Below are 45,819 nucleotides of genomic sequence, written 5' to 3'. Positions count from 1 at the left end.
CTACTGTTGGAAGTAAAGTAGCAGATGATCCACCTTGAATGTTCTTGGCCAGCTGAGCTATTGTCGGATATTCAAATATCAAATTGATATCTACTTCAACTCCAAGCTTCTTTCTGATAGCAGATATCACTCTTATTGCAAGCAATGAATCTCCACCTAATTTAAAAAAGTCATCATGAACTCCTATGTCTTCTACTTCAAGCAAGTCCTGCCATACTTCGGCAAGCTTTAATTCTATATCGGATGCCGGTGCAATAAACTGGTCGGTCTGCTCTTCAGGTTCACCTGCTTCCGGTAGCGCCTTCTTATCTATTTTACCATTAGATGTTAGTGGCAAATCCTCCAACTCTATCAACAGGGAAGGAACCATGTATTCAGGCAACTTCTCACTTAGTAAGTTCTTTACCTGCTCCTTATTTCCCGGGTTATCTGTTACTATATAGGCTACCAGCCTTTTATTTCCTTCTTTATCTTGTTTGGCAATTACTACTGTCTGTCTTACCAACCCGCTTTGAAGTATTGCACTTTCCACTTCACCTAATTCGACCCTATAACCTCTTATTTTAACCTGGTCATCAACCCTTCCCTGGTACTCAATATTTCCGTCGGGAAGCCACTTTCCTAAATCTCCTGTTTTATAAATTCTTGCCCTATTTTCATTGAAAGGATGTTGAACAAACTTTTCTGCAGTTAGCCCCGGCCTTTTTAAATAACCTCTTGAAAGTCCGGCACCGCCGATACAAATTTCTCCTGTTACTCCAATAGGCAACAGTTGATTACTTTGATTTAAGATGTATAGTTGTGCATTGTCTAATGGCTTTCCTATAGATATTCCGTTCTTAATTTTCTCAGCTTCTGATACCGTATAAAAATGATAAGTACTACAGCCAACAGTAGCTTCGGTAGGACCATATTCGTTTATAATTTCTACTTCAATATCATTCTCAACGAAATAGTCGAAATGCCCTGGCACTAATGCTTCACCACCCAACACCAATTTCTTGGTTAACTGCCTTAAACTTTCATCTTCCAATGATGCCTTCAGCAATTCAATGTGAGCAGGTGTGATTTTCAGGAAGTCGAAGGGTGCATACTTTAAAAGGTTTGGATCCTTGAAGACTTCATGTTGTTGTTGCTTGCCTATTACAATTGATTTACCAGCTAACAATGGCATAAATACGCCGGTTATGGATGCATCAAAAGTGTAAGACAAATGAATGAAAGTACCAGTATTGTTACTGTCTTTATTTATATAATTAGCCTTATTATTCAGAAGGTAGTTAAGCAGAGAACCGTGCTCTATCATCACTCCTTTTGGCTTTCCTGTTGAGCCGGAAGTGTAAATAATGTACGCAAGATGGGTGGCAGCAATGTCTACATTAAGATTGTTAGATTGAGTTGCGAACGAGCCAACATTTGCGTCTATTTGTATTATGTTTAATCCTTGTATGCCACGTAATTTTTCGCTGCTTTCCTGGCTAGTTACAACGGTCGTTGCGTTAGTATCTTCAAGTATAAATTGTATTCTTTCTAATGGATAGGCAGGATCAATTGGTACATACGCTGCTCCTGCTTTTAGGATTGCCAGGATACCGATAATCATTTCAAATCCGGGCTCTATACAAATGGGCACAAGCATTTCTGCTTTTACACCTTCGTTTTGTAAATAGTTTGCAAGTTGATTTGAACGTTCGTTAAGTTCTCTATAGGTTATTTGTTCATCGCCAAAAATTAAGGCTATTGCATTTGCCTTTTCTACAGCTTGCTCCTCACATAAAGAAACAACTGTTTTGTTAGACGCAACAGCAGCAGTATTGTTAAACGCTACCAGCAATTGTTGTTTTTCTTCCGCGGTCAGCAGTTCGATTTCACCTACAGTAGCATTTGAATTTTCAGTTACCTGCTTTAGAACATTTTTGAAGTGATTTTCTATTTCCCGTAAATAGGTTTCCTGTAATAATGTAGCATTGTAGATAACTCTTATACTTATTTCTTCAGCGATAGAAACAGTTAAACTAAAAGGATAGTTGTTTTGCTCATGAATGGATAAGTTCTCGATCTTAAGTTTCCAATCATTAGCAGTAAGAATCTTGTTTATTGGATAATTCTGAAAAGTTACCGTGGTATCAAATAAATTTCCTTCTACATTTGTCCAATTCTGCACATCATGAAGTGAAGAGTACTGATATTGTCGCGATGACACCTGGTCTTGCTGAAGTAATTGTAACCACTCTGAAATGCTCTGATCTTCTTTCAACTCCGACTTTAGCGGCAATGTATTGATGTACATCCCTACACGCTGCTCAATATTTGCTAAATTATCAGGACGTCCTGAAACGGTTACACCAAATGTAATTTTGTTGCTTCCGGAATATTGATGAAGAAGATAAGACCAAACGCCTTGCATAATTGTACTAACCGTTAATCGGTTGCGTTTTGCAAACGCTTGTACCTTTGACGTCGTTTCGGAATCTATCTTTAAATACTCTGTTTTAAATTCTCCAACACCCCTGTTTCTATCTGCAGTGCTTGAAATGAAGGGCAGCATGGTGCTCTGCTCAATGTGCTGTAGATAATTGCGCCAATATGTTTCTTCCTGGTATTTGTCTTTGCGATCAAGGAAACGGATATAATCTTCAAACTTGTCGTCTTCAATTATAGCTACTTCTTTGCCATCGGACAGTAATTCGTAAGATTCCAAAAACTCTTCTATAATTATCGGTAGTGACCAACCATCAAACAAAATATGATGAGACGTCCATAACATCAGGTAGCGGTCTTCACTAACCCGTATTAATGCAAGCCGCATTATTGGGGCAGTTTTAAAATCGAACCCTTTGCTCCTATCCGCTGCTTTGTATTTATTAATCGCAATAACCTGTTCCTCAGAAGACATCGAACTGTAATCGATTATGGAAACAGGTATCTCCACTTCCTTATAAACACACTGAACAGGGATACTGAAAGTATCATGATAAAATGCGCTTCGCAGAATACTATGACGTTTTACAACAGACTGCCAGCTCTCTTTAACCAACTCAATGTTGGGATTAATGAGATCACATGAAAGTTGTTCTATATAAGCACCTGCTTCTTTGTTGTACAAGCTATGGAACAACATACCTTGCTGTATTCCACTTAACTTATAAAGTCCATCGATCTGTTCTTTTCTCTTCCGGCCTTCAACATTTTCTTCTAAAAACTTATCAAGCTCCCTGTAGTTAACTTCTGCACTTAAGTCAAAATCAGATGGGGTAGCGACTGACTTTTCCTGTTTAAGACAATGGGCAATAAGTGCCGTTAGGTTGGTGATATAAGAGGAAGCAATGGTTTCAATAGTATCCTTATCAAAATGCTTCTTACTGTAACTCCAGTTAAAGATTAATTCTCCTGCCTGAACAGAACTATCTATGGCTAGCTTTTCATCAACTCTTAAATTTTCACTTCTGCTTGCTCCCGCTCCTTCTGCAGCGCCTTTAAACCACTTACTTTCCCCGGATACATTGTCTAATTGACCGAGGTAATTAAATACAACGTCCCACGATTTTGCATTCGTTAAAGTCGCTTCTTTATTGATGTATCTAAGAACTCCATAACCAAGCCCTTTGTTCGGGACCTGCCTAAGCTGTTCCTTTACTGTTTTAATAAGTTCATCATTACTGGTTGCTGGCCCAAGCTCTAATAAGACAGGGTAAAGATTAGTAAACCAACCAACTGTTCTACTAATATCTAAACCTTCCTCTATGTCTTCTCTACCATGTCCTTCGAGGCCTATTATAATTTTATCTGTTGCACTCCAGCTACATAAAGTTTTTGCAAGTGCACCCAGTAGGAGGTCATTTATTTCTGTGTGGTAAACTTTTGGTACTTGTTGTAGTAGACTTCGGGTCTGCTCTGCTGCCAGCCTTAATTGATAATGTGCTGTGTCTTTTACCAGTACTACGCCGTCAAACTTATTATCCACCGCGACCGGCTCATAGCTTTTGACAATATTTTGCCAGTATCCTATTTGCGACAATAATTGTTTGCTTTGTCCATATTGCTGTAAGCTATTATACCATTGACGGTAAGAAGTGCTCTTGCTACCCAGATCAACTTTTTGCTTATCTAATAACTGCGATATTATCACCTCAAGATCTGCCAAAAGGATTCTCCAGGACACGCCATCAACTGCAAGGTGATGTATTACAAGCAAGAACCTGTTGTCCTCCTCCGTATCGGGAGTTTGTATTAGTACCGCTTGAAATAATTTCCCGGTTTCTATGTCTAGTAAAAACTGATACTTATTAGCAACGTCCGCTATGATTGAATTAATAGATCCTTTAACGTTGGAAAGATCTTCATAGCTGAAGCTTGCCTGTTTTGAAGTGTACTCCTGCTGCCACTTGCCATCTTTTTTGTAAAATCTAAATCGCAGCGAATCATGGAAGGTTGAAAGCTGCTTTACAGCCGCTGACAAAACATCTTCAGTAATCGACTTATTTATAGATAGTAAAACACTTTGATTGAAGTGGGAAACGTCGCTACTTTCTTGTTCCAAGTACCATTGCTGAATTGGAAGCAAGCCTGCGAAACCCGTTAATTCGCCTTGTTCAGCACGAACTGCTATAGCACTGCGATCTGCTATAGCCCTTGTTATTCTTGCGATAGTTTGATGAACAAAAATATCTTTAGGCTGAAGGTGATAACCTAAACGATTTGCCCGACTAACAACTTGTATAGTTAAAATACTATCGCCGCCAAGCTCAAAGAAATTGTCCTCGATGCCTATTCTTTCTACACCTAAAAGTTGTTGCCATATTTCTGCCAGCGCTCGTTGAAACTCCGTTGCAGGAGCTACATATTCATTAACGGTAAGTTTAGTAGCGTCCGGTTCTGGCAAGGCTTGCTTATCTACCTTTCCATTGCTTGTTAATGGTAAACTATCAAGCTCTACCCACAGCGCAGGAACCATATATTCGGGTAACCGTTCAAGTAGGAAAGCACTGATTGCATGCTTATCAAAAGCAGTCTTAGCAACTATATAACCAACTAATCGCTTAGTGCCATTGTCATCTTCTTTGGCTAGCACTACAGCCTGGCTTACCTGTTCGCTTTGTAAAAGCACACTTTCTATCTCTCCAAGCTCTATTCTATAACCCCTGATTTTTACCTGGTCGTCTATTCTTCCTAAATATTCAATGTTTCCGTCGGCCCGCCATCTACCTAAGTCTCCTGTTTTGTATAACCTTTCAGTATTATCATCAAAAGGATTTGTAACAAATTTTTCTACTGTTAACTCTGGCCTGTTTAGGTAACCTTTTGATAATCCTGCTCCACCTAACAATATCTCACCGGGAACACCAATTGGAACTAATTGATTGGCGTGATTAGCGATGTAAGCAGTGCGGTTAGTTACCGGACGACCGATAGGTATGGAACTATTTACCTCGTTTTCCTGAATATTATAAGTTATTGAGAAGGTCGTATTTTCGGTAGGACCGTAACCATTAATAATTTCAATAGAAGGATCGGCCTGTCTTAATTTCTCAATATGTTTTTCGGATAGTTTTTCACCACCAACAAGTATTGTTTGTAATCCTGCAAACACTGTTATGTCAGTTTCAACCAATTGATTAAACCAACTGGAGGTGAACCACATCTTTGTCACTTTATTGGCAGATATCTCTGCTTTAAGTAGTTGGCTATCTAATAAAGTATTTTCAGTACATAGTACTAATTGACCTCCATTTAACAGCATACCCCAATACTCAAAAGTGGTAGCGTCAAAGGAAGGTGAACCTGTTGACAGCAGAATGTCTTTATCTGTTAACGAGACGTATTCCGCTCCCTTAACAAGGCTTACTACATTGCCATGTTCTACCATAACACCTTTTGGCGTGCCTGTAGAACCGGATGTATAGATTATATAAGCCAGGGCAGAAGGGTTTATGGCAGCTTGTACATTATCTTTTGATTGCTTTGAAACAATTGACCACTCTTTGTCTAAATCTATAAACTCAACATCTTGTAGGGTTGGAAGCTTTTTGCGACTCTCTTCACTGGTTAAAATGAACCTTGCAGCGACATCGTTCAACATGAACTTGATTCGTTCAACCGGGTAATCGACGTCAATTGGAACATAAGCTCCGCCTGCCTTCAATATTCCCAGGATACCAACAATGAGTTCAAGGCTTCGATCAATGCAAATGGGCACACACGTTCCTTCCTTTATTCCCTTCGTTTTTAGATGAGAAGCTAGCTGGTTTGCTCTTTCGTTAAGTTCTGCATACGATAGTTTCTTGTCTTCAAATATAACTGCGGTAGCTTCAGGTGTTTTTAGAGCCTGTTCTTCAAATAACTCAACAATTGTTTTTTGAGAAGGGTAAGCTGCAGATGTATTATTAAAAGATTCAAGCAATTGATACTCCGCGGCTGGTATAGTATTGATGGAACTTATTCTGGAATTTAGTTCCTGCGGAAACTGTTCAAGAATATAAAGCAGCCGGTTAGCTAATAACTCAACTTCTTTAGTACTGAAGTACTCATTCTTATAATGTATGTGAAGTTGTAGAGCCCTGTTTTTTCCATAATCACGCCAAACAAGTTGTAAGGGCGTTACTTCATACTCATTGGCCAATCTTAGTACTGTTGCACTAACACCAAGACCAAAATCATTTTCAAAATTTAAGGGCTCGTAGTTTACTACAATCTGGGTCAAATATCCTTCCTCAAAATCAGAAGTGGCAAAATGCCGGCTTAGGTCACCTATTAAATAATTTTGATAACGGTAGTCTTTTCTTTGAATTTGTGATATCTCTTTAAGAAGGTCGAGTAATATCTCCTCCTCGTTATACCCCCCTTTAAAAGGTTGAATTCCGGAAAACATTCCAATGATACTTCTTAGCTTTTTCGAACCTCTTTTGTGAAGTGGTATACCAAAAACGAATTCTTTTTCATTGGTAGTTTTAGCGAAGTAAATGATAAGGGCAGCAATGGTTAATTGTTGCATCCCCACTTTAGTGAGTAGCTGTAAATCTTCAAATAGTTTTTTTTGATCAGCCGTTAGTTCCAAAATGAACGTGGAGCTTTTCCTCCCAACATCATGACCAAAGAATTTCTTTGTCAGTAGTTTTTTAGGCTTCGTTTTTATTTTTTCTTTCCAATATTCACCCTCCAAATCATATTCCGGGGAATTATAGAACTCGGTAGCTTTCACTGCTTCCTCTACATAAGAAGGATAACTTACTGGTAAGTTATCCCCTGCTACTAAAGACCGGTATTGTGTTGCGAGATATTGTACCCAGACGGTAAAACCGTACCCATCGGTAATCAAATGGTGGTATCGGCAAAAGAACCAATGCTCCTTCTCTTCTATTTTTATTATTACATGCTCAAATAGCAGGTTGTTCTTTTCAATAGCAAACGGAGTATTGAACTTCTCCTGCATCCAATTCTGAGCTAGACTTCTTGCATCGTCCTGCCCAGAAAAATCGAGCTCCTGAACTTCTACTTTTTCGTAATCTTCATCCACGATAAAAGACGGAACAGAGAGGTCCGGGTCGAACCTCATCTTGTAAACGTCAAATACTTTGGGTGCCGCCTGAACAATGTCCAGGAACTTTTCTTTATTAAAACTTCCTACGAGTTTAATATACCCTCCGATGTTGTAATGAGGACTTTCAACATTAAGAAGTTGATCTATATAAACTTCCTTTTGTGATGGATGTAAAGGGAAGGGCTTTTTTTTCATACTAAACCTCGTTCGCTATTTTTCAAAAAGCTTTCGACTATTGGATTAATTAATTACTACTAAAATGGTTACTACTACTTTAAACTATTTTTTGATGGATTCCTCTAATTAAATATTTAAGCTGGCAACTTCCTTATCATACAACAGTTCCTTCTCACCAAATAAACGCTCAGCTACCATTCCCCTGTTTCTGCAAATTTTGACCAGTTTATCAGATTGTACTATTGGATTAGATTCATCTGTATACTTAATACTGCTTATAAACTCGCACCATGGCTCCTGTCCCATTGCATATACATACAATTCTTTCGGATTGAAGATGTTGACCAATGACAACCCTTTTTCACAATCCGAACCTGCAAGTCTCCTACTTCCGTCCATGTCCCTTGCTAATTTCTTAGTCAACAATGGCCCATACAACCAGGTGAGAGGAGCACCATCGCATTCCATACCAATAAACATTACATCTACATCGCCAATTTGCTTATGGATATGATCGTAAAGCTTCGGTTCAACAATTCGAGAATCGGCCAGAAACAATAATTTGAAACTTCCAATCTTAACCAGGAAACAAGATTTTGTAAGAATGTTTAAATCACTGTGCTCACCTATAAAGGGCAACGCCGTGATAATTGCATCGCTAAATTTGATTGTCTCCATTTCATCCATCGCAAACACGTTGTTAAAGCCAACGTTATTGAACATTAACTTAAGATCAGGATCTTCCAGCTTTCCGCTATTTGTTCTGGGAACAATCAGATTTTTTATCTTATGTCTTAATGGGAGAAGCGTTTCAAATAGAATATGATCCTGGTGGTTGTGCGTAATAAGAACGTAATCAATCATATCAGGAAGATCAACGTCCGAAAAATGATCAACACTTGAGTGGTAGCCGTAATAGCTGATTAGAGGATCTACAAGTATGCTGATATCCTTGGTTTCTACCAAAATACAGGCATGTCCAAAGTATCTCATTCTTATCTTGTCACCTGTATATTTCTGGTAGGGAGGTGGAGGTGTGTCAGTAAAGAAAGAGTCAAAAAGATCTTCCTTTGAAGCCGGTATACCCAGCATCGCTTTCACATAACCCAATGATTGAGGCACCCTCTTCATTTTTGCCAATTCATCAATACCAGGATGGTCAAAAGGAATATTTAGGTTGAGAACGTCTTTCTCCTCCAAACGGGGAGTACTTAAACAAAACGGTCTTTCATCGTTGTTAGTAATCCACATCGCAATACTTTGAGAGCTTTTGTTATAATATTCACTATTATATAAAAGCGACTCAAAAAACCTGAAACCAGGGTTGTTATTGCGGTCGTAATATAATTCTACATACCCTTTTAGAATATTTGGCACCTTCTCGTAGACTGTTTCCAACCCGTAGCCCTTTGCCTCTGTCGCCAACATTCTATCGAGCTCCTTTATCGCTTTAGCAAATTGTATTACTTTTTCCTGCTTTTCAACAGTCTCCTTTTGTAGCGCCTCCACTTCGTCAATCCTTCCGCCCTGAAAATCCATAAAAGGACCACCCCGCATTTTAGGATTTAAAACTGCCTCTGCATGTATTGAAGGAGCCGACAAATAAGAATCTATTATTGTTAGATGTCTTGAAACAATATTCATTGCTGCAGTTGCAGGCGAAATGAGATGGCTCCATGCGTACCATTTATCAACTAACGGTTCAAGAACCACGTTAGGCTTCAAATACATTTGTTTGTTTTCCATATATTGTAGTCTTTCTTAATTCGTTTTGTATGCTTTTTCTAAAAACTCAAAATTAATTATATAAAAAATAGAAAGTTTTTATTCCCACCTCCGCTTTGCACATATAATTTCTTTCTGCAGTTTTACCTCCTTAAAAGATAAGAATACTTGCAAATAAGCTGCAATACTAGATATTATTATTCTAATCCGCCATGTGAGCTTTATAAACACATAAAACATTAACTTCTAACCGTCCGCTAAGTTGATTTTAAAATTCCGTCAAAAATTACAGCCTGATATATTGTAAACGGATAAAGCATTTTAAGTATTGCATGTTACACAACTCCTATTTCAACCAAAAAAGTCTAAAAAATAATATATTGTTATACTGCGTTTATAACAATGCCAACAAAATAAAATATTGATGACTTTATTTTAATTTATTTTGGCTTTTTTTTAGTATCCAACAATCAACAGCGTTTATACTTTACTTTTTATGAGGATCTTTTTATTAATCGTATCTGCCATTATCACCATTGTGTTAATTTTCCTGTTAAGCACATCACTTTCCATCTCCGGAAGTAAAACTCCTCGTTTTGGAGCTTTTCTTAGTCCCCAGAATGGCTTCTGGCAAAATGCTGAAGCTTCAAACATAGATTTTAATGAAAAATTTACCTCGGCTCGTTTGGATGGAAAAGTGGATGTTTTTTTTGACGAACGCCTGGTACCCCACGTTTATGCTGAAAAAGAAAACGATGCCTATTTTGTACAAGGATACCTCCATGCTAAGTTTAGACTTTGGCAGATGGAATTTCAAACATACGCAGCAGCCGGAAGGCTAAGCGAAATAATGGGTAAGGGAAAAGCTTTTTTGGAAAAAGATAGATTTTTCAGAAGGCTGGGTATGGTCTCCAGCGCGGAGCAGTCTTTGAAAACACTTGAAGCAAATAGCGTTACAAAGAGTGAACTAGACGCCTATACTAATGGCGTTAATGCTTATGTAGAAACTTTAGACCCTGCTAAATATCCTTTAGAATATAAACTGCTTGATTACAAACCTGAGAAATGGACTAACCTCAAAACGCAGTTGTTTTTTAAGTACATGTCATATGAACTAGCCGGTTTTGATTCGGATTTTGAAATGACAAATGCGCGAAGCATCTTTTCTCCCGCCGATATTGAACAACTTTATCCTATTGCTCCGGATAGTCTAGATCCTGTTGTTGCCAGGGGTACTACATTTCAAAACGCAAGTCACATCCCAAAAAAACCTGGTAACGCCGACTCCATTTATTTTCATTCTTCAGGTATATCTAATAGTACCCTTATTCCACAGCCTGACAAAAATAATGGAAGCAATAACTGGGCAGTTGCCGGCAGTAAAACGAAAAGCGGTGCGCCTATCCTTTGCAATGATCCTCATCTTGGTTTAAATCTTCCTTCGCTTTGGTATGAAATGCAACTTTCGTCACCAACTCTTAACACCTACGGTGCAACATTTCCAGGATCACCTTCAGTTATTATTGGTTTCAATGACAGTTGCGCGTGGGGGGTAACGAACGCGAGTCGAGATGTTAAAGACTATTACGAAATTGAGTTCAGAGATAGCACTATGCAGGAGTACATGTTTAACGGTAAGTGGCTGAAATCGACATTTCGAAATGAAATTATCAAAATTAAAGGCGAGCCTGACGTAACCGAAAGAATAGCCGTTACTGTCTTGGGACCGGTTATGTACGACAAAACTTTCCCAAACGTATTAAAGGATGGCAAATACTACGCCCTAAGATGGCTGGCTCAAGATACCAGCAATGAGCTGCTTGCATTTAATAAATTGAACCATGCGAACAACTATGCCGATTATTTAAATGCCATTTCAAATTATCAATGTCCCGGTCAAAATTTTGCTTTCGCGTCGAAATCAGGAGATATAGCAATCAGGCAAGAAGGAAAGTTTCCGGCAAAATGGCAAAGGCAGGGCGATTATTTAATGCCTGGAGTTGATAGCAGTTACGCCTGGCAGGGCTTTATTCCTAACTCTGAAAACCCTGCGATGACGAATCCTGCAAGAGGTTTTGTGAGCAGTGCTAACCAACTTGCGACTGATAAAGATTACCCCTACTATCTTGCCGGCAGACCTTTTATTTACCGGGGAATTATTATCAATCGTTGGCTAAACCGTCTATCAAACATCACTGTGGAGGACATGCAGCAAATGCAAACAGATACTTACGACGTTTTTGCGGAAATGGCCCGACCGCTACTATTAAGGTATTTAAACCAGCAAGATCTTTCTAACGATGAACTGAGTTACATAAATAAATTGAAGGAGTGGAATTTAAGGACTGACTACAATGAAGAAGGTCCGACAATATTAGATAAATGGTGGAGGCGGTTGCAAAAAGAAGTGTTCAGCGATGAATTTGCAAAAACAGCTTTGCCAATGCGAACTCCTGACAACAGTACTTTGCTTGAAGGTTTGCTTCGTGATAGCACCTTTAAATTTGTTGATAATATATCTACTCCACGGGTGGAAAGCTTGCGTCAAATTGTTTCAGCTTCCTTCAAAAAAGCTGCTAAAGATTTAGATACCGCAAAACAAAGTGACTATTTAATTTGGGGGAAATATAAAAATACTGGTTTGAAGCATTTGTTGAACATTCCTTCTTTTAGTAGACAGCAGCTAGAAATGGGCGGCAGTCTCAATAGCATAAACGCGAACTTTAGAAATAACGGTCCAAGTTGGAGAATGATTGTACAACTAAGCAAGGATACCGAAGCATATGGAGTTTATCCGGGCGGTCAAAGCGGAAATCCGGGCAGTAAGTATTATGACGACTTTGTCGATGATTGGGTGAAAGGGAAATATTTTAAACTGCTGTTTTTAAACAAACAGGAAGGGCAGAATAGCGACAAAATAAAATGGAAGATGACATTTTCTAAAGCTTAATTTTTATTCATGAAATTTCTAATAGCCACGATTCTTACTGCGTTACTAAGTTTTGCAACCGCCTTATTTTTACCTTGGTGGATCATTGCCTTGGTTGCTTTTATTGTAGCTGCAGTTATTCCCCAGAAACCTTTATTGGCTTTCCTATCTGCTTCAATTGCAATATTTCTTTTGTGGGGTTTCCAGTCTTACTTGATCGATCAACAAAACAATCATCTCCTGGCCGCCAAGGTTGCTGACTTATTGTTTCATAAAAAGTCATACCTACTTATCATTATTGTTACTGCAATTGTAGGAGCAATTGTTAGCGGCTTTGCTGGTCTGACGGGAAGTCTATTAAGGGCGGTGATTGTTCATAACGGACGAAATAAGAAAAGTTGAATTGCAGTTGAAAGGGAATAGGTTGAGTTGTTTTGTCGTGCTTACGTTTGTATCATTGCTGGAAATAAGAAAATACTATTAGTGATGAAAATTTTTGCCACTGCCTTAATTATTATGTTGTGCTTCATTCAAGGAAAAGCCCAGGAAAGTAGTAAACAAGTATTTAAAAGATTTGGGTTCACATTAGGAAGTAATTATTCAAACATGATTTTTAGCAAGGCATTTCCGATGCCGGAAACATCAGGGAATATTAAACCAAAACCTGGAATCTCCTTTGGTTTCAGGTTATATGTACCAATTAAAGACCAACTCAGCATACAAACAGAATACTCTTTTTCCACCCGAAATGCAACGGCGGAAAAATCGGAAAGAAACTATTCCCTCAGTTACCTTTCTATCCCCGTGTTGTTGAAGTATAAGTTGTCCCCTCGATTTTTTATTGCTGCAGGTCCCGAGGCAGATTTATTGATTTCTTCAAAACGGACAACAAAAGGTATAAAGGAAGATCTTGAGCACCAGACCGAAGCAAGAAATGTGGGCGTAGTGTTAGGGGTTGGATATAATATTTATAAATCTCTTAATGTTAACGCCAGTTATCTTAAGGGTCTTATCAATGTGGGATTAGAATCCACTGAATTTAAGTACGAAATAGCTCAGCTATCTTTAGGAATAGATTTTTAAGCACATCAAATTAATCAGTTAACCTTTTCTCATTTCTTCATTAACCATCTCTCCTTTTAACAGCTGGTACAATCGCTCAAACTTTTCAAATTGCTTTTGATAGACTTGGTGATTTTTTCCGTCAGGTTCATAAGTGGAAATAATATTGAACTTAAGGATTGTTTCTATTCCCAGCGCTTCGGCGCCTAACATCACTGCACCTAAAGCTGAGCTTTCTACGGTATCGGAAACAAGCACTTTTAGACCGGAAATATCAGCCAACATCTGCACCCATAATGGACTTTTTGCAAACCCACCTGACCCATGTAGTTCACTTACTTCGTGTTGCTGTGCTAAAATGGATATAATACTGTACATACTAAAAATAACGCCTTCAAGAGAAGCACGCACCATATGTGCCTTTGTATGTTGAACGTTTAGGCCGAAGAAAACGCCCTTAGCATTAGCGTTCCAAATAGGGGCTCGCTCGCCCAGGATATATGGAAGAAATAACAAATCGTCGCTTCCGGGCTTAATCACTTTTGCCTTTTCAAAAAGCTCATCGTAATCTTCCTTAGCCTCTAACAGACTTTCTTTCAACCATTGAAGAACAACTGCTCCATTATTATTCGCACCGCCCGCCACATATAAATCGTCTTTCAGGTGATAGCAGAACGTTCTCATGCCGGCATCTGTTTTCGGCTGCGATATAATCATTCGCGCAGCGCCACTTGTACCAATAGTAATTGCCATTGCCTTACCTGTTGCACCGGTTCCCAGGTTGGACAGTGCACCGTCGCTTGCTCCCACCACAAAGGGCACCTCCTTTATATTAGTAAGACCGTTGAAAGTATGGTCGCGAAAAATGGCTTTCGTAGAAACGACAGTTGAAAGGCGATCGGCGGTAATACTTACATAATTTAATATTTCCTCATCCCATTGGAGAGACTTACTATTTAGCAATCCGGTAGCTGAAGCTATAGAAGTATCGACAACAAACTGACTAAAAAATTTATAAAAAATAAACTCTTTGATACCGATAAACTTGAAAGCAGTTTTAAATATTTCAGGTGCATTTTCTCTTAACCACAATAATTTGCAAAGTGGTGACATTGAGTGAATTGGCACTCCTGTCGAGTGGTAAAATTGTTCACCTTCTTCCGTTGCTCTTAGCTTTTGAGCAATTAAGTCCGACCGGTTATCTGCCCAAATGATACATTGTGTAAGTGGCTTGCCTTTCTCATCTACTGCTATCAAACTATGCATTGCGGCACTAAAAGAAATGAATATGGGAAGATGTGGAGCAAGCGTTAGAACAACTTTATTGATAGCATTGACGACAGCCGTAAAGATTATTTCGGGGTCCTGCTCACTCCAACCGGTTTGTGGATGATGCATTTGATACGGGAATGAACAGTCTCCGACAACTTGACCCGTTTCAGAAAACGCTACAGCTTTTGACGAGGTAGTCCCTATATCAATTCCAAGATAATATTTCATGTATGTAGTATAAAAACGACGGTCAAAGCTGGAGAAACCCGATTGCAGGTCTGTCTTTAAAACGTAATTAATGCCGAGGAATGCGATTCTGTTCAAGAGCGCGACGCAACAATAGCTAAGTTTTAATACTACTGCCTGCTCCAATTAGGCTTCTCTTATTAACTCAAACAAATCAGACAACACTTTCAGCCTCTCGTACAATAACTGCTTTCTTCGGTTCGGGCGCAAAATTTACCAGTATCACTCCTGCAAGTATCACTACCAAGGCAACAATTTGCTGCATGGTGATTTGTTCATCTACTATCAGCCAACCCAGAAAAACGGCGACTACAGGATTTACATAAGCATATGTTCCGACAACCGAAGCCGGGCGAACGCTTAGCAACCAGATGTACGACATATAACCAACCAAAGAACCCATAATGATTAGGTATAGTAGTGCAGCAAATGAGCTTCCTGAAATTTGGCTAAAAGAAAAGTGCTTTTGCTCGCTTGCCACTAAACCGGCAAAAACTGAAATTACACCTGCTGCCAACATTTGAACAGCAGCTTTCATTGTGACCGACGCTTCTACCTTTTTGTATTTTGAATATAATGAACCTGTGGCCCAGGCAACGGTTCCAACAATAAGCACAAAAAAACCTACCAGTTTCATTTTGTCTCCTAGAAAATCGGTCGACCCTTTCCCCGCAAAAAGTAAGAGCACGCCTGAAAAGCCGACAAGAAAACCGAGAATAATTATTTTATTAGAGAAATGAAATTTCCACTGGCCCTTGTCGAGCAGCACAAACCAAAGGGGCACTGTTGCTACAATAATAGCAGCTATTCCACTTGGCAAATATTGCTCAGCCCATGAGACTGCACCGTTGCCCATAAACAACATTAAAAAACCCCCTACGCTTATCGTGCTAAACACTTTTAAAGAAGGCACTTTTTCCCCTTTAAATAGACACCATCCTAATAGCATGGCTCCGGCAACAAGAAACCTGCATGCTACAAGGAAAAAGGGTGGAATTGTTTTAATACTAATTCGTATGCCTAAATATGTTGAACCCCAAATAATGTACAAGGCAGCAAATGCCGCCAGCACCAGTAATTTTGAAGGCCCTTTTTCTATTGCAGGTATTGACATAATTAACCCTAAAATTTTAAATAATGATAAGTTTCATGTCTGGCGTGCAATACGTTTTACCCCACGAAGATAACAAGAACAGGTTGTAGGTAGGAAGGCGGTAATTTGAAGAGCCGAAACTATTTCAATTTTTGGCCAACACTTTAAGGTCACGTGCTACAGGCATAGTTTGTTTTTTTACGTGAGCAGTAAATTATTTTTCAACATCGTTGTGTCACTCCCTTGTACTTTCTATTCTTTATGCTGCTTTTTCATGTTTTGCTGTACTAGACAAAAGGCAAACAAAAGGCTTAAAGTAGCACCTTTAAAGTTTTAGCAATGACCCCCTAAAAACGTTGAAAGTATCAGACACCAAATGAACAAAGATTTCCAACGAGCGAAAAAAGAATTATTTTGTTAAGCAAACAGTGTAAGAAAGATCAACTCACATAAACATGTGGTTTTCCTGTCGCTGTAGTTAAAATTGTTTCGAAGTACTAGATTTTTGCATATACATGAGAGCCTTTTTTTTCGTTAGCCTACTACTGCTTTTTACTACGACTCTGCCGGCGCAGCGCTTTACTTTTACCCACATCACTACCGATGACGGTATCGGCCTTGCCAGCAATCACGTTACCAGCCTTCACCAGGACGAAAAAGGATTCATTTGGATCGGTACTGCAAATGGCTTGCAACGATTTGATGGTAGTAAATTCATACAGATTAGTACCAGCAAAAACGGCGGTGACAAACTAATGTATCCCCGCATTTCCCAAATAGTACCCGCTGATAGTGGCAAACTTATCCTGGGGATGTTTACGCTTCGACAGTTCGGCATATTTGATCCATCTACTTTTATCTACAAAAAAATTGTTTTAAAGCCTTTAAGGAAAATTCCGGCCTCATCCGAATACCGGCTTTGGAAAGACTCGCAGGGAGAAATCTATCTGAACGTACAGAACTACGGCATTTTGCACTTTAATAAAAAGGACAATTCTTTTGTTGATGACAATCTTTTTCCACTACCAAAGGGATGGGCTCTTAATACGCTCGCCGCTTTTGAAAACAAGGCAAAGCAACAGTATTGGTTTGGCTGCGACAGCGGCTTGTGTATTTATGACAAAAGAAGCAGGCAGATGTGGTATAGCCGAAATAATCCAGCTAACCTCCCTATTCTAAACGATGCACGCATTAATAGCAACGTTGGCAAAATCTATATCGACAGGTTGCATAGAATCTGGTTGTTTGGCTATCCTAAGTGGGGTAATGGATCGCAGCAGTACAGATTTTGCCTCGATAGCACCGGAAGTAGCTACTTAAATAAAGACACGGCTGGCTTGGATTATGGAGTGCGGGGTTCAAATGATTACAGGCACATTTTTGAAACTAAGGAAGGTGACCTTTGGATCTACGGTTTGAACGCCCTTTTAAATTTCGATAAAAACGCTCACCGCTTTGATTATATAAAAAGCGGAACCGGAAACGATAATATTTCTATCGACTATGAATCAGTCTTTCAAATACTCGAGGATAAAGAGGGTAACATATGGCTTGCAACCAACCAGGGCATTTACTACACCGCAACGGGAAGCTCTAATTCTTCTGTAGTCAATTCGACTTTTACCGACAAAACCGGACCGACTGCAATTAATGATATCATGGAACTGCCAAACGGCAACCTGCTCTTCGCGTCAGGGAGAAGAGGAGTAACGGCTACAGACCGGTTTTTAAAGAGTATTAATATTCCCTGGTACACTCAACCGCCGCCTGCTGAATGGCCGCAGTCGCTGAAAGATGCAGTTTATCAAACCTGGAGCTTAAGCATTCAAAGTACTACCGGCGATGTTTGGACAGGTTGCAACAGCGGTGTGTTGGTAATACGCAATCTTGAAACTAAAAAGCTGCAATACTTACATCCACCCGAATTCAATAACAGCAGAATTCAATACATAACTGAAGATAAGCAGGGACAAATGTGGCTGGCGACTCAAGGCGGACGCCTCATTAAATACAGTAACAACAAATTTTCGGTAGTACTTGAGATAGGTACTATCATCTATAAAGTATTTATTGACCGGCAAGGCTGGATGTGGCTTGCGACACGCGAAAGCGGACTCTATGCGATTGACCCGTCGAACGGCAAAATATTACAACGGTATACAGACGATGGTGGCTGGAACAGCTTATACAGCAATACTGGAACGGACATCGAACAACTTAAAAACGATCAGATCGTTTTTGCTGGCGGAGCACTTCATTTTATAGACAAAGCTACCCGGACTGTTTTGAAGGTTCAATATGAAGACGGGCTTCCTTCCAACACAGTAATAAGACTAAGAACGGATGAAAAAGGATTTTTATGGATTGTCACAAGCAACGGCCTGTGCCGGTACAATCCAAATAACAAACATATAACTCCCTATGGACGAAGAGATGGGGTAGTACTAGCAGAACTAACTATCGCTGCAGACTATAGTACTAGTTTTGGCGAGATCATTTTTGGAGGAAGCAACTCGGTAATCATGTTTAATCCTGCTATGTTTTCGACCACTCAGCCTCCTCCGGATGTTACCATTACCGACTTTAAACTATTTAATCAATATCTTCCGGTAGACTCATTGTTGTCCAAGCCCAGGATAAGTCTTAAAAACGATGAAAACTCTCTAAGCATTTATTTTGCTTCGCTTAGTTATCGTCAGCGAGATAAACTAACCTACTACTACAAAATGGAAGGGATCGACAAGGACTGGGTGAAGGCCGACCGCTCGTACTTCGTAAACTACTCTTTATTGCCACCAGGGAAATATTCGTTTAAAATATATTGCGAGAATATCGAAGGCATGCGATGTTCAAATGTCACCGATTTAAATATTTATATAAAACCTCCCTATTATAAAACATGGTGGTTTATGAGCTTTTTGTTGTTTATTGTTGCCCTGCTTGTTTATGCTGTTCACGATATTAGGGTTAATCGGTTGCTTGCAGTAGAGTCGTTACGAACAAGGGTTGCAAGAGACTTGCATGATGATATGGGTAGCACTTTAAGCACCATAAACATTCTAAGTTCAATGGCTAAAAATAAGGTTGAGGTCGACAATGGCAAGACCACTGAATACCTGGGCAAAATCAGCGAATACAGTGAACGAATGATGGATGCAATGGATGATATTGTCTGGAGTATTAAACCCGCCAACGATAGCATGCAAAAAATTACGGCACGTATGAGAGAATTTGCTACGAATGTTTTAGAGGCAAAAGAGATAGATTTTAATTTTAATATAGACGACAGCGTAAACGATGTAAAACTAAATATGGAAGCAAGAAGAGACTTCTTCTTAATTTTTAAAGAAGCAGTAAATAATGCTGCAAAATACTCGCAGGCAAAACACCTGGAGATGCGTTTAACAATGAAAAATAGGAAGTTATTATTAGTTGTGAAAGATGACGGAGTTGGGTTTGATGTAGCGGAAGCAGACGGCAACGGTTTGGGTAACATGCAAAAAAGAGCAGATCAGTTGAACGGATACATAACAATAGAATCTCAAAAAGGAAAAGGCACATCTGTCAACCTCACTATTCCTGTTGTTTAATCTGCTTCAGTCTCTTTAAATATTTTTACGACCGTTTTTCAAAATAACAGAATACATTATACCGGTCTATTTCCTCGGTTGCAAAAGTGAAAATTTTATTTTCAACAGAATTGTTGAAGCAAAAGCAGTTACTAAAAATTACAAATGGATCGTTTCCTTAGTCAAAAATTTAAATTTTATTCCTTCGTATCAATATCGCTTTTATTGTATGTTCATGGATATAATTTGCAGGATAGCTATCTCACTCCGTATAGCACAGTACAAGAGCCACTTACTTTCACCACCTTTATAGAATACTTTTTGGCCAATGGCGCCCTTCGATTTCGCATACCATTGTTGTTCATTATCTCCGGATACATCTATTCACTACAAGATAAAAAACCGTATGCCGAAAGAATAAAAAGACGTTTTGCTACTTTAATTGTCCCCTTTTTCTTTTGGAGTGCAGTAGGGATTTTAGTCACTTTCATTTGGCAGCAGTTCGATGTGACCGCCCAGGCGGTAAGGGATGCTGCACTCGATCAGTTAGGCGACAACCGCCCTTACAATGAAATTGGATGGCCTGGAGTTTTGTATCGATGGCTTGTAAGGCCCGTTTCTTTTCACTTATGGTTTATCAGGAGCTTGTTTATCTACAACGTGCTCTACCCTTTTATTAGTTGGTTCATATCGAAAGCGCCAATGGTATGGCTTGCCATCGTTTTTCTATTTTGGCATACTGTGTTTAGCTTCCTTTTCATCGAGGGACAAGGGTTATTCTTTTTTTCTTTGGGTGTTCTCATCAACAAATACAATTATCCTATTTATAAAAAACCGTTGTGGTTTAGTCATTACCTTAGCTGGTTATTTTTTCTGGGAATAAGTGTTATTAAAACCTTTATGGCTTTTGAGCTTGACCCAACAAATGCCGGAACCCCTTTTATACTCTATGCGCTACATGACATTTCAATTGGGGCTGGCATCCTGGCTATTTGGTTTGGCGCAGATCCTGTGGTGAAATGGTGTATGGAGAAAAAATGGTTTCAATGGGCCGCCTCGTTCTCCTTTATAATTTTTGCTTTCCATGTTCCATTGGTTCATTACACTACACGGCTTGCCTTTGTGTACTGGAACCACTTGCCTAATTATCGTTTGCTCACTTACCTCGTTGTACCAATTTTTATATTTTTTGTTTGTCTTGTAACAGGTGCTTTGTTTAGAAAAATCTTTCCAAAAGTTTATCGGTTAGCCACAGGAGGTCGTGGTTTTTAAAAGATTTTCAGCTAGCGCTTTGAATGTTTTTCTCACGATTTGTTCCAGTTGCATATATTCTGTACTGCGGCTTTCTATGCCTTATCTTTATATCTCATAAACCCTTAAAAAATGTTACTGATTATATTAGGCCTCGCTGCTTTTTTAGCGGCTGGTGCTCTTCGCAAAATGCAATCTCCTCTACCTGGCTATACCGGTGTTATTCGAATAGTTGCTTCCATAATGATTGTAATTGGTATACTTACTTCCTGTATGGTTCAGATAGATGCGGGTGAGGTAGGTGTTCAATCTATTTTTGGTAAAATTCAAAACAATATCCTAACAAGTGGCCTTCATCTTATCAACCCATTTGTTAAGGTAAATACCATAGATGTGCGTACAGAAAACTATACGATGAGTGGGGTGCATGATGAAGGAGATAAATCAGGAGATGACGCGATCAGGGTATTAACTTCCGACGGTCTTGAGGTTATCATAGACCTTACCGTATTATATAGAGTTCAGGCAACCGAAGCACCGCGCTTAGTAAGGCAAACGGGATTAGATTTTAGGGATAAAATTGTGCGCCCAGTAACGCGCACCAAGATCCGGGATAACTCTGTTTACTATACCGCTATAGATCTTTACAGCACCAAACGCGACGAATTCCAAACTAGGATTTATAAGACGATTGAAGAAAATTTTAGGATGCGTGGTTTGGAGCTGGAGCAATTGCTAGTAAGAAATATTACACTTCCAAACCGGGTAAAAGCGGCTATCGAAGAGAAAATAAACGCTGAGCAGGAAGCTCAAAAAATGTTCTTTGTACTGCAAAAAGAAAAACAAGAAGCCGAACGTAAAAGAGTTGAAGCCCAAGGTATAGCTGATTATCAAAGGATAATTAATACCGGCCTAACAGACAACCAGCTACAATACGAACAGATAAAAGCTATGAAAGAAATAGCTACTTCTGCTAACGCTAAGGTTATCATTATGGGCAGCAAAACGCCTGTTATAATTGACGGAAAAAATTAGGAATTTCTATGGCTGTTGCTTTAACATCGTAAAGATTTCATCTTTCGTACTTTTGCGGCTATGGAAGAAATGATAACACAGATACTGCAAAATTTTAAGATAGAAAAGCTGAATGAAATGCAGCTGGCTTCATTAGAGGCAAATGAAAAGCCGAACGATGTTGTTCTACTTTCTTCTACAGGCTCAGGAAAAACGCTTGCCTTCTTATTACCTGTCTTGCAAAGACTAGACAAAACCAATAATAAAACACAGGCACTTGTAGTTGTGCCCTCCCGTGAACTTGCTTTACAAATCGAGCAAGTTTTTAAGACAATGGGCACCGGTTTCAAAGTAACCAGTTGTTACGGTGGTCACAAGCGAGAGATTGAAGAAAACAATCTGTTGCAAGCTCCGGCGCTGATCGTTGGAACTCCAGGCCGCATTGGAGATCACATCCGCAGAGGAAATATGCAGGTAGACAGTATAGAAACGCTGGTGCTAGATGAATTTGATAAATCGCTCGAATTAGGTTTCCAGGAGGAAATGGCGTTCATTATCGAGTCCGTAAAAAACCTCAAAAAAAGGATCCTAACTTCTGCGACCGAAGCGACAGAAATTCCCGACTTTATTCAACTAAACGATCCCCTGCGACTAAATTTTTTAACAGGCGAAAAAGAAGCTGCACTGGAAGTAAAAGTTATAATGAGTGATGATAAAGACAAATCTGATACACTCTTTAGACTCGTTTGTTATTTTGGCAACAGGTCTACGATTATTTTTTGTAACCATCGCGAAGCTGTTGAACGAACCAGTGCTTTGCTTGCTGATAAGGGTATTGTAAACGTCTACTACCACGGGGCACTTGAGCAACAGGAACGTGAAAGTGCGCTGGCAAAATTCAGGAACGGGACTTCGAATATTCTAGTCACTACCGACCTTGCATCGCGCGGTCTCGACATACCTAATATCCGCTACATTATCCATTATCATTTGCCTGCAACGGAAGATGTGTTTACACATCGCAACGGACGAACTGCCCGCATGGAAGCAAGTGGAACAGCAATTCTAATTATTGGCCCTGAGGAAAAAGTGCCTGATTATATTCCAACTAATACGCAGGAAATAGAGTTACCTGAGAGCAACGAACTGCCCGAAAAACCAAAGTGGTCTACCCTATTTATAGCAGCAGGTAAAAAAGATAAAGTAAACAAAATCGATATTGTTGGCTTTCTTACCAATAAAGGTCAATTGAAGAAGGAGGATATTGGACTGATAGAAGTAAAAGATTTCTTCTCTTTTGTCGCCGTAAGAAAGGTTAAGGTGAGCAATATTCTGGTGAATATTAAAGACGAAAAAATTAAAAATAAAAAGGTTAAGATCGATATAGCGAAGTAGCCATCCTGTTTGCAGCTTTTAATCTTTTTGAGATAAATTTTGCTCCCAGCTTTATAACCCTTTTCAGCGTTGGTTGTGTCACTCACTTCTACAGATAATTTCTATTTAGCATTTTCTACTATGATATGTATTAACTGAAACAAGCTTGCGCTGTTTCAGTTAATACATATTTCCATCAAATCCTTATCCCCTCATCCCGGTTCATGTTGATGGTAAAGTTTTCCTTCTTGAAGTACTTGCGGTATTTATCATTCACTTCTTTAGATTGCTTGTTTCCGTTGATGTACAGTTCGCCATCTTTCACCTCAATCTTGTAAGGCTTTGACTTGTCTATTAGTCCTTCGCTTTGCAATGCATTGGTAAAGTCACGAAGACTCTTCATTTCCTCTCTTGCCTTTTCCATTGAACCCCGCGCTTTCTCCATTGACTTACGCGCCTCTTTCATCGCCTTTTCAGTATTTAGCCTTATTTTTTTAGTATCAATATCCGGCATGTCGAACTTGAAGTCCATCTTCTGGTTCTGAAATTTCTCTTTCATCTTCTCCATCTCTCTTCTGACTTCCATCATTTTTACCTTATCTACTTTTGCAATGCTTTCATCTATTTCCCTGTTCATCCGGTTCCAATCTATGCTTTTTAGAGAACGGTTTACTTCCGCTGAAATTTTTTCAGCGTCGATCTTTTTCATAGCCTGGTCAATTTGCCTTTGCGCCTTGCTAAAATCGATGTTTTTTAGCCTCTCATTCAATTGCTCCAAATTCATGTTGAGTTGATTTAATTCCATGTCAAGCCTATCTGAATTCAGATTGTCTTCATACCTAAAACGTTTACTTGATTTGGTGGTATCATTATCTTTTGTTGCTTGCTCTTTTCGGTTGGGATTTGTCTCAGGCTTTTGACTAAATGCCCTAAAGCCAATGATAGTAGCAATAAGAGCCAACAGATAAACAATTTTTGCAAATGATGAAGTTTTTTCCATGACATGTTGGTTTTAATTTCTTTATTACGAATAGTTTCGTATCAAATATACGATCTACTTCGTATTTCTTTAACAACTCACAATTTTGTTACCAAATTTTAACAATTGAGGATTTCTTTATCATGTTTCTTTACTTTGTTTTTAAGCTACCCAACCTTCTAACGTAGGAAGCAATCTTGTAGTTTTAAATATCCGCACTTATAAAAGATGCAATAAAACAAGCAGTACAAGTGAGTGACACAACCGGGGTATAACAAAGGACAAATGTTGGTTTCAACGTTTTTAGGAAAGGCAGTATTTTTGATTTAAACTAAAGTAAAAAGAATGAAGCGAGTATTAGTTGTGTTAGGTTTAGTTTCTTTAAGCGTGTCGGTTTTTGCGCAGGAGGAAGAAGAGGAAAAAAGCCACAAATTTAGAAGAGATAATATTTTTATCGGAGCTGCAATAGGACTGGGATTAAGTAGCGGCGGGTTTAGTGGAGGAGCAAATCCGGAGATAGGTTATAGCATTGCCCAGTGGCTTGATGCAGGAATTTCGACCAACTTCAATTACAATTCCTATTCAGCAGAATACAACGGAGGAATACGGCAAAGAAGTTTCAATTACGGAGCGGGAATGTTTGTACGGGTGTTTCCGATCAGGAGCGTTTTTCTCCAGGTTTTACCTGAATATAACAGGATCAACACTACTCTCAGAGATGTTTATTCGGGACAGGAGACGATCTATAAACAACAGGCTCCAAGCCTTCTGTTAGGTGCTGGCTATACAAGCCGTGAAATAGGTAGAAGTAGCTTTTATACGGTAATTATGTTTGATGTCGGTAACAACCCAGAGTCTCCTTACATAGGATACTTAGGTTCAAAACAACCAATACTAAGAACTGGTTTTAACTTTTATCTTCGTCCAAGAAGGAAATAAGTTGTTGGGCCGTTTCCACTACTAAGATGCGATCGTGCCAGTCTTCGTATAAAAAGTCGCACGCCTGCATGTGAGCAATATGACTGATTAAGTGATTATAGAATCCTGCTGAATTCAGCAGGATTATTTTTTTGTTGTGGATCTTGAGCGTGTTCCATGTAAGCATCTCAAACATTTCATCAAGCGTACCGTTACCACCGGGTAAAATAATAGCAGCGTCGCAGAGGTCATACATAATCTTCTTGCGTGCATGCATGTCAGCGACCACCTGCAAGTCCGTTATAGCAGTATGTTGATGCTCCCATCCTATTAAGATTTCGGGGATAATGCCGGTCACCTTTCCTCCACTTTTCATTGCAGCGTCTGCTACAGCTCCCATAAGCCCTTTTTTACCGCCGCCGTAAATCAACGTAATGTTGTTTCTGCCCATGTATTCGCCTAACTCTGTTGCATGTTGCACAAATACCGGATCAGATCCTTTTTGAGATCCGCAGAAGACTGCTATTGATGTTAGATTCATCTGATTGCTTTTGACACGGCAATATTAGCTCATTATTTTTTCCTACTTTTCACCCTCTAATAGAGTAACATTAATATCATACTAGCCTATGTCTCCAACTCTCCTGTTTACATTCGTTTTTGGATACTTTTTCCTTTTGTTGGGAGTAGCGTGGTATACCAGCCGCAACAGTAACAACGACACTTTCTTCATTGGCAATCGCAGCAGCAACTGGATGCTGGTAGCGTTTGGTATGATAGGAACTTCTTTAAGCGGGGTAACTTTTGTAAGTGTTCCGGGTACAGTAGGGCTTGGAAGCTTTGGCTATTTCCAGGTTGTTATTGGATATTTCCTCGGATATTTTGTTGTTGCATTTGTACTGCTGCCCTTGTATTACCGCATGAACCTCACGTCTATTTATAGTTACCTATTACAGCGGCTGGGCGTTTCATCTTACAAAACAGGTGCTTTGTTTTTTATTATCTCTCGAACCTTCGGCGCTACAGCAAGACTTTACCTTGTCATAAACGTACTCCAGATTTTCATTCTCGATAACATGGGTGTTCCGTTCTGGTTAACCACCTTTGTTATCTTGCTAATGATCATTCTCTATACCTTTAAAGGGGGTGTGAAAACGATTGTGTTTACCGATACGTTGCAAACCTCATTTATACTTATTGGTTTGCTGGTGTGTGTGGCTTATATAATGAATTCCCTTAACCTTGGAATGGCCAGTACCTGGGGCGAACTAAAATCCCACAATTATTTACACCTCCTAAATACTGATTATAAAAGTGCTGGTTACTTTCTAAAGTCTATTATTGGCGGGGCGTTTATCACCATTGCTATGACCGGTCTTGACCAGGAGATGATGCAGAAAAATATCAGCGTACGTACCCTTGGAGATTCTCAGAAAAACATGATTACATTGAGCCTTTTACAAGGGGTAGTTGTGTTTATCTTCCTGGTGTTAGGTGGACTTTTGTACCTGTTTGCTATTAATAAGGGTGGAGCATTTGAGCAGGTATTGGTAAATGGTAAACAACAAACACAATTTTTATTAGATGGGAAAAACATTATAGGCGACAATATTTTTCCGCAGATTGCATTCAACTACCTGCCACCCGTCATTGGGATCATTTTTATAATAGGCTTAATTTCTGCACTCTTTCCAAGTGCCGACGGCGCTTTAACAGCATTAACATCCTCTTTCTGTATTGACATAATTGGCTTAAAAAGAAACGAAGCCTGGACAGAAAATAAAAAGAAGAATATCAGGATAACGACGCACATGATTTTTGCCCTGATTTTCTTCTTGTGCGTACTATTGTTTAAGTGGATTGATAACAAGTCTATTATTGACATCATTTTAAAACTTGCAGGATATACTTACGGACCGTTGCTGGGACTATTTGCTTTTGGAATTTTGACAAAAAGAAAAATAGCCGATGGAATCGTTGTACCTATTATTTGCCTGGTAGCTCCTGCTATTTGTTATTATGTCAGCGAACATTCCGCTACATGGTTTGGAGGTTATCAAATAGGCGTCGAACTTTTAATCTTAAATGGGTTGCTAACCTTTATCGGGCTGTTTATAATCTCAAAAGGTAAGGGCCATGAGATAAGTGCCGTTTTGTAAATGGTCACGGTTTGAACGTTTTGACCAGGCTTTTCGAAATTAAACAAAGAATAAAGTCATAAAAAAAGGCCGTCCTTTCAAGACGGCCTTTCACTTATTCGATTTTATATCAGCTGAGTTATTCTCCCTCTAAATTTAATGGATATCCGTAGCTGCCTTCATAGCCTGGATACATTCCTTCCAATTTCACGTTATTACCTTTGTTTCTTTCTAAAGCAGCACGCAAATCGTCTGTGTTTTTAATCACAATTCCATTTACACTTGTGATTACAAAACCGTCCTGCATTTTGGTTTTGCTTAAGGCGCCACTTCCAATTTTTCTCACTACAACTCCACCGGGAACATCGTATGTTGCTGCCGTTTTCTTGTCAAGGTTTTCTAATGTACCACCCAGTTTTTCAAGAATAGTAGCATTTTTTACAACGTTTGTATTACCTGAACGATTCTTAAGTGTAAGGGTAGCAGTATTTTCTTTGCCATCTCTAAGGTAAGTAACAGTGATTTTATCACCTGGCTTATAACGCGTCACTTGTTCAACCATTTCAGGTCCGGTAGTAACTTTCACCTCGTTTATTTTCGTAACAATATCTCCTTTTTTGATGCCGGCAACACTTGCGGCTCCGCCTACGGGAACATCTGTTACTACAACCCCTTCACCATCTCTTAATCCATATTCTTTTTTCTCATCCTCAGTAGGCTCGCCCATTGAGTATTGAATACCTAAATATGCTCTTTGAACTGTTCCGAACTTCATTAAATCGTTCACTACTTTCTTCACAATGTTAACTGGTACTGCGTAAGAGTAACCCGCATAACTACCTGTTGGAGATGCAATGGCCGAATTAATACCGATTAGTTGGCCATCTGTATTAATTAAAGCGCCTCCGCTATTTCCTGGGTTAACCGCTGCGTCTGTTTGAAGAAAACTCTCAATTGGACTTTCACTTTGCCTGCGGTTAATGCCTATTGACCTGGCTTTCGCACTAATAATTCCTGCTGTTACGGTAACATCTAAAGTAAGCGGATAACCTACAGCTAAAACCCATTGACCGAGCTTCACATCGTCGCTATTTCCGTAAACAAGGTATGGAAAGTTTTTGCCTTCAATTTTAAGAACAGCAATATCGCTACTTGGGTCAGCACCAATTAAAGTCGCCTTGTACGACCGTTTATTGTTGAGCGTGATATTAATGTCATCAGCACCATCAATGACGTGATTGTTAGTTACAATAAAACCATCGTTACTGATTAAGACTCCGCTTCCACTTGCACGTTGTTCAGGGATAGTCTGCGATTGAGGACCTCCAAACAAATCGCCAAAGTCATCACCAAAAAGATCCGAAAAAGGATTACGGCTACGACTACGAGGTAGGTTGTTAGTCACTTGCCGCGCTTTTGTTTTTGTTTTTATATGAACCACTGCAGGTGTTGCAGAGGTAGAGGCCGCGGTAAAATCAACAGCTCCTGCTGCTCTCTCGCCGTCAAAAAAGCCTGCGTAGTTAATTGGCAATTTTCCGGGTTCCTGCACTCCTGCTGTCTGCTTCGCCTCCCATCGGTTGTAGCCCCACACACTCAAAAAGGAGGTGGCGGCACTGATGAGAATTACCAAGAGAATGTTCTTAAGTTTCATCATCTATCTTTTTAATTAAGGTTGTCAAATAATATGCCTATGAACAGCAAACTAATAAAAGTGTTTAAATCATTGAAAATCAAAAGAACCATTTAACATAAAATTGACGAAGGTTGTCGTAGATCAGCAAAAAAGTCAGAATCATAATGTCATTCTTCAACTGCTGTGACGGAAAGACATTTACACCTTACTCATACAAACCCATTCTTTTGCTAAAGCTGCTACTTCCGTAAAACTACAAAGACACAGCAAATTTCATTGTATCAACTCCGTCAGGATAATCAAACAAAGAAGGTTGTTGTGCCTGTCCAAAAGGTATCGAATTATGTCCAACAATACACTGTACATCTTTATTTTCTTTCAGTGATGCAAGTTCTTTCTTATCGTTGTAAAACTCGTAATTCACCTGGCTAACGGCAGTAAAAAGTGACTCATTTTTAGAAAGTAAAATAGTTCCGTTAGTCATGTAGAACTTATTTCCCATCATCAGTAACGCAAGCTGGTAATCGTAATTGTGCTTGTATTTATGAAAATTCTCGTAATGCTCGTACTTGTTAAGAGCTTTTAAAAGAGCCGAAAAGTCATATCCTAATGGCACAAACAACTTCGTCACATTACGACAACCTAGCCCAAAAAAGGTTTGAATATCGTCAGCTAACTTTTCAAGTTCCTCACTGGTTTCTGTTCCATCTAATACAGCTACACTGGTACGGTTGCGACGAATAATATGAGGATACTTTCCAAAATAGTAGTCAAAGTACCTTCCCGAGTTATTGCTTCCTGTAGCAATGTATGCATCACATCCTTTTAGATTATCAGCTATACTGATTAAATCTGCTGTTTCGGATTCCCACTCCTTCAACGATGACACAATGTGTTGTAAAAGCACTTCATCTTTTGAGGATAGCTTTATTTTAGAAATATGTCCTGTAATAAAAATGCAAAGCAGGTCATGAAAACCTACTAACGGAATATTGCCAGCCATCACTATCCCCACCACTAGAGGTGCATTGTTTTCAGCAGGAACGTTGTATTCTTTCACCCACCTTTCAAGTTTATCTTTTTGCAAAAAGGAGTTGACAATGTTATTAGTCGCCATTTCAATAAACTCGGGCGCGAACCAGGGGTTTTTTCTGTTGGCCTGTTCCTTAATGTGCTGCCATTCGTGGCCGCTTCTTTGCAAATATTCTCCCAGTCTTACTAATAGATCAATTCGATGTTGTAAAGTCATCTCTCAAACCTTATTTTTGCTGAGCAAAAGTACATTGAATAACACTATTTAAACTGAAAACAAAATGGCAATAAAAATAACTGATGAATGTATCAACTGCGGCGCATGTGAGCCTGAATGCCCGAACAACGCTATCTATGAAGGCGGTGTAGAATGGTCGATGAGTGATGGAACTGCGGTGAAAGGTACATTCACTTTATTAGACGGAACGGTGGTATCTGCCGATCAAAGATTGGCGCCAGTTGCAGTAGATACTTACTACATTACTCCTAATAAGTGTACAGAATGCCAGGGTTTTCATGAAGAACCTCAATGTGCTGCTGTTTGCCCCGTAGATTGTTGCGTACCAGACGAAATGTATGTAGAAACAGTTGAAGAACTGATGGCAAAAAAAGAACGGATGCACTAGCTACTACCTTGTTATATAAACGGTTTCAAAAACCGCAATTCAGTAAAGGGGTGAAGTCTTTCTTCACCCCTTTACTATTTTTAATATCCCTTCTACCTGCTTATTTTACCTTCCTAACTTAAATCTCCGGTAATTCTATCGATGCAACCAATTGTTGTAATTTGCATATTTATATACCTATGTCTAAAGAACTACGACGAGAGCAAGCCCTGGAATATCATTCGAAAGGCAGGCCGGGAAAAATAGAGGTAATCCCTACAAAAGAAGCGAAGACCCAACGCGATTTGTCTTTGGCATATAGTCCTGGAGTGGCCGAACCTTGCAAAGAAATTGCAGCAAATAAAGAAAATGCATACAAATACACAGCAAAAGGAAACCTGGTTGCAGTAATAAGTAATGGTACAGCCGTGCTCGGTTTAGGTGATATTGGTCCAGAAGCAAGCAAACCCGTAATGGAAGGAAAGGGAGTTTTATTTAAAATTTTTGCTGACATTGATGTATTTGATATTGAGGTAAATGAAAAGGACCCTCAAAAATTTGTTGACATTGTCGCTGCCCTTGAACCAACTTTTGGAGGCATAAATCTCGAAGACATAAAAGCACCGGAGTGTTTTGAAATAGAGACAAAGCTGCGCGAAAGATTGAAAATCCCGGTAATGCATGACGACCAGCATGGTACCGCCATCATTAGTAGTGCAGCTCTATTAAACGCGCTAGAGCTTCAAAGGAAAAAGATAGAAAAAGTAGAATTTGTTGTAAACGGTGCAGGTGCGGCGGCGATGGCCTGTGTGAGGTTATATATTTCGCTGGGGGCCCGATACGAAAACTTTATTTTGTTTGACAAGGATGGTGTGCTTCATAAAGGCAGAACTGATCTCGATGATGAAAAACGAAAGTTCGCGGTAAATCGTACAGACTGGACGCTCGAAAAAGCAATGAAAGACGCCGACGTGTTTTTAGGTTTGAGCGTAGGCAACGTTGTTACTACCGATATGGTAAAAAGTATGGCGAAAAATCCGATTGTGTTTGCCATGGCTAATCCTGATCCTGAGATTCCATACGAACTCGCAGTTGAAGCGAGAAAAGACGTAATAATGGCTACGGGTAGATCTGACTATCCCAACCAGGTCAATAACGTACTTGGCTTTCCTTATATTTTCCGCGGCGCTCTTGATGTGAGAGCAACCCAGATAAACGAAGCCATGAAACTCGCGGCGGTAAAGGCCCTTGCAGAAATGGCTAAGACAGCCGTACCGGAGATTGTGAATTTAGCCTATAATGAAAAAAACATTGTTTTTGGTCCAGAGTACATTATTCCTAAACCACTTGACCCACGATTGTTAAGTGTAGTTGCGCCAGCGGTGGCAAGAGCGGCCATGGAAAGTGGCGTCGCACAACATCCCATTTCAGATTGGAATTTGTATAAGGTTGAATTAAACAAGCGCCTTGGTTTAGATAATCAACTATTAAGGGTAATCAGCGCCAAAGCGCGCAGCAATCCGAAGAGGGTCGTATTTGCTGATGCTGATAATCTCAAAATTTTAAAAGCTGCTCAAATTGTTTTTGACGAAGGAATAGCTTACCCTATACTACTGGGAAATACTAAAAAGATCCAGGCGATAGCTGCTGAAAATAGTATTGATCTTACAGAACTTCCTATCATCGATCCACTTAGTGATGAGACGGAAGAAAAAAGAAACGCATACGCTGCTTTGTTTTTCGATAAGAGAAAGCGAAAAGGCGTTAATTTCTACGAGAGCAAAAAGATGATGAGAGACCGTAACTACTATGGTAGTATGATGGTCGAAACCGGCGATGCGGATGCAATGATATCTGGTCTCTTGAAAAATTATCCTGATGCTATTCGTCCAGCGCTACAAATTATAGGTAAAGAAGAATCGGTAAAGAAAATTGCCGGTATGTATATCATGATTACAAAGAAGGGTCCTTTGTTTCTGGCAGATACTACCGTAAATTTCAACCCAACTGCTGAAGAACTCGCCGACATTACCATTATGGTAGCCCGGGAAGTTAGCAACTTCAACATTACACCAAGAATTGCCATGTTGAGCTATTCGAATTTTGGCAGCAGCAATTCGCCGGAGGCACAAATAGTTGCCCAAGCCACTGCAATTGTAAAACATCGCAATCCGAAGTTGATTGTTGATGGAGAAATGCAGGCAAGTCTTGCGTTCAGCAAAGAAGTGGTAAGAGACAATTATCCATTCAGTGAATTAGCCGAACATGACGTAAACACCCTGATCTTTCCCAATCTTGCAGCTGGCAATATTGCCTATAACTTGCTTAAAGAGGTAGGCGGCGCTGATGCTATTGGCCCGATTTTATTAGGTTTAAAGAAACCTGTCCATGTTCTTCAGTTGGGAAGCAGTGTAAGGAATATCATAAACATGACTCTTGTAGCTGTAATCGATGCTCAAATGAAGTCTAAAAGTAATACCGGGGACGCCGTAAGTAAAAGTTCCTGGTGGAAGAGACGAAGGAATTCACCTATCAATAAATAAAACAGTTCAGGCTATTACATGAAGTTTTTTACAAAATTCGGGCAATACCTGCTGATGCTTAAGGGCATGTTTAGCCGACCCGAAAACCCTAAGATGTATTGGAAAGAATTTATGCACCAATGTGTTGAAATTGGAATAGGCTCTTTACCCATCGTCGTTATTATCTCCCTGTTTTTAGGTGCAGTAACTACTGTTCAAACTGCTTACCAGTTGGTGAGTCCATTAGTGCCGGCAAGCACAATCGGGCAGATAGTAAGAGATAGTATGATCCTCGAACTTTCGCCAACGGTGGTCAGTATCGTATTGGCAGGTGTTGTTGGAAGTAAGATAGCCAGCGAACTTGGTAATATGAGGATCAGCGAACAAATCGATGCCTTGGAAATCATGGGCATTAACACCAAAACTTACCTTGTCCTTCCAAAAATTCTTGCCGCACTTTTAATGATTCCTTGTTTAATTACGTTATCTGCTTTTCTAGGAATTTGGGGTGGACGTACTGCAGCAAACATGTCTAGCATTGTAGCTTCAGATATTTTTGACATAGGGCTTCGCTCTAATTTTCTTCCTAAAAACGTATGGTTCGCACTTAGTAAAGCATACACCTTTGCATTTATCGTAAGCAGCATTCCTGCTTATTTTGGCTACTTTGTTACCGGGGGTTCCTTGGAAATTGGACGGTCAAGTACAACATCAGTAGTAGTAAGTTGTATCTTAATCCTTGTTGCGGATTACGCTCTTGCAGCTCTGTTGTTATAAATTTATATTATGATTGAAGTCAAGAATTTAAAGAAAAGCTTTGGCGACAAAACTATTCTTAATGATGTGAACCTGGTGATGGAAACAGGGAAATCAAATCTTATTATAGGCTCGAGCGGTAGTGGCAAGACCGTCTTACTTAAATGCATTATAGGCCTCTTTACCCCGGACGAGGGAAAGGTCGTGTATGACGGAATGAGTATGATTGATGCATCTAAAGACGAAAAAAAGGAATTACGCCAGCAGATAGGAATGCTCTTTCAAGGTTCAGCCCTGTTCGATAGTATGACTGTTGAAAAGAATATCAGGTTTCCGCTAGATATGTTTACAACACTTACCTCAGGTGAGAAATTGAAAAAGGTAAATGAAGTTCTTGCAAGGGTAAACATGGAAGGCGCCAATAAAAAACTTCCCTCAGAAATTAGTGGAGGTATGAAAAAAAGAGTGGGTATTGCCAGAGCAATCGTACTCAACCCTAAGTACCTTTTTTGCGACGAGCCTAACTCTGGTTTAGATCCACAAACTTCACTTGTTATCGATCGCCTTATTCGCGACATCACTCTTGAATATAAGATTACCACTGTCGTAGTTACGCATGACATGAATAGCGTAATGGAGATTGGTGATCACATCTTTTATATGTACCAGGGCCGTAAACAATGGGAAGGTTCAAACAAAGAGATTATTCGCAGCAACGACGAAAAACTTAATGAATTCATTTTTGCATCTGACTTTCTGCAAGACGCCAAACAGATGCGAATGATGCACGAAGAGCAAGACAAAAAAGAGCCGGCTAACGTTTAAAGTAAGAGGCTGAGAGGCCTTTGGTTTTAGTCTAAATTCTTTTTTTGATTGTGCATTTGTACACCAATCGTCATCGTTGCGTCGCACACTTCTACCGCAAATCGTTATTCTTCTTTTAAAAAAGCATTCGAAAAACATCGATTCTGCCATTCCCGTTTGCAGCATTAACGACTTCTTACATTTGATAATTTTAGCCCATTTTTTTTCAAGCTCATAAAGTTTATAAACCTTTCATTGCTGGTATTGTTAGTACTGACTAATTCTAAAAGCATGTCTAAGGTGTACTCTTTAAAAACGGTTCAAACTATCCCTATAACTTTAAATGAAGCATGGGCCTTTTTTAGCAGACCGGATAACTTAAAAGACATCACACCCGCTTATATGGGTTTTACGATAAGAAGTAAACACCACGGCGAACGGATGTATGAGGGGCAGATTATAGAATATACCGTTAAGCCTCTTTTCGGCATTCCCGTGTACTGGATGACGGAGATTACACACGTAAAAGATAACAGCTATTTTATCGACGAGCAAAGATTTGGACCATATAGCCTATGGCATCACCAACACCATTTTAAAGAAGTTGCAGGTGGTGTAGAAATGACCGACATAGTACACTATAAAATTCCTTTCTGGTTTTTGGGAGACATGGCAAATAGCTTATTCATAAAAAAACAGCTCCAACAAATATTTGATTTCCGCTACCAATCAGTAGTTCAAAGATTTGGAGAATTTAAGTCACAAGGATAACTGCCACTTTTTCTTATTTAGGGAACTACACGAAAATACCTTCAAAGCTTTTAAAAACTGTTTGGCGTAACTCACCTCGTGCCCACTAGTTAATAACGGTACAAGTGAGTGACACAACAGTGCTAAATTGATAGCTTAAAGTTTGTAAACGCAAAAGATCTAAGGACGTCCATCCCTCCAGCTCCCTAAAATTGTGTTTGTATAAACTCGCCTTTAATATTATCTTCAACAACCTCTTTATTCTTTTTAAAACTAACTACTGTATGTGTAAAAATCACTTCTCCCCGATTCAATGCATTTTACCTCCTTACCTCACCGACAAGTTAGTCGACTCTGAAAATAAAAACCTATCAAAAATTGCTGTTAATACCAAGTTTCGAAGTTTCAGATTAAGAAGTGATCGTGAATTTTTTAAAGATACCAGTGCAACAGAACAAGCGATACTATGTGCAGTAGCAAAGAAACCAACCAAGGTGCCGGTTTTGAAAATGGAAGTGTATAGCTGCAACAGAAAAGCAAGTACTACGGGTGCAACACTTCTTTGGAGCGACACTTCTCCTAAACTTCCAACCGATAAAGATGCTAAAAACGTTATCAACGCAGGTAGCGGAACATGGAAGTTTTACTACGAACTTTTTGGGCGCAATTCTGTCGATAATCTCGGCCTGACTATTCAACAGTATGTTCACTATGATAAGAAATACGACAACGCCTTTTGGGATGGTCGAAGAATGATCTTCGGAGATGGTGACGGCACTATCTTCGGTAGCTTTACAACCGACATCGATGTTATAGGTCACGAACTTACTCATGGAGTTACCCAGTACGAAGCCAATCTCGAATACCATTTGCAATCGGGAGCGCTGAACGAATCGTTCTCCGATGTTTTTGGAATCTTAATTAAGCAACGGATGCTAAACCAGGATGTGAAAAAGTCGAACTGGTTAATCGGCGAAAACGTTTTATTAGGAAACGAGTACGCGTTAAGAAGTATGAAAGAGCCGGGAACCGGGTATAGAAATCATCCCGAGCTCGGTGACGATCCTCAACCTGCAACCATGGATGGATTTGTAAAGCTTCCCGATACCTCGTCTGGCGACTGGGGAGGAGTGCACTATAATTCAGGGATTCCAAATTTTGCTTTTTATGTTGCAGCCTTTAATATGGGAGGGTTTGCATGGGAGAAAGCCGGTAAAATTTGGTACACAGCTTTAACGGACAAAACAAATCTAAAGAAGAACGCGAGTTTTAGTGACATGAGAAAACTAACTATAAAAATAGCAGGACAACTATACGGCACAAAAAGCCTGGAGGCTAAAGCCGTAACAGATGGCTGGAATGCAGCCAAAGTCAAATAAAATAATTATGCGTATTACACTTCTAAGAACCGGTGGAATCATTCCAATTACGAAAAAAGCCGAAAAAGAGGTTAATTGGACAAGTGCTGAGTTGAAAGAACTGATACAGGCAATAGAGAGTAAAGACGATGGGCCGGGTCAAAGAAGAGATGCATCAGATTATCAGTTAAAGTATAATGCCGGAACTATTTCCATTGATTGGGAAAAGATTCCGGCATCATATAAAAAAACGTTTGAAGAGCTAAAAGACAATCTTACTATAGTGAAGAAATAGAGCTAGCAACACAATCGTTTCTAAAATTTTATCCAGGCATTCTGGAAATATATTTTTCAATTTCTTTTATCTGGTCAGTTACCTGCTTCGTAGTCGGCTTTAATGCTTTGGCTTTTCTGAAGTAGTCTTTGGCGGCCCGGAACTCTCTTTTGTTCATAAAGATTTGACACATGCTTAAAAAAGCAACAGCTTGGCTCTCCTTATCAGCAATGCCAGCACGAATAGCCTGCCGCACATAACTTTCTCCAGTCTTCATATCGCCTTTTTGCAAAGCCATCATTCCAAGTTGTAGTTTGTTGGCGCCTTCAGCTTCTGCCATCGGTGACCCCAAGTCTAAACTCTTTTTCATATGCTTTTCAGCAGAGTCGAAATCTTGGTCCATCATGGCAAGGTTGCCTTTGAGAGTATAATAGGTAGAACGAATAGGCTTGTATAGCAAGTTCGGGAACCAAATGGAAGCCATTATCTTCTGCACTTCTTCCATGTTACCCTGTTCCATCGGCTCCTGGATAAGACGAAGCGGGCCAATGAAGAAATGACTTGCCAAACCTATTACAGCGAGGAAATAAAGAATGAAAGAGGCCCAAAAGCCTGCACTGATATTTACGATGATTGCCAGAACAAGAGCCAGGATGCTTAAATAAAAACGGTACTTTATTAAAAGGTTATAAAACTTCATATTTTAAAATTGGGCTGCAAAGATAAGCGCGAATTAAAGACAACCATGTAAGATTACATGATCAGTTGTTAATACTTATCGTCATTAATTTCAACCCAATAGTTCTCCGGGTCCTGGAAATAAACCTGCTTCACGCCATCAACCCTGGTGGTAATAGAATTAGCTTTTCCGGGCCAATCCTCGTAATGAATTTTTGCCGCGATTAAACGTTTTACAAATTCATCCACAGAGCTTACCGTAAAACATAAGTGCGCGTTTTTATCATGAGGTGTGATGTCTTTTGCTCCTTTAATAAAATGAAGTTGGCTATGCTCAGCTATCGGGAACCAAGAATGCCTTCCGTCGTGGAAAGGCTCGGGCATTGTATCTATCCCAACAATAGTTCTATAAAATTCGGTCATTGCTTGCAGGTCTTTTACATACACTGCAATATGGTTTAACATCACCGGCTTTTTAGTTTGTGCATTTGCGTTGTAAGTAGTAGTTGTAAAAATGCCTAGAATTAATAAATGGCGGAGCAATGTCTTTATCATAAAAATAGTTTGGAGGAAAAATAGCTATAAATCGAATGCGAGAAACGATTATTTTTGCCGGAATTTAAGAGGCCTTGTAGTTCAATGGATAGAATAGAAGTTTCCTAAACTTTAGATACAGGTTCGATTCCTGTCAAGGCTACAACTACCGATGTTAAGTTGTTTATTACCAACGTTTTGAAAGAATAAAAGTAACTAGGGGGAACTGTAGGGGTAACTTTAGTAACAATTGATTAGAAAGTAACTGAAACTTTAGTGAGGTAAAGGAGCTTTTAAAATCTTTGGTATTTGGAAACTTAGTTTCGATTAACCACAAAGGCAAAATAGCGATTTATAGCTGAATGCTTGACGTCCAGCCACAATTTGTAAACACACCGTTGGTTGCAGTTTTAATCTGCCATATCGCAATAATACGCACGGGTACTGTCACTCGCAAAAATTAAAACTTGTCTCGATTTGGATTATCCGAATTATAGCTCCTTAAAACCATAACCGTTTTGTTTAAATTATTTGGTGTCCACCACCTAGGTTTAGGACTATAAGTCGGGATATACTGAGCCGTGTCCTTGGAGTCATAAACTTCGGAGTGATAGTTTTCAAGGCTAATTATCCTTCGCAGTTCTTCTGGACAAGTTTTAAATTCCAACAATATACAGCAATCAAGTTTTGGTACAATTTGGTCTGTTTTATTGACAACTTTCAAGCAGCTGACAGTTGGTTCCCCAAATAATGCTAAGTATATTTCTCCTCCGGTTCTCGATGCGAATTTACTCTTAACTCTGTCTATTGCTTCCGTCGCTTTGGAAGTCGCTTTCCCTGCTGCTAAAATTCCGAGCCACAAAAAACATAAAACTAAAACCAGAACGAAGGCTAACGAAGAAATAAATCGAAAAAAATTTTTCCTTTTAATCCCTGTCACCAAATAGAAAACAAAAAGTAGAAAAGAAATTATTCCTATTAAGATTGGAAGTATAGGATGTGTCATAAAAAAATTGCAACCCACGTGTTTCGGCTTTATCTAGTAGTGGCAGTAATATTTGTATCATCCACTACTGTTGTAAAGCTCATTAAAGATATTCTGTTTAACGTTATCACTAAAGCCACTATTGCATGGAAGCTGTTGTTAGGCGTAGGGAGATTTACCTAAAATAGGTTGTAAGTAAGCAATTTCTTCAGGCCATTCTGCCTCCCAGGGATAAATGCCTTTAACCGTAGGATAGATATATTGTAATAATGGGAAATTGCTTTCGTTATAGTAATTAATTGCCTGATAAACATAGTCATTATAACTCTCAGGATTGACAGAAGTAAAGTAACACTGATAATTGGTTAAGATGTCTGAATAAAAATGGCTTTCTTGAAAAGTTTCTCCGTTTCTAATTTGTTCGCCAATTATATTAATAAGAGAATGGATCAATTCAAGTTTAAGACCTACTATCAAAACCTCAGGATGTCCGAATGTTTCAAATAGGCCAATAGAATAGCCAAACGGAGGATTATTGTCATCTTCTAAAACCTGTATAACATACCAACCATAATGTTCAATCCCTGCTTTAATCTTTTCCATTCTTATTAGTTACAATGTTCCAATAAACTTACGCCTAACGCTTTTCAGCTTTATGCAGTAGCGGTATTCGTTGCACTACTGCCTTACTGCTGTTCTAAAGCTCATTAAAGATATTCAGTTTAAGTCTATTCCTAAAGCCACTATTGCATAGAAGCTGTTGTTATAAGCAGCCTTACGGTACTCCATCATAAGTCATATCGAACTCAATATTGTTGATATTTTCTCTATTGCAAAAATTATCAAATTCTGCTTTGGGCATTGGACCATATATTCCATCTTGACCTGGATACGGATTTTTAGACATGTCAATTGCAAAGTAATTGGTTATGCTTTTATCAATAGAATTTTTAGGGAAATCAGTGGAAGGATGTTGTTTAGCAATGATAAATCTTGAATTATGCCCTACGGCAAAAACATATGGAGTAATTAACCTCTCTTGATTATAAATAGCACGGCTTTCGCTTACATCAATCCACCCTATTTGATACTCCCCTTTAATAGTCTCAAACCTACTGTCAAAGAAACAGCTCGTTAACAGTAGGCAGCATAAAATCAATACGTAGTGTTCGGGTTTAAACAAGTGTTTTCAAGGTTGCTTATAACGTTGAACGTGTTTATGTAGTACTGGTATTTAAAATACTAATGTTCCAAAAACTTGTTGATGATGATAAAAGATAGAAAGATTGGTTTATGTTCTTCCGCCAGTATTACATAAACATGCTGTTAGCTGTAGTCTTCATTTTCTGTCTTTCATCTTGTCAATTTCCAAAATCAACTAAATGGGGCTTTGTGAAACGAAAGTCTCAAAGTTATCTGTAAATTGATTTACGGTGACTTTCAAATTCAAGAGCTCCAGTGATGCTCCGGCTAAACCTGATACAATTGCATATTCTGGCATTTTTAGTAACAATGAGCAAAGTACTACTGCTACTGTACCAAATAATGACTTGGAAGTTGATAGTGATTTGAACGTTTCGTTTGCAAGTCTAATACCGTGTTTATTGCAAGCCTCTTTATAATCTTCAATCTGAATTGAGAGGTCATCAATAATAAACGAAATGTCCTTTCCTTTGTAATTCTTATTGATAAAGAGCGAAAAACGTTTTACTTTTTTATTAAAGTCGGAATCCTTTTTTGCCTCCGATATCTGGCTCCATTGTAATTCTGAAGCAACGATAATGGGTGCATTTATAATTTCTACTTCGACTTTGTCTAACATTAATTGATTTCGGTAATCATTTTCAAGATAATCTTGAAAGATTGTTTGGTTGAATATTGGTATTGGCAACGTCTTATTTCCAAAAAGCTTTTTAGATGCTTCCACAACAATAAGGTTACGAAACTTTGAAACAGGTTCGGTTGCAAATGCTTCCATATGTTCTATTACCTTATCTCTACTTATAGTCTGTTCTTTTTTAACGTACTTGTCCATGAATCTTTCTCTGTAAACATCCATGAAACCCTTCTCAATCTGATTTGAGATATGAGAATGAATAGTGTCGAGTTCCTTATCATCTAAAAGAAAAGGGGCTTGCAGGTTTTTTGGAACCGGGATGTCTTTTACTGTACAACAAACTTTATCGAAAAGAATAGCAGCTAATTTTAACTTGGCTTCATCTGATGCTACTCCTATTGTTTGATATTTTTCTAAAAACATTTTTAATGTTTGTCACCAAGGTGTAATTAACAGCTAACGTTAAGTGTTTATGAAGTTGTGGCAATTGAAAAACTTCGGTCTCAATTAACCACTAAAGAAAAATACTGATTTAAAGTCGAATGCTTAATGTCCAGCCACGATTTTATAAACATAGTGTCGGCTGCACAGCAGTTTATAACTTATTTACGGCTTGCACTATTTCTATTATATCATTTTGCCATGTTTCAAAGGATTTGTTTTGAAATTTACTGTCAATTAATGTGTGAACTACAACATTGTCTTTGTAAAACTGTTTTAAAAGATTTCTAATAAACTCCGGTTGTATTCGTGCAAATAAATAGATGGCTGTATTTGTACCATTTGACTTTTCTAAAAAATAGGTGATACCTAGTATGCGTCCACTCGGGTCCACAGTTGTTAACCTGTGGTAAAGATTGCTTTTTTGTCCAAGAATGATAGCTTGATAAAATCTATGAGTACTTGCACTAAAAGCGTTCTCTCGCCCAAAATCTTTCGATAAAAATTGATACCTATTATCATTATATAAGAAGCCAAAACCTTTAATATCATTTACTTTAAATACCATGTTTCCCTTTACGCTGTCAACAATGGTTACCTTCTCAGCAAATTTTATTAGCATTGCTTTATTGCTAAATATATAATGGGGCATTTTTATTTGAGCGTTAACCGTATCGTTTGTGTTAGTTACGTAATACCCGGGGATGGTAGTCGGAGTTTGGGCATAAGCATAACTGAATAGAGTGAGTAAAAAGAATAAGAAAGAATAATATTTCATTGTCATTTTATAAATGTCAATCACTTAAAGGAGACTGTCTTCGTTTGCAGCCACGATAAAGTGTTCATGAAGTTGTCGCATTTAAAAAACGTCTGGTTTCAATTACCACAAAAGCAAAATAGTGATTCACAGTTGAATGCCCCACATCCAGCCACAATTTTATAAACACTCATGTTACGGGCAGTTTCGTCATTCTGCTTCATTTAGTTTTACAAAGTCAGCTTTCTCCAGTTTGTATTTGTACGTTTCTCTCTTTCCGTTGAAGTTGATAACGTTAACGAGTAAAATTATTTCACTTAAATTATTTAGATTGCGAAGGTCGTTCTGTATCTCACGTTTGCCATCGTCGTCAATAAATAACTGAAATTCTTTAGAGCTTCCTTGAGCAATATAATTCTCACCTGCGGCTACTCCGACCACTTGGACATTTATGTTCTTCTGAGCACCATTGTTATAAGAAATAAGTCCATTTATTATGTGTCCCGGCTTAGTTCCTGAATTAGATACAATCATCATAATATGGCCACCATAAACAAATGAGTAATTTACATGTAGAACAGAATTTTCTGCTGTTAAAGAATTTTTTATTGCAGGTATTGCGAAAGAGAGCACAGAAATCAAAGCGACTAAAAGTGCCAAAAAAGTATTTCCAAAGTTTAGATACCTACGCCAATTTAAAAAGTTATTGCATTTAATACAAAAAAGTGCATCTCTTTTAATAAGTTCCTTACAGTAAGGACATTTTTTATTTAATGTGTCACTCATGTAGATTTAGTGTTTTTTTAGTGCGCATAACTCTTAAATAAACGCAACTTACCCAATTTAGTTGCAGAATAAAAATTGGTGTTAAATGCTCTTTTTCAATCTCTTGCAATTGCGCATTTTGTGTTGAGGAAATTCTGAAATCCTAATTTATCAACACAAAAGACGCAAGTTTAAATACCAAATCTATCTAAAGAACCGATTTTACTTCCGCTCAACTTTTTGCAAATCCGGCTATATCTCTTTGTTGGCTTACCGTTATAAGACTTTTTAAAATACCGGCTATAAGTTGTCTCGTAAGCATCCTCTATATCAAATTCCTTTTTAAACTCTCTGAATTGATCTCTGTTGTTTTTAGAATAGGTCTGCTTCCCATATAGAGCCCCTTTAAAGGCACTCCGGTGAAGAAAGTAAGTACTAATCATATAAAGTTTCCGGCAGAGTTTTTTGGTACTTGGGCATTCGAAAAACCATTGCTCGCCTTTACCAATATTTGTTGGCTTACTAATTAAGTAAACTTTGTAGTTAATAACTTGATCGTTGCATTTATAGTCCAACTCTACAAAAGGACGAGTTGAAATAGTATTGACTAATATTCCTATTCTTGAATGCACGGTATTATTTCTGCTCCAGCTTATATTACCCGTCTTTAAATCATTACGATTTAAGTAATTCCACTCCTTGAGTTTTGTAATTGAAATTGTTCTACACTCATCGTACAAGTCAGGACAAGAAGAAGGCTTTGCCATAGTATCTTTTTTCTAATAACCTAAATTATTAGGGAAAGTAGCCTTTTATTCACTGTTAAAGCACAGATATTAGTACTCTCATTTGTTAACTTGAAAATGTTGACGTTGAAAGCCTTGCAGCTATGCGAGGCTTTTTTAGTGCCTTGTCCAACTTTTATTTCAAATCCTCTTTTTGTAAAAAACCAAACTGCTAATTCTGTAAGTTTTTATGGTGTGGGCTTATCGCAAATCCTTTGATGCGCTAAGGCCCTAACTGCTACTGTTCTATACTGAAAGTTTTATGGGTAGAGGATTAACTTCAATACTACGCCTTATACCTAGAGTGAAGGAAATAGAATTTTTTGAGATAACCAAGGTAGTTATAATAGTGTAATCGTATTTTGCTTGCCGCTTACGATTTAGTAGTTGTTTTTAGAACGGACTGAAATCTTTATCTGGCACTTCTTTTACCGCTTATGCTTTCTTAAAATAAGAAAGGAAGGCCTTCCGGCACTCCCTTTTCACCTTGGGGGTAATTTTCTTATTGTAGTGGCAAGATAAAAAAAGGTTGTCTATGCAAGTAATTAATTTTTTTTAATGTTTGAACGCTTACTTCACAATGATGTAATTTCGTTCTAATTGAGACTTTGGGGGTTTCTTTTTTTGAATGGGCTGGGGGTTATCCTGCCCATTCGCTATTTTATCCATTAGTAGTACTTCGGTCTCCTCTAATCGTTTTGATTTTCGCTCCCAATACAAGACCAAAAGATGGATGAACAAACAATATTTCCTATGAAACTATGTAAGAAACTAGGGAAGGTTTTACTTATAATATATGATAACCTACTTGACTAAATAAACGCAGTGAAAGCGAGGGAGTTGTTAGGCAAACTGATGGAACAGGGGACGCTTTAATACGGTGTAAGATCGGCAGAATACCACCATCGTTTACATAGTTGCCTTCTTAGTCGCATAAGGTTCTACAGCAAAAAAAAAATTGATGCATTGGACTACTAATTTAAAAGACAAAGACTTGATTTTGATCAGATAAAAGTCATCTGTTTTTGCTTGCCGATAGCAGTTTCAATAATATTTGCTGCTACCTTGTCTGCGTACTTTAAGGGAATGTCTTTAAGATAATACGAATTTAAAATTCCCCTGAATTTAAATGACCGGACGACTGTGGAATAGGATTTTTATTAATATTACAGTTTATATGTTTTGATTAATAGGTTTAATAGCTCTGCTGTTTTTACGCGGGGCTTTTTTTTATTTAACATGCGTGGTAACTGTAGACGCGTTAGAAGACTTAGGTACATTAATAGAAAATAGCTCGATTTTTTCTTACTCAGGTGGCAAGTTAGAAAAGGTAGCTTCAGTGACATTTGTCCAATACGTATATATCTTTTGCAAGAGATTTTTTAGTTCAGGATAAGTAGACGGCTTTCTAAAAAAGCCTTGTACAGAGTGGCTATATGAATACAAAATATTTTGTGGTGACGTTCCGTTTGTAAGGAGCAAAAAAGGTATAGTACGTAAATTCATTTCTCCCACCTGCTGCATTTTGTCTCTCAATTGTATTCCAGACATTCCTGGCATATTAATATCCGAGATTATCAGAAATAACGATTTCTTCATATTGTTGAAATATTCGTATGCTTCACGTCCGTTTTTAAAAATGACTAGCCGATTTGGAATTGCTAATTCTTTATAAGCCTCCTCGAAAAGTTCTCTGTCGTCTAGGTCGTCTTCAATAAAAATTATTTCACCCTTTTTATGCATGTTGGAAAGATAACTCCTAAAATGTCATTAGTTGAAATTTTATACTATGACCAGTTAGATCACTGTCAATAAGTGATGACTTATAAAAGGTTGCTTCCCAATTCGAGTGTCCTTTTGCTAATGATTACAAGAATTTTTGACATCGTAAAGGTGCTATAGCATGCTTTTTCACTCTTGACAATTTCGGTAATTAATTTAAGCTCTTTTAGGTTTGATAGAGGTATAATCTCTTGCAATTGCTCTGAAGTATAGGTAGGGATATTGGGCATATATCAA

General features: G+C 38.6%; 33 protein-coding genes and 1 tRNA gene. 17 read left to right on the top strand and 17 right to left on the bottom strand.

Annotation, left to right across the window (positions count from 1 at the left end):
- A partial coding sequence (locus SAE01_RS10210) for a non-ribosomal peptide synthetase (protein ID WP_147203649.1) occupies positions 1–7,732 on the bottom strand: 7,732 nt, incomplete at its 3' end.
- A gap of 108 nt (positions 7,733–7,840) precedes the next feature.
- Positions 7,841–9,460 carry an MBL fold metallo-hydrolase gene (locus SAE01_RS10205; RefSeq protein WP_147203648.1) on the bottom strand — a complete coding sequence of 540 codons (1,620 nt, stop codon included), beginning with the start codon at positions 9,458–9,460 and terminating at the stop codon, positions 7,841–7,843.
- 475 nt (positions 9,461–9,935) lie between these two features.
- On the opposite strand from SAE01_RS10205, the gene SAE01_RS10200 reads away from it, so the two are divergent.
- The 3 genes from SAE01_RS10200 (at position 9,936) to SAE01_RS10190 (ending at position 13,451) form a co-directional block, all read left to right on the top strand.
- On the top strand, positions 9,936–12,389 hold the full coding sequence (locus tag SAE01_RS10200; protein ID WP_147203647.1) for a penicillin acylase family protein: 2,454 nt from the start codon (positions 9,936–9,938) through the stop codon (positions 12,387–12,389).
- 9 nt (positions 12,390–12,398) lie between these two features.
- Positions 12,399–12,770, top strand: a complete 372-nt coding sequence (locus SAE01_RS10195; RefSeq protein WP_147203646.1) for a hypothetical protein — start codon at positions 12,399–12,401, stop codon at positions 12,768–12,770.
- Positions 12,771–12,854: 84 nt separating this feature from the next.
- A complete protein-coding gene (locus SAE01_RS10190; protein ID WP_147203645.1) occupies positions 12,855–13,451 on the top strand; it encodes a porin family protein in 597 nt (198 codons plus the stop codon).
- A gap of 18 nt (positions 13,452–13,469) precedes the next feature.
- Here the strand turns inward: SAE01_RS10190 and SAE01_RS10185 are convergent, their stop codons facing one another.
- Together SAE01_RS10185 and SAE01_RS10180 are read right to left on the bottom strand one after the other, a co-directional pair.
- Positions 13,470–14,930, bottom strand: a complete 1,461-nt coding sequence (locus SAE01_RS10185) for a gluconokinase (protein WP_147203644.1) — start codon at positions 14,928–14,930, stop codon at positions 13,470–13,472.
- Between the two features lie 172 nt (positions 14,931–15,102).
- Positions 15,103–16,062 (bottom strand): EamA family transporter, encoded by a 960-nt coding sequence (locus tag SAE01_RS10180; RefSeq protein WP_147203643.1) that lies wholly within the window; start codon positions 16,060–16,062, stop codon positions 15,103–15,105.
- A gap of 494 nt (positions 16,063–16,556) precedes the next feature.
- On the opposite strand from SAE01_RS10180, the gene SAE01_RS10175 reads away from it, so the two are divergent.
- From SAE01_RS10175 to SAE01_RS10160, 4 genes are all read left to right on the top strand, one after another.
- The gene (locus SAE01_RS10175) at positions 16,557–19,631 is read left to right on the top strand and encodes a sensor histidine kinase (protein WP_147203642.1); all 3,075 of its coding nucleotides are present in this window, start codon (positions 16,557–16,559) and stop codon (positions 19,629–19,631) included.
- 144 nt (positions 19,632–19,775) lie between these two features.
- Complete coding sequence (locus tag SAE01_RS10170) at positions 19,776–20,882, top strand: acyltransferase family protein (protein ID WP_147203641.1); 1,107 nt, start codon at positions 19,776–19,778, stop codon at positions 20,880–20,882.
- A 111-nt stretch (positions 20,883–20,993) separates the two neighbouring features.
- A complete protein-coding gene (locus tag SAE01_RS10165; RefSeq protein ID WP_147203640.1) occupies positions 20,994–21,896 on the top strand; it encodes a prohibitin family protein in 903 nt (300 codons plus the stop codon).
- 60 nt (positions 21,897–21,956) lie between these two features.
- Positions 21,957–23,270 carry a DEAD/DEAH box helicase gene (locus SAE01_RS10160; RefSeq protein WP_147203639.1) on the top strand — a complete coding sequence of 438 codons (1,314 nt, stop codon included), beginning with the start codon at positions 21,957–21,959 and terminating at the stop codon, positions 23,268–23,270.
- A gap of 175 nt (positions 23,271–23,445) precedes the next feature.
- On the opposite strand, the gene SAE01_RS10155 is transcribed toward SAE01_RS10160, so the two are convergent.
- A complete protein-coding gene (locus SAE01_RS10155) occupies positions 23,446–24,249 on the bottom strand; it encodes a hypothetical protein (RefSeq protein ID WP_147203638.1) in 804 nt (267 codons plus the stop codon).
- A 324-nt stretch (positions 24,250–24,573) separates the two neighbouring features.
- Here SAE01_RS10155 and SAE01_RS10150 point away from each other — a divergent pair, with 324 nt between their 5' ends.
- Positions 24,574–25,167 carry a hypothetical protein gene (locus SAE01_RS10150; RefSeq protein ID WP_147203637.1) on the top strand — a complete coding sequence of 198 codons (594 nt, stop codon included), beginning with the start codon at positions 24,574–24,576 and terminating at the stop codon, positions 25,165–25,167.
- Here the strand turns inward: SAE01_RS10150 and SAE01_RS10145 are convergent.
- Positions 25,136–25,687 carry an LOG family protein gene (locus tag SAE01_RS10145; RefSeq protein ID WP_147203636.1) on the bottom strand — a complete coding sequence of 184 codons (552 nt, stop codon included), beginning with the start codon at positions 25,685–25,687 and terminating at the stop codon, positions 25,136–25,138. The genes SAE01_RS10150 and SAE01_RS10145 overlap by 32 nt on opposite strands.
- Before the next feature lie 88 nt (positions 25,688–25,775).
- On the opposite strand from SAE01_RS10145, the gene SAE01_RS10140 reads away from it, so the two are divergent.
- Positions 25,776–27,305 (top strand): sodium:solute symporter, encoded by a 1,530-nt coding sequence (locus tag SAE01_RS10140; protein ID WP_147203635.1) that lies wholly within the window; start codon positions 25,776–25,778, stop codon positions 27,303–27,305.
- A gap of 118 nt (positions 27,306–27,423) precedes the next feature.
- Here SAE01_RS10140 and SAE01_RS10135 read toward each other — a convergent pair whose 3' ends face one another.
- Both SAE01_RS10135 and SAE01_RS10130 read right to left on the bottom strand, forming a co-directional pair.
- Positions 27,424–28,938: a trypsin-like peptidase domain-containing protein gene (locus SAE01_RS10135; RefSeq protein ID WP_246113200.1), complete on the bottom strand. Its 1,515-nt coding sequence runs from the start codon at positions 28,936–28,938 to the stop codon at positions 27,424–27,426.
- A gap of 232 nt (positions 28,939–29,170) precedes the next feature.
- A complete protein-coding gene (locus tag SAE01_RS10130; RefSeq protein WP_147203634.1) occupies positions 29,171–30,166 on the bottom strand; it encodes an acyl-CoA reductase in 996 nt (331 codons plus the stop codon).
- 64 nt (positions 30,167–30,230) lie between these two features.
- Here SAE01_RS10130 and SAE01_RS10125 point away from each other — a divergent pair, with 64 nt between their 5' ends.
- The 7 genes from SAE01_RS10125 (at position 30,231) to SAE01_RS10095 (ending at position 37,039) form a co-directional block, all read left to right on the top strand.
- Positions 30,231–30,575 carry a 4Fe-4S dicluster domain-containing protein gene (locus SAE01_RS10125; protein WP_147203633.1) on the top strand — a complete coding sequence of 115 codons (345 nt, stop codon included), beginning with the start codon at positions 30,231–30,233 and terminating at the stop codon, positions 30,573–30,575.
- Between the two features lie 179 nt (positions 30,576–30,754).
- Entirely contained in the window at positions 30,755–33,097 is a 2,343-nt protein-coding gene (locus SAE01_RS10120) for an NADP-dependent malic enzyme (protein ID WP_147203632.1), read from the top strand.
- An 18-nt stretch (positions 33,098–33,115) separates the two neighbouring features.
- A complete protein-coding gene (locus tag SAE01_RS10115) occupies positions 33,116–33,853 on the top strand; it encodes an MlaE family ABC transporter permease (RefSeq protein ID WP_147203631.1) in 738 nt (245 codons plus the stop codon).
- 9 nt (positions 33,854–33,862) lie between these two features.
- Positions 33,863–34,657, top strand: a complete 795-nt coding sequence (locus SAE01_RS10110; RefSeq protein ID WP_147203630.1) for an ABC transporter ATP-binding protein — start codon at positions 33,863–33,865, stop codon at positions 34,655–34,657.
- A 270-nt stretch (positions 34,658–34,927) separates the two neighbouring features.
- The gene (locus SAE01_RS10105) at positions 34,928–35,407 is read left to right on the top strand and encodes an SRPBCC family protein (RefSeq protein WP_147203629.1); all 480 of its coding nucleotides are present in this window, start codon (positions 34,928–34,930) and stop codon (positions 35,405–35,407) included.
- 263 nt (positions 35,408–35,670) lie between these two features.
- Complete coding sequence (locus SAE01_RS10100; protein ID WP_147203628.1) at positions 35,671–36,765, top strand: M4 family metallopeptidase; 1,095 nt, start codon at positions 35,671–35,673, stop codon at positions 36,763–36,765.
- Positions 36,766–36,772: 7 nt separating this feature from the next.
- Positions 36,773–37,039, top strand: coding sequence for a hypothetical protein (locus tag SAE01_RS10095; protein WP_147203627.1), 267 nt, complete (start codon positions 36,773–36,775; stop codon positions 37,037–37,039).
- Between the two features lie 28 nt (positions 37,040–37,067).
- On the opposite strand, the gene SAE01_RS10090 is transcribed toward SAE01_RS10095, so the two are convergent.
- Together SAE01_RS10090 and SAE01_RS10085 are read right to left on the bottom strand one after the other, a co-directional pair.
- Complete coding sequence (locus SAE01_RS10090; protein ID WP_147203626.1) at positions 37,068–37,718, bottom strand: hypothetical protein; 651 nt, start codon at positions 37,716–37,718, stop codon at positions 37,068–37,070.
- A gap of 68 nt (positions 37,719–37,786) precedes the next feature.
- Positions 37,787–38,251: a VOC family protein gene (locus SAE01_RS10085; protein ID WP_246113199.1), complete on the bottom strand. Its 465-nt coding sequence runs from the start codon at positions 38,249–38,251 to the stop codon at positions 37,787–37,789.
- A 70-nt stretch (positions 38,252–38,321) separates the two neighbouring features.
- Between SAE01_RS10085 and SAE01_RS10080 the strand changes: the two genes are divergently transcribed.
- A tRNA-Arg gene (locus tag SAE01_RS10080) sits at positions 38,322–38,393 on the top strand.
- 981 nt (positions 38,394–39,374) lie between these two features.
- On the opposite strand, the gene SAE01_RS10075 is transcribed toward SAE01_RS10080, so the two are convergent.
- The 7 genes from SAE01_RS10075 to SAE01_RS10045 form a co-directional block, all read right to left on the bottom strand.
- Positions 39,375–39,818, bottom strand: coding sequence for a DUF4262 domain-containing protein (locus SAE01_RS10075; RefSeq protein WP_147203625.1), 444 nt, complete (start codon positions 39,816–39,818; stop codon positions 39,375–39,377).
- Positions 39,819–39,990: 172 nt separating this feature from the next.
- Positions 39,991–40,398, bottom strand: coding sequence for a DUF3997 domain-containing protein (locus SAE01_RS10070; protein ID WP_147203624.1), 408 nt, complete (start codon positions 40,396–40,398; stop codon positions 39,991–39,993).
- A gap of 195 nt (positions 40,399–40,593) precedes the next feature.
- Positions 40,594–41,475: a hypothetical protein gene (locus SAE01_RS10065; protein WP_147203623.1), complete on the bottom strand. Its 882-nt coding sequence runs from the start codon at positions 41,473–41,475 to the stop codon at positions 40,594–40,596.
- Positions 41,476–41,647: 172 nt separating this feature from the next.
- Positions 41,648–42,271, bottom strand: a complete 624-nt coding sequence (locus SAE01_RS10060) for a hypothetical protein (protein WP_147203622.1) — start codon at positions 42,269–42,271, stop codon at positions 41,648–41,650.
- Positions 42,272–42,460: 189 nt separating this feature from the next.
- Positions 42,461–42,910 carry a hypothetical protein gene (locus SAE01_RS10055; protein WP_147203621.1) on the bottom strand — a complete coding sequence of 150 codons (450 nt, stop codon included), beginning with the start codon at positions 42,908–42,910 and terminating at the stop codon, positions 42,461–42,463.
- A gap of 296 nt (positions 42,911–43,206) precedes the next feature.
- Positions 43,207–43,782 carry a hypothetical protein gene (locus SAE01_RS10050; RefSeq protein WP_147203620.1) on the bottom strand — a complete coding sequence of 192 codons (576 nt, stop codon included), beginning with the start codon at positions 43,780–43,782 and terminating at the stop codon, positions 43,207–43,209.
- Between the two features lie 1,323 nt (positions 43,783–45,105).
- Complete coding sequence (locus SAE01_RS10045; protein WP_147203619.1) at positions 45,106–45,543, bottom strand: response regulator; 438 nt, start codon at positions 45,541–45,543, stop codon at positions 45,106–45,108.
- Between the last annotated feature and the right edge of the window lie 276 nt (positions 45,544–45,819).

Source organism: Segetibacter aerophilus, assembly GCF_007991655.1.
GTDB classification, from domain to species: Bacteria; Bacteroidota; Bacteroidia; order Chitinophagales; family Chitinophagaceae; genus Segetibacter; species Segetibacter aerophilus.
The sequence above is the reverse complement of the archived record's forward strand: the minus strand, read 5'-3'. Positions and strand labels throughout refer to the sequence as shown.

Bases quoted from the DNA above. Each gene is read 5' to 3' on its own strand.
- SAE01_RS10110 (WP_147203630.1), top strand. From the start codon at position 33,863: ATGATTGAAGTCAAGAATTTAAAGAAAAGCTTTGGCGACAAAACTATT.
- SAE01_RS10165 (WP_147203640.1), top strand. From the start codon at position 20,994: ATGTTACTGATTATATTAGGCCTCGCTGCTTTTTTAGCGGCTGGTGCT.
- SAE01_RS10100 (WP_147203628.1), top strand. From the start codon at position 35,671: ATGTGTAAAAATCACTTCTCCCCGATTCAATGCATTTTACCTCCTTAC.
- SAE01_RS10140 (WP_147203635.1), top strand. From the start codon at position 25,776: ATGTCTCCAACTCTCCTGTTTACATTCGTTTTTGGATACTTTTTCCTT.
- SAE01_RS10170 (WP_147203641.1), top strand. From the start codon at position 19,776: ATGGATCGTTTCCTTAGTCAAAAATTTAAATTTTATTCCTTCGTATCA.
- SAE01_RS10200 (WP_147203647.1), top strand. From the start codon at position 9,936: ATGAGGATCTTTTTATTAATCGTATCTGCCATTATCACCATTGTGTTA.
- SAE01_RS10205 (WP_147203648.1), bottom strand. From the start codon at position 9,460: ATGGAAAACAAACAAATGTATTTGAAGCCTAACGTGGTTCTTGAACCG.
- SAE01_RS10185 (WP_147203644.1), bottom strand. From the start codon at position 14,930: ATGAAATATTATCTTGGAATTGATATAGGGACTACCTCGTCAAAAGCT.
- SAE01_RS10105 (WP_147203629.1), top strand. From the start codon at position 34,928: ATGTCTAAGGTGTACTCTTTAAAAACGGTTCAAACTATCCCTATAACT.
- SAE01_RS10095 (WP_147203627.1), top strand. From the start codon at position 36,773: ATGCGTATTACACTTCTAAGAACCGGTGGAATCATTCCAATTACGAAA.
- SAE01_RS10050 (WP_147203620.1), bottom strand. From the start codon at position 43,782: ATGGCAAAGCCTTCTTCTTGTCCTGACTTGTACGATGAGTGTAGAACA.
- SAE01_RS10190 (WP_147203645.1), top strand. From the start codon at position 12,855: ATGAAAATTTTTGCCACTGCCTTAATTATTATGTTGTGCTTCATTCAA.
- SAE01_RS10085 (WP_246113199.1), bottom strand. From the start codon at position 38,251: ATGATAAAGACATTGCTCCGCCATTTATTAATTCTAGGCATTTTTACA.
- SAE01_RS10150 (WP_147203637.1), top strand. From the start codon at position 24,574: ATGAAGCGAGTATTAGTTGTGTTAGGTTTAGTTTCTTTAAGCGTGTCG.
- SAE01_RS10065 (WP_147203623.1), bottom strand. From the start codon at position 41,475: ATGTTTTTAGAAAAATATCAAACAATAGGAGTAGCATCAGATGAAGCC.
- SAE01_RS10135 (WP_246113200.1), bottom strand. From the start codon at position 28,938: ATGATGAAACTTAAGAACATTCTCTTGGTAATTCTCATCAGTGCCGCC.
- SAE01_RS10090 (WP_147203626.1), bottom strand. From the start codon at position 37,718: ATGAAGTTTTATAACCTTTTAATAAAGTACCGTTTTTATTTAAGCATC.
- SAE01_RS10175 (WP_147203642.1), top strand. From the start codon at position 16,557: ATGAGAGCCTTTTTTTTCGTTAGCCTACTACTGCTTTTTACTACGACT.
- SAE01_RS10075 (WP_147203625.1), bottom strand. From the start codon at position 39,818: ATGGAAAAGATTAAAGCAGGGATTGAACATTATGGTTGGTATGTTATA.
- SAE01_RS10045 (WP_147203619.1), bottom strand. From the start codon at position 45,543: ATGCATAAAAAGGGTGAAATAATTTTTATTGAAGACGACCTAGACGAC.
- SAE01_RS10060 (WP_147203622.1), bottom strand. From the start codon at position 42,271: ATGAAATATTATTCTTTCTTATTCTTTTTACTCACTCTATTCAGTTAT.
- SAE01_RS10145 (WP_147203636.1), bottom strand. From the start codon at position 25,687: ATGAATCTAACATCAATAGCAGTCTTCTGCGGATCTCAAAAAGGATCT.
- SAE01_RS10195 (WP_147203646.1), top strand. From the start codon at position 12,399: ATGAAATTTCTAATAGCCACGATTCTTACTGCGTTACTAAGTTTTGCA.
- SAE01_RS10125 (WP_147203633.1), top strand. From the start codon at position 30,231: ATGGCAATAAAAATAACTGATGAATGTATCAACTGCGGCGCATGTGAG.
- SAE01_RS10115 (WP_147203631.1), top strand. From the start codon at position 33,116: ATGAAGTTTTTTACAAAATTCGGGCAATACCTGCTGATGCTTAAGGGC.
- SAE01_RS10120 (WP_147203632.1), top strand. From the start codon at position 30,755: ATGTCTAAAGAACTACGACGAGAGCAAGCCCTGGAATATCATTCGAAA.
- SAE01_RS10180 (WP_147203643.1), bottom strand. From the start codon at position 16,062: ATGTCAATACCTGCAATAGAAAAAGGGCCTTCAAAATTACTGGTGCTG.
- SAE01_RS10130 (WP_147203634.1), bottom strand. From the start codon at position 30,166: ATGACTTTACAACATCGAATTGATCTATTAGTAAGACTGGGAGAATAT.
- SAE01_RS10155 (WP_147203638.1), bottom strand. From the start codon at position 24,249: ATGGAAAAAACTTCATCATTTGCAAAAATTGTTTATCTGTTGGCTCTT.
- SAE01_RS10160 (WP_147203639.1), top strand. From the start codon at position 21,957: ATGGAAGAAATGATAACACAGATACTGCAAAATTTTAAGATAGAAAAG.